Consider the following 55,913-nt stretch of genomic DNA (forward strand, 5'->3'; position numbering starts at 1 on the left):
CTCCTGCACCGCCCGCTCAAGCCGCGGTCCGGCGAGCAGCAGCACAGCGAGGCCCAGCACGACGACCGAAGCGGCCGCCGCGGCGAGCACTCGCCACGGAAGCACGCGGCGCACCAGCAACCAGGCCAGCGCGGCAGCCAAGGCAAGGGCGCCGCCCCGGGAGAACGTCGCGACCGCACCGCCCACCAAAACGGTCCCGGCGAGCGTGATCGCGAAACCGCGGAAACGTGAAACGGCAGGGGTCAGAAAGAGCAGGGGAACCGCGGCCACAAGGAAATAGGCCAGATCGTTCGGGTCGGGTTGCGGACCGCTGGCTCGCGTATTCCCCTCAACGAGCAGGCTGTACAAAGCACCGGCACCCGCCACGGTCGCCCCCGCGACCGCCGCGAGCAGCAGCCCGCGAAGGGGGACCTCCCGTCCGGCGATGTCCGCCAGCACCGCGGTGAGCAGCAGGAACGGAAACCAGCGCAAGGTGTATTCGGCGGTGAACGGTTCCGCTGAGTGCACCGCCGCGGTGGTCGCCACGACCGCCCCGAGCGAGGCGAGCACCACCTGCAGCGAAGTCAACTGGGGAAGCGTCCGCTGCCGGATCCGAAGCGCCAGCCATCCGGCGATCAGCAACGCGGGAGCGACCTTGCCCGCCTGCGGGTGCACGGCAGTCAGGTAGCCCTCCACCGGCGCCAGCGCCATGGTCGCATACGCGACAACCCGAAGCGCTGCTGCGAGCGGGTCGCGCTCGGTGGGCAGGACGACGGTGAACGCGTTCATCTTCCCCGGTCCAGCCGAGCGGTAGAGCGCTCGCGCCGCACCACGCTCCGGCGGACGTACGCACCGGTGCCGACGACCTCGAACTGTTCGCACATCGTACGCAGCGCCCAGCGCACCAGGGCGGTCTTCCGGTTTCCCCCCGTCATTCCGGGAAAGAACTCCATCCCGGGAGCCTCGCTGGCCTCGAGCACATCCGTCGGATGCAGCAACAGAGACGGGGTGACCCCACGGGCGAGACAGAGCCGCAGCGCGGTGCGGAAATACCCGCGAGCCAGCCGCGGAGAGATCTCGTTGAGCTGGACGAGATAGGAACCGTGGATCGGGGTGCGCAGCAAAGGCATGGTCGTCACCGGAAGCTCGACCAGCGCGTTGCCTTCGGCCGTTCGCCAGCGGTACGGGTGCACCGGCGCGAGAACCCGCGAGAACCCGCCGAACAGCTCGCCGCGGCCGTCGTCCGCGGCCGCCGCGGACACGCCGCGGTTGTGGTAAGCGCGCGCCAGCGGGCCGATCCAGGTGGGCAACGTACTGGCGTCGTAGGAATAGCCGCGTTCGATCAGCAGCTCGATGAGGTCGAGGGTGACGCTGTAGCCGGGTCCGCGGAAGCCAGAAGGTTTCGGCGCGCCCGCTGACACGATCGCGTCCTCGGTCCGGCTCAGTTCTTCGCCGAGCCGGTCGCGGGAGTACCGGTGCAGCCAGGGCTCGTGGCCGAAGGAATGGTTGGCGATCTCGTGTCCGGCCGCCACGATCTCGTTGACGGCCTTGGCCCCGTCTTCGCGGACGGCGTCGGCGCCCACCACGAACACCGTCGCCTTCAGGTGCTGCTCGCCGAGGACGTCCAGCAGCCGGGGCACGGCCGAGGGAAGAAAACTGGGGTAGTCCCGCCAACCGGGATCCCCGTGGGTCTTGAGATAAGCCCACAGATTGTCCAGGTCCACCGAAACGGTGGCCAACGGCCGGCCGGTCATGCGGTTTCCCCGGCGACGTCTCCGGTTCGCGCGCCCGCCCGGCCCTGAGAACCCAGCAGCAGCACCCCGGCCACCACGACAACGAGACCGAGAGCGACCCAGGGGCCGCCGCCGTCGACCACGCGATCGCCCAGCACGGCGATTCCGGCGACGGCGGACAGCACGATCGTGGTCGCGTCCGCCGTGGCCACCACGGCCGCGGCCGGACCGCGTTGAAGCGCGACCGCCATCGACGCCTGGCCGAGGATCGCACCCGCGAGCACCAGCCAGGTGAGCGGATTCGCCGGCAACGACAACAGATCCCGATGGGCCAGCGTGCGGCTCGCCACCGCCACGACGGCGAACGACAAGCCGGACAGAACCGCCGGCGCCGTGAACGTCGTAGTCCGGCCCGCCGGGATCATCGCCAACCCGATGCCCACGACCGCACCGGCCACGACGATGGTGCCGCCCAGACCAAGGTCCCCGGCTGTCGAGGGAACCGAAACTCCGGCCAGCAGAACCAATCCCGCGGCGAGAAGCATCAATGTCAGGACTTCCGCGGGCCGGATGCGCCATCCGAGAACCAGCACGCCGAAGACGGTGGCCAGGCCGATCGCCGAGGACGAAGCGGTCTGCACCAGATAAAGCGGCAGCGAGGCGCGGGCGAAAAACGCGAGCGCGAAGCCACCGGCCTGACCGGCGAACCCCACCAGGTAGAGCGGATCGGTCGCCAACCGGACGAGCAGTCCGACCCCGGCTCCAGACGATTCACCGGCACGGCGGGCCGCGACGCTTTGCGCGACGATTCCTACCGCGTACAGCACGGCAGCGGCCGCCAATATCTGATAACCCACTACGCATGACTCCTTATCCGCATACCGCTTGACCGGACCGGAGGCGACCGGTCACCGCGATGCCGAGAAGCACATTCAGGGGGCAGGAAACGGGTGTCACGCTCGATTGACGGAGTCTGGCCGTGCGTTACGAACCGAACTGACTTCGCAGGGCTGTGTACACCAGATCAGGATGCTGCTTCGATCAGTCACGGAAAACGGCAACTGCGCGGAAGCCAATCCCGCGACCGTCTTCCTGGCCGAAGCCTGTCCGCCGTGGATTGTCTTTCCGTTCGACCCGGCCAACGGCGCCGCGAACGAGGGCTCCAGCGACGGGCCCTGTCGTGCCGGTGGGGCTGGGGCACCCGGCCAAGTGCGTACCAGCCCCACCCGCGTCGACATGGTCATGCTCTCCGGCAGGCCCGGACCGGGATCGGGGAGCCGAACCCGGGCCCGGTTCCGAGCCGCCGAAGACACTCGCACCACTGAATCCCAGGCCCCGGCCGGTCGCCCACCACGGTCCGGCCGGGCTCGCGGGCTCAGTCGTGCTGGACGGTGCCGCCGTCGACCGTGGTGCTCGACGCGCAGTTGTACGGCGAGATGCCGTGCGCGGAGTTCTCGCCCGGCGAAAGGACCGGCACACCGATGCCGTCCAGCGAGTCGCGGACCGGGACCTGAACGCCGAGGACGTTGACGTCGTTGTCGCAGACGCCGAGGGTCCCGGTGACGTTGTGCAGCACGTCGGTGTTGCTCAGATTCACCAGGCCGACCTGGCCGTCCCGGCCGTAGTGGTCGTGCTCGTCCGGGGTACCGGCCGAGGCGATCCCGCCGAACAGCAGAGCGCCGGCAGCCAGAGCGGTGGTCAGGAAACCGATTTTCTTCAACATGAGGATACTCCTAGAGGCTGAGGGATGAGCAAAAGGAATGGCGATTCTTTATCACCAGAGCGTTCCGGAACGCTGCGCGCAATAACTAATTTACCGTTACTCGGCAGCAAATTCCACTTCGTTCCACTATCGTGTTAAGCGCACTATGAAGTTCGGGATCCGGCGCCCAGCCGGGAAGAATTCATGCCAAATAGACCTGGGCACCAGGTTGGTCCGTATTTCGACATAATCTTGCTAACCGGAAAGGGGACGGAGCTATTGATTCTCCGGCCCCTTCCCGGGCATCAACGGCCGGTCATTTGCGGACAATGCCGGTGAGCCGGGCAGCGAGTTTCTGCACTGCCGACTGAGGTGTCACGTCGTCGCCGGAGAAGGGGGAGGTGCCCCCGTCGAGCGGCATTCGCTGGAGCCGCGGCACCAGCGGCAGAGTGGTGGAGCCCGGTTGGGTCAGCAGTCGCGTGGGCAGTACCGAGTCAGTGAGCGGCAGTTGCCCCAGCAACGGAAGACCGGTCAGCGGCGAACCCAGGTTCGGGACGACCGCCCGGTCGCCGCGATCGAGAGCCGCGGCCGGGGGCGTGCCCGGCACCTGGGGCATAGCCGGATTTTGGGCCAGAGCCGGGTTCTGGGACAAGGCCGGGTTCTGAGCCAGAGCTGGGTTCTGGGCCAGAGCCGGGTTCTCGGACATAGCCGGGGTCTGAGGCGGCTGCGGCGTCTGGAGTTTCACCGGCCGCACCGGCACGACCGGGGACGCCGTGGCACTGGGAACGTTCGCCAGCGCACCGTCGTCGGCAGCACCGGGCGTGGTGCTCAACCCTCCGCGCACGGGCAGCGGCAGGGCAGGGAGATCACCGTTGACCGGGGTGATTGTGGTGTCCGCCGGCCGCGACGCCGTGTTCCGCACTTCCTTGAGCAACGGGAGGACGGGAAGGGTGGGCAGATCGGTGGCCTTCAGTTCGTGCCCGATCGGGACGTTGATCTGCGGTTCGTCGGAATTCGCGCTGGCCGTCGACGAGTACCGCAGCAGCTGCGCCGGCACGGTGAACACCGGCGAGACGGACTGCGGGGTCCGCACGCCGTTCTCAACATCGGGCACCACCGCGCGCACCACGGACGGCAGGGAGGTGGCCTCGCCAAGGTTCGCGGGAGCCAACTGCTGGAGCCGCTCGGCAAGGCTGGCGACCTCAGGTGTGCCGGCGTGCAGATCCAGCGGCGAGGCGGGGACGTCGGGGTTGACGTTTTCGTCCGCCGACGCGATCCCGGTGCCGAGCATCAGCAGGCCGCCGGCGACAAGGGTCGCCCTCAGGCCGAGCTTCATCCAATTACGCATGAGACATACTCCTTGAAATCATTCGAATTTTCGGAAAAAAGGTACTTTCACAACGCACGGCAACAGCCGCGCAGCGCGAAAAACGGAATCAAAGGGCACGTGGCCCGCAGGTCAGAGAAGTCCGGGCGGATTCGCCGGATCGCCGACGCGGCGAGGGAAGACCGTGCTTCAGTCGGGCGTTACGCCAGGCTGGCAGGCGGTATCCGTCACCGATCGATGGGCCGCGGGGCGGCGGGTTTCGGCGCGAGACTGGTGGCGCGCCAGGTTGCCGGACAGAGTCGCGCCACAACCGTCATTACCGTTGGGCGCGGCCGTCACCGCGGCGGTCGAGCCGACACTCGGAGACGGCGGCAAGGGCAGGGGCAATTGCCCGTGCCGCGTGCCGGTTTCGCGCTCGGCGTCCACAGGCGACCGAACCGCACCACGGTCGGCAGGGCCGGCCTCGGGTGTGGGACGCTCGGAAACGACCGTGCCGGGCACGGCACCGTTCCGGACCAGGTCCGTGGCCGCGGCCACGACAGCATCGCCGCGCGCCGCGGATAGGTCCACAGTGGACACCGAGTTGACCGGTGCCGCCGCGGCCTGCGCGGCAGGTCGGCGGGGCATCGACTCAGTTCCATTGTCCAGCAAGGTCTTGCCGGTTTCCTCCAGCACGGCACTGGTGGCAGCGAGAGCCCGGCCGGGAATGTCCTGGCCGGCCCGGGGACGCTGGACCTGCGCCGCGGTGGCGAGCAGGTGACGCACCGGCTGGGCGACGTCATGGACGACGCCATCGAGCCGGCCGAGCTCGCCCTCATCCGGGGCAGGATCGGCCGCGGACAGCACCGCGGCCACCGGCGCCTCGGCAGTCTCCGGCCCGATCAGCCCAGGCGGGAGCAGGGTGTCCGCACTGGCCGGGCCGCTGGTGACCGCCCAGGCCACCGCAGTGGCCGCGACCGCACCACCGACGATGACGAGCGCGCGCAGCAAAAAGCGGCTGACACCTGTGGTGTGCCGCGCCTGCTTTCGCACTCTCTTCACCGCCCCGGATCTCATCAAGCCTTGCCGAGCCCACGAACGTCCGCGTTCGAACCGGTCCGATACCCACACCGGACCCTGCTGATGCGGAAAACATACAACCACATCCGGTGCTTACCTCCGCGCCGCACACCCTGCGTTTACCGCTATTGCGCGGCGCGATTTCCCCCTGCGACAGCATCGATTTCCCGCTGACCAGGCAAAACTGGCCCGAGGAATATTCACCGGCACCGCATCGCCAAGCGCGCTACCGCCACCCGGGGCAAATAGCACCACCAGGCAGCGATTCACCCGGCCTAGTTACCAGCCCAAAAGAAATCGCGGCATCCCGGGACACGCCGGAGTGAAAACAATGCGGATCCACCGGACGCGGCGAGTCCCGGCACCGAGAAGGGGGCGGCGATTGGGACCGAACCGGCGTGCCTCGGCCCTCGCGGTGCGGAGCGCGAGATCCGTTGGCAGTTGGCCAGAATCCTGTTCCGCTTACCCGGGGCGCACGGTGGGATCCCGTCTTGCCGCTGCCGCTGGAGGGAGACGTGCGCCCGCCCCGGCGCTCTGGAACCGGCACCGTGGCGACGGGCAGCGAGTAAGCGAACTCGCGTGCCCCCGATCGCAGGCTTCCCGAGATACGTGCGCTCCCGGGGGCTGGGTTCTTTCCGTTTGGCCAGAACAGGTCGTTCGGTGAGTTCTTGTCGCAGTTCTTCGGCCAGCACGCGCCCAGTCGCCGCGGACTGAATCACTCCGCTGCCGGACGTTCCGGCAATCACCTCATCGAGTGGGAATGAACCTGACCGGACCGGGAATCCGTGTCTGGTGGAACCGAAAGCGGTTTCATCAGAGGAGTTCAGAAAGGAAACCGGCCCGCCACGACGGCTGCGGAGATGACTTGCACAATCCCGACAGGCCTTCGCACCTGAGACCGACCTCCGCATGCCCCGGTCGCGACCAGAGAAGCCGCAGCACGTGCGACACAGGCACCGTGGACCGGGAATGGGTTGCTAAGTGTGCGACGTCGCCGTTGTGGTGCGTGACCGTGCCGTCCGAGTGGATCGGGTAGATCACGGACAATCCGTGCGTCGAGCAGGAAACCCCTGCGCCACTGGAGAAAGAGCCGCTTAAGGCCATGCTTCACCGCATCGGGTTTGCCACGCCGGACTTCAGCACGAAATCTCCAGATCGAGCGTGTCCCGACACTGTCCTTCGATCTTGGCGAGGTTGGCCTCGTCCATGACCGCCTGTGTCTCCGCCTCGACGTTGAACCTGTGCTCGGCCGCTGAACGGATGGCGTCCATCCGCGCCGGTTCGTCTCGGAAACGTGCCTGTGTCTCGAGGTCGTAGACCTGTTCGTCCTTCGGCATGACGTAGGGCGGGGTGCGGATCACCGCCAGCACGCTCTCGGCCACGTCGACGGCGTAGGGGAGAACCTGCGCGGCACTGGCGCTCGCGCCGACGACCACCACGCGTCGACCTGCCAGGGAGATCGAGTCATCCCATTGCGCCGTGTGGATCACTTCGCCGCGAAACGTCTCGCGTCCCGGAAGGTCAGGAATGCGTGGAGTGCTGAGCGAACCGCTCGCCACGATCAGGAACCGGCACGACAGCGATCCGCCCTCGGCGGTACGCAGGTTCCACATCCCCGCGCATTCCGCCCAATTCGCCGACACCAGCGTGGTGTTGAACCGGACGCGGTCCCGGACTCCCAGATCATCGGCCACCGTGTTGAGGTAGGCGAGAATCTCGTCCCCCGGCGCGTAGCTGCGCGTCCACGTCGGGTTCGGAGCGAACGAGAGGCTGTAGAAATGCGCCGGGACGTCGCAGGCCGCATTCGGGTATCGGTTGTCCCGCCACACCCCGCCCAGTTCCGCGGCCCGCTCGAGAATGACGAAGTCGTCCCGGCCCTCGGCCAGCAGGTCGTGCGCGGCGCAGATTCCGCCGAAACCCCCACCGACTATGACAGTCTCGTAGTACTCGATCACGATGTCACTCCCACATTGGCTCTGCTCAAGCGGTTCTCGCGCGTGGCGGGCCTCAGGACACCCGGTGCCCGTCAACCTCGTTCCAACACTCCACGCTGCCGATGAGGGGCGTCCAAGGCTTGTTTCGCATGCCGTGACGCGTTTCAGGCATCACGGCCCGTCGAGCGGGTTACCTTGTGTGTTGTGCACCCGACCGACGCGCTGCCACCGGCCGAGTTCGACCTCCGGCTGGTCCGCTATTTCGCAGTGGTCGCCGAGCAGCAGCACTTCGGCCGCGCCGCGGAATTGCTGCACGTCACCCAGCCGAGCCTGAGCCGTCAGATCCGGACCCTTGAGCAGCGCGCCGGTGCCCGGCTGCTCGACCGCGACCGGCAGGGGCACCCGCCTTACCCCCGCCGGAGCCGCTTTTCTGGCCCACGCCAGGCAATTGCTCGCCCTCGCCGCGACGGCTGCGGCGGAAGCCCGTGCGGCCGCGGTGCCCAGCCGGGTCACCGTTGGCTACACGCGCGGGCTGATCATCACTCCGGCAGTGCGGCAACTGCGCCACCACCACCCCGAGGCCGAAGTGCACACCGTGCACCTGGAACTGTCCGAGGTGCGGGCGGCCCTGTTCGGTCACCGTGTGGACGCCGTCGTGACGCGACTGCCGTTCGCCACTGACGGGCTGCACGTCACCGTCCTGCACGAGGAACCCCGGGTGCTGCTCGTGGCCGGGGACCACCGGCTGGCCAGCCGGGAATCGGTCACCCTTGATGACATCGCGACTGAGCCCATGCCGAGGCTGCCGGATGCGGAGTGGGACTCGTACTGGCGTGTGGACCCTCGTCCGGACGGCACCCCGGCACCTGACGGTCCGCTGATCGGCCACCTCGAGAACTCGTTCGAACTGATCGCCTCCGGGCAGGCCGTCGCCATCGTGCCCGCCGGGCTGCGTGCCGACCGCACCCGCCCGGATCTGATCTCGATCCCGCTGCGCGGCTTTGAGCCCTGCCAAGTGGTGCTCGCCACCCGCGCCGGGGAGACCGCGCAGTTGGTGACCGCGTTCCGCGAGGCCGCCCAAGCCCTGCTGTAGCGGGCGGGCCACCCATTTAGCGACCGCGGTTCGATCATGGTGCAACGCTGCCCGGCAGATCCCCCGAGCTATGACGGCTGCGCCGCGAGACCCCGGGGTTCAGCACGGGGTTCGAGCCGTTCGCCAGGGCGATTGAATCGCTGAGACGACTTCCCTAAAAAGTCACGCCGCGACCAACGTGGAAGCCTCGCTGCGACCCGCGAATCAAGCGTCCTCGTGCAAAGTCTGCGAAGGAAGCTCCTCATACGCCGCCCGATAATGCGCCGTGAACGCACTAGGCCGCGTATACCCCCACCGCGCCGCGACCTGCGTAACCGTCGTCTCCCCCGGTGTAGCAGCACGCAGCTCGGCCCGCGCGTGGTCGAGGCGCACGCGGCGCAAGTAAGCCATCGGCGTAGTCCCGAGATGCCGACGGAACGCCAACTGCACCGCCCGCGCCGAGACGCCAGCCGCTTGGGCTAGGTCGGTGGCCGTGACATCCCGGTCGGGATTGGCCTCGATGAACGCGACAGCGCGGCGCAAAGCCGCCGGATGGGCGTCGAGGTCACTTCCGGCTCGCTCGTCCAGCGCGGTCGTGGGGAACGCGGTGAGCACCGCCGCGGCGAGATGCTGGGTCGCGGTGCTGACCAGCAGCGGATGGTCGGCGATGTCGGGAGCCGAGAGGACCTGATCGCGCAGGTACGTGATAGCGGCGCGCAGGTGCTGAGCACCGGCGGCGGAAACCGGTTTGTGGTCGAGGAGCTGGACCTGGTGTTCGGTGCCAGCGACGCGGGTCAGCACGGCCGGGTCGAGCATGGTGATGCTGTAGCGAGCCCGGCAGATGCGACCGGAGTACGGGAGGTCGGGCGGGGCGAAGGAGAACAGGTCGCCAGGGGCGAAGTCCGCGGGTTCGGACCATCCGGCGACTTTGTGGTCCTCGATGGTTCCGGCTTCGATGTCGCAGAGGCAGATCCGGCCGAGCGGGTTGACGTCGTAGCTCATGTCGAAGTGCAGGTCGAGCTCGTCGGCGCTCACGTCGTCCGAGGCGACGCGTGTGATGTGAGCGCCTGCGTCGCGGCTGCCGCTGCCGATGCGCATCGGGGCGTAAGAGTTGCTGAGGAACTCTTCGGTGCGGTCCAGGTCGTCGCTGTCGAACACGACGCGTCCAGGAACGGACATATACGCAAGCGGCCCTTCGTCCCACGCCGACAGCTCTCCGCCGGCACCGTGCAAGGACCCTTCGGTTACCCGCGCGGTTCGGAGGCCAAACCACGGATTCCGAGCTGGGCGCACGCGTCGTCAATCGTGGTGGCGAGGTTAAGCAGGACGTCGACCCGGGTGACGCGCAGCGGGCGCAGTATGGCCCGATTGGTGCCGGTCACGATGATCAGCTTGCGGTTCCGGGTGGTGGCGGCGCGGTGGGTGTCGAGCATGAGCGACATCCCGACGACGGCCATGAAGTCGAGGCCGGCGCAGTCGAGCACGATGTCGCGGCCGCTGCGCAGCTGGGTGCCGAGCACGTCGGCGAGGTCGTCGGCGGTGGCCAGGTCCAGTGCGCCGCTCAGCCGCACCAGTACGAGGGAGCCCACGGCTCCGCTCCGGATCGCCAGGTCGCCGGGGCGCAGCGGCCGTTCGGTCGTCTCGGACATCAGCAGTGTTCTCCCTGTGGTTTGTGTGGCCAACGCCGCAAAAGGGATCGTTTCCCGAAGGCACCGCTGAATCTCATTGCTCGGTTTCCGGTCTCTCCGTTCCGGAAGGATCTGGGTTGTCTCCACCGTGCATGGCTCGCCGGGGATGGGCTAGCGGCTAAACCGAACATCCGGGCTATCCGGAAAACGAACCGGTCAGCCGGGCAGCGTCCGGTGCAGCTTGGCCGGATCGGCACGGGTCACCGCCAGCGGCGCGGACAGTCGCCAGCCGCTCTCGTACGCCTCCGCGAAGCGTTCCTCGCCGAGGGCCACCTGGCCACGGCTGCTGAGCTCGCGTACCTGCAGGTCAGTATGGTCGTGCGCGCCGCGAAGGCGGGCCGCCGCACCGAGGATCACTGCCCCGTCGAGGTATCGGCCGTACAGCTCGGCAAGGCCCGCGACGGTCACTGCGACCGTGGCCACAATCGGCAGGTCCTTGCTGCTCACCGCGGCTGCGTACGCCCGATCCAGCGCGGTCTCGGCACCGGGGCCGTCGCCGAGCTCCAGGCAAAGTTCAGCTCTTACTGCGCTGACCAGCGCTTGGCCGTGGTCTCCGCCGAACGGGAGTCGCGCGGACAGCCCGGACTCGGCCGCTTCGATCAGCTCGCGAGCCCGGGCCAGGTCACCGGTTCGCAGGCGGAGGCTGGCCTCTCGGGCGTCGAGCAGGACCACGGTCTCGGGCATGGTCGAGCGCCGCGCGCGGTCCCGGGTCACCGCGATCATCGCCGCGGCGTGGCCGGTTTCGCCGAGCCTGGCGTGCAGGTCGATCAGGCGCAGGTCGATGAACGTCGATTGGCGCCTGGGTGCTCGACTGGACGCGCGCGCAGGCGGCGGCGATGCGGCCGGGCGCGCACGGCCAAGCGGTGCAAGGCGTCCTCCGCGACCTGCTCGACACTCGCGACGGAACGACCTATGTGTACGGGAAGATGTCCGGCGCGTCGCTCCGGTACGACCTCGGCGGCGAGCATCCGCTGATCGGCCGCTACGCCCCGGATTTCCAGGTGACAGACGGAATTCGTCTCAGCCCTCCCGAACGCCCGGTGATACTACCGCCGAAATCCTTGCTGTGCCTCGAGATTCTCGCGATACGCCGTCCGTTCTGGACTGTCCGAGTGCAGCGCGCGGTCGTCTCGGACCAGTCGCCGGATGCGGTTGAGAACCGGCTCGGGGGTGACGCCCGCGGCAGCGGCGAGCAGACCGACATAGCCGGGTACGGCGATTTCGGCGCGGCGGCTGCGCACCGAATCGACGACCGCCCTGGCGACGTCTTCCGGCTGCACCTTCGGGATCGGCCGCATGTCCAGGCCCGAGGCGAGCGCGGTGTCGACGGCCGACGGAAGCACGGCGGTGAGGCTCACGCCCGCGTCCGCGAATTCCAGGCGGGTCGCGGCCGTCAGCCCGACCACGGCGAACTTGGTCGCGTTGTACACGGCCAGTCCCTTGACCGGGAACTTGCCTGCCAGCGAAGCGACGTTGACGACGTGGCCGAAACCGCGTTCGACCATGCCGGGCAGCACCAGTTTCATCCCGTTGAGGACGCCGCCGAGATTGACGTCGATCTGCAGCCGATCGGTGGCGTCGGCGAGTTCGAGGAAGCCGCCGTTCGGCATGAGACCGGCGTTGTTCACCAGCACGTGCGACGGTCCGTGGGCCTTCTCGGCCGCGGCGAGGAAGGACGCGAACGAGTCGCGGTCGGCGACGTCGAGATGGTGGCCGGTGCCGCCGGTCATCTCGGCGGTTTCCTCGGCGGCCGCGTGGTTGAGATCACCGATCGCGACGCGCGCTCCCTTGCTGGCGAACAACTTCGCGATCGCGCGGCCGATCCCGGCACCTCCGCCGGTGATCGCGACGGACGCGCCGTCGAGGTCGATCTTGGGGTAGCTCATCGGGTCGCTCCTTGCTCGATGGCGGCGCGCACGCGCGCTGGGGTCAGGGTGCGGCAGGCGCGGAGCACGTCGGCGCGGCGGCGCAGGTCCATGAAGTTCGGACCCATGACGTCCAGTTCGGCCTGTCCGGGCTCGATGCGCAGCACCCGGATTCCGGCGGCACGGAGCTGCTTGACCTCGGCGTCGACGCGCCGGGTCATCGCGCGCCGGGCGACCCGTTCGATCCGGGCGAAGCCGCGGCCGCGCGCGCCGCCGGAAGTGGACATCGGCGGAATGAGCACGACTTCTTCGACGCCGGTCGAGAGGACGAGATCAGCGGACGTCGGCGAAACCGTTCCGCCGTCGACGTAGTCGCGGCCGTTGATGGCGACTGGCGGAAACCATCCCGGAATGGCCCAGGACGCGGCTATGGCGGCACCGAGGTCAGACCGTTGCGAATTCCCGAAGGCGACCCGCTCCCCCGTGCGGAGGTCGGCCCCGACAAGCCAGGTCCGCGGATGCTCGACCCAGCCGTCGGACTTAGCCAGCACGGCACCGAGATCGCGCAGCCATCCAGCGTCTCCACGTCCCCTCGGCAACACTCCCGCCAGCCCGGCCAGCAGGTCGACCCGGCCCCGCAGCACCGCAGCAGTGAGGCCGAGACCAGGCCAAACGGGTGTCGGCAACGGCGGAAGCATGCCCGGATGCTGAGCGAGGTGATGCGCGACGCGCTCGTCCGCGGATTCGCCGAGCAGCGCGGCCATGACCTCGCCGACGCCGATGCCCGAGCCGAGAAACGCCGCCATCTCCGCGCCCGCCGACGTGCCGACCAGGACCTCCGCCTCGCGCGCGTCCCAGCCCAGCTGGTCCTCGACCGCGGCGAGGGCGGCGGTGGTCCAGGCAAAGCCGAGCGTGCCGCCACAACCGAGCACCAGTGCGCGTTTGGTCATCGGACCACCTCTGCGGAATCGCGTGTCAGTGGTGGAACCGTATGTCATTTTCGCGGCCGGGGCAATGCGCTCAGGCGAGGACGGCGCTGCTGACGACCTTGTTGCGGCCGGTGTTCTTCGCGTGGTAGAGCGCCTGATCAGCCGTGTGGACGAGCCGATCGATGTCGGAGCCCGCCTCGGGGTAGGTCGCGACGCCGATCGAAACGGAGAGCCCGTCGATCGTCTTCGTGCAGTTCGCGGCGGGCACCTCCACGACGAGCCGGGCGATGGCTTCGCGGACGCGTTCGGCGACGACGCGGATGTCGGCCGGGCGGATGTCGGGCAGCAGGACTACGAATTCCTCACCGCCGAACCGCCCGACGGAGTCGTATTCGCGGACCGCGCCGGTGATCGTGGTGGCGACGGCGCGTAAGACGGCGTCACCGCTGAGGTGCCCGTATTCGTCGTTGATCCGTTTGAAGCGGTCGAGATCCACCATCAGCACGCCGAAACTGGAGCCGGGGGTTCGCTGGGCGCGGCCGAGTTCGTCGGCGGCGAGGGCGTGCCAGCCGGTGGTGTTGAAGAGCCCGGTCTTCTCGTCGGTGGTCACGGCGATTTCCAGCTGCTTCACCAGTACCGCGCGGTGGATGACCAGCAGCGGCGGCAGAAGGCAGACAGCCAGCCCGGCCATGACCGTCACGGCGAGCGCGGTCAGGATGCCGAGGCAGAGGGTCGCGGCTTCGAGCAGGTTGTCGCCCCAGCCGCCGAAAAGAGAGCGCAGCGAGCGGTCCGGCGGGTCCAGCCCGGGGACGGTGATGAGGGCAGCGATCACGAAGTAGGCGGCGGTGACGAGGACGAGGCTGCCGAAGCCGGTCCAGCCAGCGTGCAGGACGGCGTCGAGGGTGGGAGTGGGCGTCCAGGAGAGAACGAGCGCGGTGGCCTGGCAGGTGACGACGACCAGGGCGGCGTTGAACACGACGCGAAACGCGGAGACCCGCCGGACGCGGTACGGGCTGCGGGTGGCCAGATGGAGGTAGAGGATCGCGACGAGTGCGGTGACCAGGGCGGACGGGAGCACGAGCACTCCGGCGAAGCTCCACACCGAGGTCAGGTTGATGTGCGGGGTGCCGGACCGGAGCCGGAACCGTTCGACCTCGCGCCCCAGTTCGGCTTGCAGCAGGCCGCATCCGGTCAGAAGACCGAAGACGAGCAGGTCCCAGCCGGAGAAATGGTCGGTGCGGAAAGCGATCGCGGTTCCGGCCACGGCGACGGTCTCGATCAGGAGGCAGTAGGCGATCAGGCTGGGCCGCTGGGTCCACAACTTCCACCGCGCCAGCGATGCCGCGGCGCGAAAAGAACGCGACGATCTGCCCGCGATATCGGTTTCAGCCGTGCCCAACTCGCTGCCCCCTGCCGCCCCTCCGACCGGCGCGCCCCCCGACGGTCATCAACGGTAGTCGGCAGAACCCGCGCTGTCAGCTGAGTTCGGGAAACTGCGTGCGAGGATGGATAGCTCTCGAATTCCGCTGCGAAAAGCGCAGCTGCTTAGGGGTTCAGGACACCGATCTCATCGATGCTGAACGAAGGGAGTCAACGGATTCCAGAGTTCCTCGCAGTGATGCTGGCGCGGGATCTCAGTGGTGAGCTGACTGTCCCCGGCCGCATTGAGCACCAGGACCGCCGGATGGTCCTTAGTGTAAGGATCCCATTGCGGCGTACCGTCCACAGTGGGGTTCCCGGTGCGCGCGAAGCCCGTCCACTGCGCCAAAAGCTGGTCGGAGAGCACCTGCTGGTTGGGTGTCAACTGGACGCCGTTCGGGAACAGCAGCAACCATTCGGCGATGTGATAGGCGCCATTCGGTTTGGTGGGATCGACGAAGAACTGCGGCGGCACATCGGTGTCGTCGACCTGGTAAGCGAAAACTGGAATATGCCGAGACAGTCGCTCGTCGTTGAGCACTGCGGGACAGACTGAGTTGGAGTCGGCGACGGCAGTCCGGTAGGCCAGATACGGGGCCGGGGAAGGGTATCTTTTCAACGGATAGGTCTTGCGGACCTCGTCGGCGTGCTTTCCGTACTGCTCTTTGAGGAATTTCTCGTAATCGGCAGCAGTCGAGGCGAACGGCAGTTGGGTTTCGTCGCGGTCGACGCCGTGCATCAGCGTTACGTGATTGACGTGTCCGGTAGCGAAGGCCTCGGCGGGCGACATCGGCAGCGTCTTGCCGTCGACGATCGGCGCGACCGTGCCGTTGTCTGGATTTCTCCCGTGGTCAGCCTGTTTGACCACAGTTCGCGCGGGCAAAGCACGCAGGCAGGCGGCGGTGGAACAACCGAGAGCCGCGGCGAACCGCGCACCGGCTTGCTGTGCCTCTTTCTCCGTGGGCAGTTTTGCTTTGCAGTCCTGGGTTTGCCACACCGTGTCGACGCCGAGCAGCGAGTTGTACTCCCCGCTTTGGCTGATACCGCGCTGAAACAGCCCGGCCGACGTCGGCGAAGCGGTGTGCGCGCAGACGCTCGAACCGCCCGCGGAATCCCCGTAGATGGTGACGTTGTGCGGGTCGCCGCCGAACTTCGCGATGTTGCGCTGGACCCAGCGGAGCGCGGCTTGCTGGTCTAGGAGCCCGTAGTTGCCAGCGTGCGCGCCGAACGATTCATGGGCCAGGAAGCCGAAAATCCCGAGCCGGTAATTGACCTCCACGCTGATCACGTGCCCCGCACTCACGAGCCTGCTCGCGTCCTGCGGTTTCCACAGCAGGAAGCCGCCGCCGTGAATCTGCACCATCACCGGAAACGGGCCCGGACCCGCATTGGCCGGTACGCGCACGGTCAGGTTGAGGCAATCCTCGTCATCCGACCCAGGCCCGGTGCCGGGCGGCTGCGGACACTGATTGCCCTCCGCCGTCGCGGCGAACGGCTCGGTCCAATGCACAGGCCGCCGCGGCGACGCCCAACGCAACTCGCCGACCGGCGGCGCGGCATAACGAATCCCTTGCCACGACTTGATATCCGCACTCGCTACCCCACACACCGGCCCGTCATCGGTGGTCACCGCGGTGCCCGGCGAACACGCTGGCGCACTCACCCTGTCGGCCAGCGCTGACGATCCAGCCAACGACATCACGACCCCCGCGACAGCCGCCAGGACAGCGGGCGTCCTTCCGACGAATCTCATCCCGTCCTCCTTCGCTCCCGCCTGGCCGGGGAGGCCGAACGAACGACGAGCAGCACCACGCACCGAACAGGCGATTTGGGCTCGGACCGACGACCGACTGGGGTCGTCGCTTCCAGTCTGTCCGCCGCGAGGGGAGGCACAACCTCCGTTCGGGCGCGCGGGAGGTGTCAAATTCCCGGGCACGATGGTCTTTGTCAGGGATCACCAGCACGAGACAAGCGAGTCAAAAGCCTTTGGGCCAGAAGGGTTCTCCGGCGCACGAGCCTAGCCGGACGAGAACGGCTTACCTCGCCGTGCTCAAGGCCGCGGTCAGCTCCGGCCCTACCGCGCGGACGTCCGGGTGGGCGTGCCACCTCCGCAACACCACCGCGAGCTTCCGCAAATCGGTCCGGATCGTCGCGGATCCGAGCTGGGCGATCTGCGCCAGCAACGGCTGCACCAGCCGGCACGCCTGTTCCAGGTCCCCGGACGCCGCATAGGCCAGGCACAACCGCAGGCCGAACCGAGCGCGGGCGCGCACGGCACTGACGGGAATCCGCGCGAGCTCTCTGTCCAGAACTTCAGCCGCCTCCGCCGGACGGCCCAGGTCGTAAAGGCACCAGCCGGTCGCGACGCCGACCGGGTCGGTGACCTGCGACGTGCCGACAACCGGCCCGGTCGGCATGCCGTCAGGCTCCTGCAACCAGGTTCGTGCCCGGTCCAGCGCGCGCAAACATCCGTCCGGATCTCCGGCGAGGGCGCGGCCTTGGGCTTCCCGCTGCGCCGCGAGCCCGAGTATTCGGGACGGCACGTTCGTTCTCTCCTGCGCCCGACGCGCGAGGGCGACGGTCTCCGCTCCGTCACCCCGGTACATGGCGATCAGTGCTTGCCGGACCAACGCGTAGCTCGACAGGAAGTCGTCGCCGGCGACCCCGGAGACGCGCACTGCCCGCGCGGTCCACCAAGCGGCGGCATCGTCGTCGCCGGACTCCTGGGCCATCCAGCCCGCGTATTCCGCCGTCCGTGCGGCCAACGAGGCCACTCTCGGCAGCGCCCGGCCGTCCACTTGCGTCGCGAGTGCACGCAGTGCCTGCGCCTGCCCTACCACCATCGGCAACACGATCTCCGGGGAAGAAGACTGTCCCAAGGCCCGGGCAGCGTCGAACAAACGCCGATGCTGAAGCAATTGTGCTTCCGCGTCGACGGCTACGACGCCAGTGCCGGACACCTTGAGCCCGGCGATCACCGCCATTCCGCCGAGCAGCACGTCTCGCCGTCCAACCGGATTGAAGGCACCACCGCCCTCAGGCATCATCGTCATCACCCACACTTCCTCCTCGGTTGCCCCGGCCGCGCTCGGCCGGGAAGATCGCTCGGTTTCGCCGGCGAGTTCGATCAGGTCCCCTCCAGCGCCGAGCAAGGCGTCGCATTTCCGCACGAACTCCGGCGACGGCGCCTGCGCCCCGGTCTCGACCCGGCTCACGTGCCCCTTGCTGTAGTAGAGCCGACGGGCGAACTCGCTGAGCGAAAGCCCTTCGGCGATCCGCATCGCACGCACTCTTGACCCGAACGTCTCCGGCACGGAAGACATCTGGCGCACCGCCCTTCGTCGATTTCCCATCTTGCCCGACCGGCAATCCTCGATCATCGGGGTTGCCGTTCCCGGCGAAATCTGGAAACAGGAAACGATCGATCGGCACAGTGCGATTTCGGCTAGCGAAAAGATCCCTTCGGGCAGATTTCGTAGATCACTACGCACCTGGTGGCAGCGGTAGTCAAAAGCTGGACAAAACCGTCGCGGACGATCGGAAACAGGAAACGCTGCCTTACCCTCAAGTAGGTCTTGTCAAGCAGCCGTTCGGATGCCAAAGATTGCTCTCTGCTCCCCGCTCTCCCCTACCCGACCAGTCCCGTGCCTCGTCGCACGCGAGGCGTCCAGACCCGGAAAGGCCACCCGTTGAACCAGATCTTCCTCAACTACCGCACGGTCGACGAAGGGTTCGGCGTGGCGCTGCTCGACCACGAACTGTCGCGCGCGTTCGGCCCGGAGGCGGTCTTCTTCGCCTCGAAGTCGATCGAACTCGGCTCCAAATGGGAGCAATACCTGTTCGACGCGGTCAAGGCCTCCGAGGCCCTGCTGGTGGTGATCGGGAGAAATTGGCTGGACGCCCGGGACGGGAAGGGGAACCGCCTGCTCGACAATCCCCGGGATTTCGTCCGCCGGGAGATAGCCACCGCATTCGAGCTGGGGAAACGCGTCATTCCGGTCCTGCTGGACACCCCCCGGATTCCGCGCGAGGAGCTTCCCGCGCCGCTTCGTCAGCTCGCCGACGTGCAAGACGCCCGCGTTCATTTCCGCAACGCCGTCCCCGACATCGACCGCCTCGCGAAGAGGCTGGAGCAGCTCATCCCCGGATTGCACCGGGCAGCCCCCGAGACCACCGGCACGAAGTTCACCGCCCACGCGCACCAAGGCGGCGTGGTCAACCAGTACGACCGCGTCGACGTGCGCGGCGACTTCCACGCCGGACCGCGCTGACCACCTCTCTCCACCCACCCCATTTCCACCGGAGCTGACTCTTGAGCGAAGAGACTCCGGCCGAGGAAGCTGCGAAGGAGCCGGCGGAACCGCCGGCCCCTGAGCCCGCCTCGGCCGAAAAGGAAACCCCGCCGCCCTCGGACCGGGCCCAGGCCGTGCACGACCTGCGCGGTCAGGCATCGGATCTGCTGAACGTCCAGTTCAGCAAGATCGTTTCCGAAGCCGTCGGCCGGCTGGAGGGCGTAACGAACCTCAACATCTTCCACGAGGTGCACGCCGACGGCGACTTCCTGGCCGGCCCGGGCAGCCGCGGCACCTCGCGGCGATCAGGCCGGAGCCGGGCGCAGCCGCAGGATCTCGACGTCATCGAGTACTTCGCGCCCCCGCCCGACTTCCAGGACTGCGTCGACCGCCTGCACAGCAACCATTTGCTGATCATCGCCGACGCGGCCAGCACCGGACGGTTCAGCCGCGCGCTGGCGGCCTTGCGGGCGGTGCTCGACGAGAACGCGGTGATCTACCGCCTTCCCACCTCCATCCTGGGCAACCCGAGCTGGCGGATTCCCCAGCCGCGCAGCGGTTGCGTCGTCGTGGACCCGGACAACGGCGACGGCAAGTTCTCCGCGAGCAAGCTCACCGACGACTGGCTCGCGAAAACCGCCGAACGCCTGCAGGACGAGGGAAGCCATCTCGTGGTCGTGACCGGTCCGGCGGCCGGATCCCTTGCCACCGCGACGAAACGCGTCGAGTTCGTCGTCGAGGAGCTCGAACTGCCGGATCCGATGGACATCGTGCGCACACGGCTGGCCGGCGAGGTGCCGTGGGCGGATCCGGACGACCTCCGCGACCGGCTGGCCGCGGCCGGGGTCGAGGAACTGCTCGAGGAACGCGACAACCCTCAGTTCGCGGCTCGGGTAGCGCGGGCCGTGGTCAACGCCGTCCGCGAAGACGGGGATCTCGGCAAGGCACTCGACAAACTGCGCGATCCGACCGGGCAGGTCCGGGAATGGCTCAGCCAGAACCCGGGCAGCGTGGACGTCGCGCTCGTCTTCGCCACCGCGGTGCTGGAAAACGCCAGCTATCTCCACGTCGCGGACGCGGCGATCGCGCTCCACCGGCAACTCAGCAACGGCAGTTCGGCGACGCTCACCCTGCGGTACCTCCGCAAGATCGTCGCCGAGCGCAGCTGGTTGGAGCTCGATTCCGACGAAGCCCGGGGCAGCGCCAGTCTGCGCTTCAAATCAGCTCGCCTGCGGGTCGCCGTGCTCGACATCCTGTGGCTCGAACTGGACGGCGCCCGCGAGAAAATCCTGACCTGGCTGAAAAATCTCGCGAACCACACGAACGTAGACGTGCGCGCCAGGGCGGCCCACGCGGCGGGCATCCTCGCGACCACTGATCTCGAGCACGGCGTGCACGGTTACCTCCTGCACTGGGCCACGTCCGACTCGCCGTTGCTGCAACAGAGCGCGGCGTACGGGCTCAACGTGGCCGGGACCCAGCGCTCGGGCAACGCCGGCATCGCCTGGTCGTATGTCGAGCGGTGGGCGGAACTCGTCGGCGAACCCAAGATCCGCAGGCTGCCGATCACCGCGGGGCTCGCCGTGGGCGGGCAACTCGGCACCCGGAATCCCCGGCGAGCCCTGCGCGTGTTGCGCCGTCTCGTCCGCTTCGGCGACTGGGCGTTGCTGGAACCCGTCGCCGTCAGCACCCAGGCGCTGCTCGAATCCGGCTGTGCGGAGGAGGTGCTGCAGGCCCTGCTCGAGTGGACCGAGCACTCGGAAGAAGGGGAATCCGAGGTCAAGGCCCTGACGATGTTCGCGTTCGCCGTCGAGCCCGAAGCCGGTCTGCACGAGCCTCCGCTGCTGATGCGGGAAGAACCCCGGCACCGGGAAGTGCTGGCCGAACTCTGGGGACGGGCACTGGCCAGTCCGGCGGCCCGGGGCCTGGCCGAGGACGCCCTGCGGACGTGGGTCCGCATCGCCGGCCGCGACCGTTCGACCGCGGACCCCGTGCTCAGCGTGCTGGCCGGAATCGCCGACCGCGGGACGACGGACTTCGACCGGGTCCTGCACCTGCTGCGCGGCTGGGCGAGCGATCCGCACGACCCTTCGGACCAGGCGGCCGAATTCCACGACACCCTGCTCGATCTCGAGGAAGAAGCGTCATGACGACTTACAACCCGGTCCTCAGCTGCGTCGAAGTCCGGCGGATGCGCCTCGGCTCCCCGCTGCGCTCGCCCGATCTCGGTGTCGCGATGGTCCTGGAGCGGGCGACCGGAGCCCCGATCGTGATCAACCACGGCGAACGCGTGCCGGACGCCCGGACCGGCAACTACCGCCGGATGCATCTGATCGACGTGGCCACTCGCGGTCTGTCCTTCGCCGACCAGGTGGCGAGCGCCGATCCGGCCTTCCCGTTCCGCGTGAAGGTCGAGTTCGCCTGCCAGGTCACCGATCCCGTCGCCATCGCGCTGAACAAGGTCACCGACATGACCGCCAGCCTGCTGCCGTCGCTGTCGGCGATCGTCCGCGAGACAGCGGCCCGGTTCGACGTGCTGGAACCCGCGGCCGCGGCCAGCGCGATCTCCGCCCGGCTCAACTCGGCACGGAACTCGCCCGCTGTCCGGCTCAGCACCTATTCGGTCTCGGCCTCGATGGTCGACAACGAGGATTTCGTGACCGAGCAACGAAAAATCCGCGTGCGCAAGCTGTCCTTCGACGCCATGCGCCCGATCGCGGGCGGGACGCGCGAGGACATGCTCGCCCACATCATGTCGATCGACGACGGCGATCCGATGGCGCTCCTGGACCGGGAACGGGCCGAACGGGCCGCCGACACGAAGGCAAAGATCGAAGTGCTGCGCGCCTTCACCGGCGCGGACATGGAGGATTTCAGCACTTCCGAGGTACGCGACCAGGTGCTTGGCGAGTTCTTCGACCGGAGCAAGGCGGTGCCCGGGAAGCGGCGGAAGCTCCGGGACAGTCTGGAATCCCGCGCCAAACCGGAGATCGAAGAGGCCAAAGTCGTCGAGGGCAACGTTCCCCCAGCGAAGGACACCGCGGAGAACGAAGCGCCGCCTTCGAAACCCGCCAGCCGGCTGCGGGGCACCATGCGGCCTGCCGAGCCGGAAAGCGAAAGCTGAGGCATGGACGTCCATCCCGGTGCGCGAGGCACCGCACGGCTTTGGCACTACACCGAGGAAGCGCTCGCCGCGGTCGCGGTGTGGACGGAACGGATCGCGGGGAAGGGCGAGGACGCCGACCCTCTCGTGCTCCTGCACCGGCCGACGAGGTCCGGTTTGCTCGCTGTCTTCGATGGGGTCGGCGGCGCGGGGCGGGCCCCGGCGGGCCAGACGCCGTCCGGACAACTGCGCACCCAGGCCTGGCTCGCGTCCCGGCGGGCTCGCGCCCTGGTCGAGGAGTGGTTCACCGACGCGACGGCAGGCATCGCCCCTCACGTGCTCGCGACACACGTCGGCAACCGGCTGGGCGCCGGCGTGCTGCGCCCGCGCAGAATCCGGGGCAAGCTCCAGCGTGAACTTCCGACCACCTTCGCCGGGCTGATCTTCGAACTGGCCGACGGCCAGGCCTCGTGGCAGGTGATGTGGGCCGGGGATTCCCGGTGCTACGTAGCCGAACCGCGCGGCGGAATGCAGCAGCTCAGCCTCGACGACACCGAACCCGGCGACGCGCTGGAACTGCTGCTGCAGGACCCGCCGATGACGAACGTGGTCCAGGCGGGCGGCCCGTTCCAGATCCACGGCAGCAGCGGAGCCATCCGGCTGCCGTGCCTGCTCATCACCGCGACCGACGGGTTCTTCGGTTATGTCGGCACCCCCGCGGAGTTCGAGTACGCGCTGTGGGAGACCTTGCTGAGCGCGCAGGACGCGATGCACTGGTCGGTTCTGCTCACCGAAAAGGTCCAGTCCTACACCCAGGACGACGCGTCGATCGCGATCGTCGCACTCGGGTTCGAGGATTTCCCCGCCGTCCGCGCGAGCTTCCGGACCCGGTTCGAACGGCTGCGGGAAGAACACGCCGAACCGATGCGCCGCGCGGCCGCGAGCGGGCGAGCTGCCCTGGTCGAGACCAGAAAACGGTCCTGGCTCGCCTACCGCGAGCACTACGAACGCCGGCTCCCCCGACGCGAAGGGAGCGGTGCGTGAAACTCGGCTCGGCCGTAGGAGGCTACGAGATCGTCACCCGCCCGTCGAACGCGAACGCGGGCAAGTGCATGTGGGCGTTCGCCCGCAAGGATGGCAAGGACTTCTTCGTCAAGGAGTTCCTCGAACCCAAACGCCCGCGTCCGGACTCGATGGGCTCGGTCGAGGACAAGAAACGCCGCCTCGCCGCCTGCCGGAAATTCGAGCAACGGCACGAGAAGCTGTCGCGAATCCTGCGAGCGGATCATCCGCACGCCGGAAACCTCGTGCTGGCAAGGGATTTCTTCGCCGACGGGACGCGGTACTACAAGATCACCGACCGGATCGACCCGGTGGACGTGGCTCCCGCGGACCTGGCCCCGCCGGATCGCGTCATCCTGTTGCACACCCTGTGCGAGAGCATCGCGCTGCTGCACGAACACAAAATCGTCCACGGCGACCTCCGGCCGGAAAATGTGCTGCTGCACCGGCCGCCGCGCAGCGATCTGCATATCGCGAAGCTGATCGACTTCGACGACTCCTACGTTTCGGGCGAGCCACCGAAGGCCAGCGAGGTCGGCGGCAATCCTTACTACGGCGCACCGGAATGGCTCAGCTATCTGCGCGGCGACCGGGGCGTCCGGCCTTCCCAGCTCACCACCGCGGTGGATATTTTCGCGCTGGGACTGCTGATCCACACCTATTCGACCGGCGCTCCGCCCGGGTTCCCGGCGGAGTTCGAATCGCCCGCCGCGGCGGTGCTCGCCGGAGCCGAACTGAAACTCGATCCGAAGCTGCCGGAGGACTGGGCCGCACTGCTGTCCGGCACGGTGCGCGAGCGGCCCTCGGCCCGGCCCGCGATCACCGACGTGCTTTCCCTGCTGCGTGCCCAGCGACCGCCTGCCGCGCGCAGCCGCGTCCGGATCAACCTCACCGGCCGTGTTCCAGCGAAAGGAAACCGATGACCCAGCAAACCGCGACTGATCTCGGCTACGCGGTCGACATCGTGTTGTGCATTGACACCACGGCCAGCATGCGGCCGATCCTCGACAACGTGAAGGCGAGCGCGCTGACTTTCCCCGGCAGGCTCATGCAGGAGATGGCCGACAAGGGCAGGCGAATCCGCAGCCTGCGGCTGAAGGTCGTGGCCTTTCGCGATTTCGGGGACCGCGCCGACGACGCCTTGGCCGCGACGGAGTTCCTTTCCGTGCCGGCGAAGGTCGACGAGTTCGAACGCACCGTCCGCGCGCTGCGGCCGGCCGGCGGCGGAGACGAACCCGAGTCCGGGCTGGAAGCGCTCGCCGTCGCGATGCAGTCCGATTGGGAGACCGGTCTCGACCGGCGGCGACACGTGATCGTCGTCTTCACCGACGCGCCCGCGCACCGGCTCGGCGATCCGCGCCAACGCGGCGTGGCGGGCTACCCGTCCTCGATCCCGGGTTCGCTGGACGAGCTTTTCGCCTGGTGGGGCCACGCGCAGCAGCGTGGAGCGCGGATGGAGAACTCGGCCAAACGGCTCCTGCTCTTCGCCCCCGAGTCCTATCCGTGGGTGGACATCGCCGACGACTGGAACAACACGCTCTTCTTCCCTTCCGCCGCGGGAGAAGGGCTCGAAGAATGGGAAATGGACCAGATCATCGCGACGATCGCGAGCAGCCTTTGAGCCGCCGCTTGCGCTGGCCGGGCAGGCGCCGCCACGGGGTGCCCCCGCCGGCCCAAGCGCCTCCCCGCCCGATGCCGCCGCCGATCGAAGGACCGGACGTCGTGCTGTACCGGGACCGGGCGTTGCTGATCATCAGCGAACGCCCCCGGGCAGGAACTCCGCAGGCGGTGCTTCGGATCCCCGTCCGCAATTGCACCGCGGCGGCGCTTTCCGTGGAACCCGGGCTGACCGGCCAGGAGTTGCTCCGGCTGGACCTGACCCTGCGATGGGGCCGGGACGCGACGATCGAACTCCCGATGTGGTTTCCCGAGCGGTACCGGATCTTCCTGCAACGGCTGGTCGACGAGGTGACCGCGCCGGGGAACCACGCCCGTGCGAACCCGCGACCGTCGGTGCCGCCGCCCGCTCCGGTGCTCGCGCCGCTGCCGGTACGCCGTGCTCCCCGCGACGAGAACTGGGTGACCTTCCGGTCCGGAGACGACGACGAGGTGGTGGTATTCGATGCCGGACAAGGCTGATTGGTCGTGCGACTCCTGCCACACGAACAACTTCGCGCAACAGTCGGTGTGCCGGGTCTGCGGCCGGGAGGCGGGCAGCGCGACCGGAGAACTGGCTCTCCCCGACCATCTTCCGCTCGCGATCGCGGCCGAGGAAACCGTCGCGTTCGTGGACTCGAAACACGCCGAACCGGAGCGGCCGACGATCGCGCTGGCCCCGGTGCCTCCACGACCGACGGCGCGGCCGCCTTCGCCGCCGAAGCCCCCGTCCTACACCCCGCGACCGTTCGTTCCGCGACGGAGGAAACGCCGCGTAGTCCCGTGGCTCGTCCTGGCGGTTTTCGCCTTCCTGGCGCTCGTCTACGGCAGCAGCCTTCTCGCTAAGATCTCTTCGCAGTTTCAGCAACCCGCGCAAACCTCGGCCGCGACGCCGTGTCCGGAGGAAGCGGCTCGATGGCTTTCCGGCTCCGGTGCCGGGCTGGTGGCCAAGTACAACACCGGCAAGCACACCGTGACGATCTGCGTCGGCTCGGACGGCTCCTACCACTACGACGGCCGGGTCAACGACGGCAAGCCGACCACAGTGGACAATCACATCTCGCTCCCGGCCGCGCGGACTGCCACCGGATTCACCGCAGACAACGGCAATTACCACTACGAGATCTCCGGGCTCGACCTGACTGTCCGGCACTACCGCGAAGTGATCGGCCGGGAACACCTCACTCCGGTGCACTGACCCCGCTTGAGCGCACGCCTTCGCTGGCGGCCCGCATCGCGGCCACCGCCCGCAATTCCTGGACCAGTTCGCGCACCGCGAGAGAGTGCGCACCGGCGTAAGTGGCGACGTAACCGATTCGCCGGGTGGGCGGGTCGGCGATCGGGAGGACCTCGACTCCCGGCGGGGCGGCGACGAGGGTCAGTTCCGGCAGAATCGCCATGCCGATCCCTTGCGCCACCATGGAAAGAACCACCCCGTCGTCGGCGACCTCCATTTTCGCCGGCGGCAGCCACTCTTGCCGAGCCCACCAGGACCGGGTGTAGGACGAGCAGTTTTCCGGCCAGTCGAGCAGCGGCAGGCCACGCGGATCGGCCTGGCCGGGCGGGTTGACCCGGAAGTAGGGCTCCCGGAATAGTTCTCCGGCGACCAGCCCGGCCGGCGGGGTTTCGTCTTCGCCGAGGGTGGCGATGGCGACGTCCGCGCGTCCGTCGGCGACCTCGCCCGCGGTGCCGCGGCCCAGTTCGGGGACGATCAGGACCTGCGGGTGCAGGCCGGAATGCCTGGCGGTCAAGCGTTCCAGCGCCGCGGGCAGGAGGTGCGCGGCAGCGCTGCGGAAGGCGGCGATCCGCAGTGGGCCGGTGAGGGTTCCGGCTGCCGCGCCGCGGGCTTCGGCGCGGAGAACGTCGAGCTGACGCAGGATCAGCCGGGCGTGCACGAGCGCGCGGGCACCGGCCGCGGTGGGGCGGGCACCGGTCCGGCCGCGGTCGAAGAGGACGGCGCCGACCTTGCGTTCGCAGGTCCGGACGGCGTGCGAGACCGCGGACTGGGTGAGGCTCAGCTCGGCGGCAGCGGCGGTGAAGCTGCCGGTCCGCTCCACCGCGAGCAGAAGGCGCAGCTCGCCAGGCGTGAGGTCGGCAGCATCCATCCGGCCAGCCTAGCCGGAACCATGAGCGGCATTCATGGATTGCCGCGGTCCATCGATCCGAAGGTCTGCCACAGCGGTCTCGACGAGCCTAAGTTGCTGGTCAGAGCCGTTCGCTAAGGAGATCCCGTGTCCCTGACCGCTGTCCGCCAGGTCCGCCGCCCCGAGGGCGCGCCAAGCGCCACCGACTTCGAGTTCGTCACCCAGCCGCTGCCGGACCTCGCCGACGGACAGGTGCTGGTCGAAAACCGTTACCTGTCCGTCGATCCCTACATGCGTGAGTTCATGGAATGGGGCGGCTGGGAACTCGGCGCGGGCCTGGAGGGGCGCACGATCGGCGAGGTGGTCGAGTCGAAAGAACCTGCCTTACCGGTTGGCACCACGGTGTTCCACCGGCACGGCTGGGCCACCCACGCCGTCCTCACCCCCGCCGACGTCCGGAAGATCACCCCGGCGGATGGCGTCCCGCTCAGCGCCTACCTCGGCATTCTCGGCGGGACCGGGCTGACCGCGTACGTCGGCCTGACCCGGATCGCGCGGGTCCGCCCTGGCGATGACGTGTTCATCTCGGCAGCGGCCGGTGCGGTGGGCAGCGCGGCCGGGCAGATCGCGCGATTGCTCGGCGCGGGACGGATCGTCGGCAGCGCCGGTTCCGCGGCGAAGGTCGAACAAGTGACCCGAGACCTTGGTTTCGACGCCGCTTTCAACTACCACGACGGCCCGGTCACTGACCTGCTCGCGAAAGCGGCCCCGGACGGCATCGACGTGTACTTCGACAACGTCGGCGGCGACCACCTGGCCGCCGCGATCGACGCCCTGCGCGAGCGCGGCCGGGTCGCCTGGTGCGGTTCAGTCGCGCAGTACAACAGCCTGCGCATACCGCCGAGCGCGCCGCACAACTTGTTCGATGTAGTCGGGAAAAGCCTTCGGATCGAAGGGTTTCTGGTGCGCAACCACCTCGACGCACGCGAGGAGTTCGAGGAATTCCTGATCCCGCACGTCCGCAGCGGCCAGGTGCTCGTCAACGAGACTGTGGCAGAAGGATTTTCCAGCATCGTGGACGCGTTCCTCGGGATGCTGCGAGGGGACAACGTCGGGAAAATGCTGGTCCGAGCCTGACCGCCGGAAGGGGGCGCACCAGCCCCCTCCCGGGTCAGAACCTCAATCGCGCCAACGGTTGTTGAGGAAGGCGTCGTCGTCCTCGTCGTCTTCCACCGGGCGTGGGCGGCGCGTCGGACGGCGCGGAGTCTCGCTCCGCAACGCGGGCTGGTTCGGGGTCACCGCGAACGGGGACGCCGAACCGGGCTCGTTGCCGAACTCGTCGGAATCGAACGCCGAGGGCGGTTCGGTGCTCGGCCGGTCCGTGCTCCATCCGGACTTGGTCTTGCGCTTCCCCATTTCCCGCCGGTGCTGGACGTACCGTTCGGCCGCCTGCACCTGCTTCGTCATGTACTCCTGGGACTGCGCCTTGACCTCCTCGGCCTTCTGCTCGCGCAGGGCCCTGCGGTCAGCCTGCTCCCGGACCAGCGCGTCCAGTTCGGCCTTCATCGCGGCGGTGTCGCTCATGCGTGGCTCCTACCTGGTCCGGATGATCGGCGCGTCGTCGTCATCGTCGAGTGAACCAGTGATCCGGCTGGCGGGCTCGCCGAGGTTGTCGAAGACCGCGCCCTCCACGCGATACGCCGCGCGCCGTTCGGTGTCGCCACCGCCGCCGCCACCGCCTTGCCCGCCGCCCATCGGGCCCATGCCGGGCATTCCGGAACTGCCGGACTGGCCCGGCTGACCGGCGTGGTCCCCCGCTAGCGACGAGAACCCGCCGCCGGTGTGGGTGCCGGACACCGGCGTGCTGTCGACGCCGACCATGGGGCCGCCGTGCAGCGAAGCGCTCGGTGCGCCCGCGGGCACGCCCGGACCGCCAGTGTGCGAGATCTCCGGACCCGGACCGCCGCCCGGGACACCGTGATGCAACGGCTGCCCACCAACTGGATCACCCGAGTGCGACGGCACCGAATGAGCGCCGCCCGGACCGCCAGTGTGCGAGATTTCCGGACCGGGGCCGCCCTCCATCGGGTGCACCGGCGCCGAGTGGCTGCCGCCGGGGCTGGCTCCGCCGTGTCCAGGACCTTCCGGGCCCTTGTGGTCACCAGCGGGTTTGCCGGGACCGTCGTCCCCATGCTGGCCGGGACCGTCGCCCGCGTGGTGCCGGCCGGTGGTGTCGTCGGGCATCTGCGGGACGTGGTCGATCGGGCGCACGCCCTGCGGCTTGTCCTCCTCGCCGAGGGTGTACGTCGTGGGGTTGCCCTTGCCGTCGTCGACCGTGACGACGGTCGGCCCGTCCGGCCCGTCCGGACGCTCGGCGGTGATCTTCACATCGCCGTCGCGCAGGTGGATCTTGCCGTCCGGCCCGGGGTGGTGGACCTCGTCGGGGCCATGCTGCCCGGCACTGTCGTCGTGCCCGGGTTTGTCGTCGGACCAGTCGATCTTGAAGTCCTTGACCGGCCCGGAACCCTCGCCGATCTTGATGTCCATCTTGCCGTCGTGGTCCGGCTCGGACATCTCGAACGTCTTGTCGCCCTGCTTGACCTTGAGGACATCCCGGCCGTCTTCGTCGGGCTTGCCGTCGTGGCCCTTGTCGTCGCCTGGCTTGCCGTCGTGGTCACCCGGCTTGCCGTCGTCGGGTTTGCCGTCGTGATTCTTGTCGTCACCGGGCTTGTCGTCGCCCGGCTTGCCGTCATGGCCCTTGCCGTCGTCACCGCCGGGCTTGTCGTCGCCGCCGGGTCCGCCGTCGGCGGGGTCGGTCTTGATCGGCGGGCCGTCGACCGGACCGCCGCCGCCAGGGGAACCGCCGCCGCCCTTGTCACCGGGGATCTTGTCGTCCGGGACCTTGCCGTCCGGCCCCTTGTCGTCTGGCCCCTTGCCGTCCGGGCCCTTGCCGTCGCCGCCGGTCGAGCCGGGATCGCCAGAACCACCCGGTCCGCCGAGGCTGCCCCCGCCGTGGCTGCCCAGCGAGTCTTTCTTCAACGACTCCATCGCGGCTTCGGCCTTTTGCTTGGCCTCCGCCTGAGCCTTCTGCTTGGCCTCCTGCTCGGCCTTCTGCCGGGCCTCTTCCTCGGACTGGTGCTGGTCCTGTCCACCACCGGGACCGGAACCGCCCGGACCAGAGCCACCCGGACCGGACCCGCCAGGGCCGGAACCGCCGCCGGAATCGGTCTTGATCGGCGGACCGTCCACCGGTCCGCCGCCGCCAGTCCCGCCACCGGGACCGCCGCCAGAGCCCCCGCCGAGCGGGCCGCCGCCCGGCGAATCGGACGGAACGTCGAGGTCGGGAACCTTCCCGCCGCCCCCACCGGAACCACTGCCGGACCCGCCGCCCGAACCGGACCCGCCTCCAGTGCCGCCTCCAGTGCCCCCGCCGAAGCCGCCGCCAGAGCCGCCGGGGTGGTCGCCCTGCGGCGTGTCCGAACCGGACCCGCCCCCGGTTCCCCCACCGGTTCCGCCGCCGTAGCCACCGCCCGAACCGCCGCCCGAACCGCCCTGGCCCCCGCCGTAGCCGCCGCCCTGGCCACCCGGCCCTTTGCCGCCCGGTCCCTGACCGCCACCACCCGGCCCCTGACCGCCACCGCCGGGACCGCCACCCCCAGGACCACCCGGACCGCCCGAGCCACCGGCCCCGCCGTCCTTCGCGCCCTCGAACTTGTTCTTGATCTTGCCCATTTCCTTGTCGAGGGCGTCATAAGCCTTGTCGACGAGGTCCTTGGCGTCTTTGCAGGCCTTCTCGAACCCCAGGTAGATGGTGTCCCACATGTCGGGGTTGAACTGGTTCATGATCCACTGCTTGGCGAGGTCCTTGCCGTGGCTCTGGATCTCGTCGTCGTTGCAGCAGCCCTGGTCGTTGAGGGTGTCGACCAGGTTGGTGCCGAAGTTGTAGTCCATCCAGCCGGCGATCTGGGCCAGGTCGTCGATGCTGCCGTGCTCGCCGTTGGCGACCGCGATGACCTTCTGCGCCATCGTGTAGTCGGCCTTGCCGACCTGATCGCGATAGAGCGCGATGACCTGGTCGGCCTTCCCCTTGCACAGGTCGAACAGCGTTTTCGTGGTGTGCAGCGTCGCTTCGCTGGCGTGGCTGAGGTCGTCCCCCAGCTTCGCGGCCTTCTTCTGGATGCTCTCGTTGTACCGGTCCGACGCGGCGTCGGCTCCGGCTCCGGTCCAGGTGCCGAACAGGGTGCCGAGTTCGGTTCCCGTCTCGGTCAGCGTCGACTTCACCGTTTCCGAGCCGTGCTTGAAATGCATGGCGTCGTTGATGAATCCCTCGAAGCTGATCCCGCGCTGCTCGTCGAACGGTCCGCGGATGTCCTTGTCGAGGTCGAGCTTGCGGGTGTTTCCCTTGCAGTCGTCGGGAATCTTCTCGAGCAGCCCGCCGAAGGTCTCGAACACCCGCAGTGCGGCCGCCGCGGGGTCGAAGAGTTCGTCGGACGTCTTCGTGCCGGTGGCCGCGGCGTCCTTGCCCTCGCCGGGGGCGGGCGGCTGCTTTTTGTCGAGCTCGCCCTTGCCCTTGTCGACTTCCTTCTTCTTCTCGTCCTGGTTGTAGCTGTTCTGCTGGCCCTTCTGCCGGGCCTCTTCGTAGATCTGCTCGAGCTTCGGGCCACCGCTCGGCGCCGCGAACGGGTTGCTCGGGATGGGGAAGAATGTCCGCCCGTACGCCTTGATGTACTTCGCGACGTCCTGGCCCTCTTCGCCCTCGGGGCGCGGGTGCTCGTTCACCCACGCCCGGAGCAGCCCGTCCTTCATCTCCGGCGGCACTGCCGAGTTGTCGAGCAGTTTCTTGACATCCGCCCACGTCTTAGGCTGCTTGTCGTCCGCCATCAGAGGATCCCGTCGACGCCGTTGCCGGTCTTGGTGATGACCCCGGACTGGTTGTCCTCGTTCTTGCCGTAGGCAGACCCGGCGGTGCTGATGTTCGTGCCGAACGATTCGAGGGCCTTGCTGTAGCCGGAGACCGCGTCCCACAGCTGCTTGGCCCCTTCGAGGTACTTGTCGGCGTGTGCCTGGTGCACCCGGCCGAACTTCTCCTTCGTCAGCTCGGATTTCTCCAGATCCGGGTTGTCGTCAAGGAGTTTCTCCGCCAGGTCACCGATCTTCTTCGACGCCTTCGACAACGCTTCGGTTGTCGCGGTGTACCCGCCCCCACCGCTCATTTCAGTGCTTCTCCTCAGCTCGGCTAGCTGCCAGTGCCTCCGCGAGCACGTCCGCCACGGATTCCACGTCGGTGAACCGATCGAGCTCGTCCAGATCGATCGACACGTCGTAGTAGATCTCCAGCGCCGCGAGAAGCCGGATCCGGCCCTTCGAGTCGATGCCGAGCTCCTCCAGCGGAGCGTCGGGCACGACGAGGGCCGGGTCGAGCCGGAAGGTGTCGCTGACGACCTTCGTGACCTCGGCGCAGTGATCACCCACGGACGCCACCGTAACGCGCCTTGGCGGCCGACCGGGCGACCTTCCCGCTGGAAGTGCGCGGAAGTCCGCCAGAAGGGACCAGGCGTACCGCACGGAGCGTGAGATCGTGCTCTCTCGACACCGCTCGCAGCACGGCCCGGGTCACGTCCTTGACCTCGGCTTCGGCGTCGCGGGCCCATTCCGCGACCACCATCGCGCCCTCGCCCTGTTCGTCGGCGACGCCGAACGCGGCGACCCGGTCGCGGCGGATCGCCGGATGCGCCTCGCCCGCCGCCGCTTCGAGGTCCTGCGGGTGGAAGTTGCGGCCGTCGACGACGATCAGGTCCTTGAGCCTGCCGGTGACGTAGAGGTCGCCGCGGTGGAACACCCCGAGGTCGCCGGTGCGCAGCCAGCCGTCGAGCCCGTCGAGGACGCCGCCGAACGCGTCCACGTCGCCGCGGCCCCAGTAGCCGGACGCGACGTTCGGGCCGTGCACCCAGATCTCGCCGACCTCGCCCTCGGGCTGCTCGTGTCCGTCGTGGACGATCCGGACGAGCTGCCCGACCGGCCGCCCCACCGACATGACCGGCTGGCCGTCCGGCGTTTCGACGACACGGCCCTGAGCCAGGGCTTCCCGATCGAGCACCGCGCCGCGCGGCCCTTCTTCTCCCGCGCTCGCGACGTACACCGTGGCCTCGGCCAGTCCGTACGACGGCCGATGCGCTTCCGGGCGGAACCCGCGCGGGCCAAACACTTCGTGGAACCGCTCGACCGTGCGCGGCCGGACGGGCTCGGCTCCGTTGAGCGCGACCCGGACGTCCGAGAGATCGAGGTCCTCTTCTGCACCGACCTCTGCGGCCAGGTCATAGGCGAAATTCGGGGCGGCGGTGAAGACGGCCGGGTAGTCCGACATCTGCCGCAGCCAGCGTTGCGGCCGGTGCACGAACTCCGCCGGAGACATGAACACCGAGCGGCCGCCGACGTAAACCGGCAGGCACAGCAGCTGGATCAGGCCCATGTCGTGGAAGAACGGGATCCAGCCGGCGCAGGTCGTCTGCTCGTCAGAGGCATAGGCCTGGCTGGCCTGCCAGCAGGCCGCGACGATCGCCCGGTGCGGGATCACCGCGCCCGCCGGTTCGCGCGTCGACCCGGACGTGTACTGCAGGTAGGCCGGGCTTTCCGGGGCCACGCGGACGGGGTCGATGCCGGGTCCGGACAGCTCGTCGACCACCACGAGAGCGCCGGGATCGCTGAACTCGCGCACCTTCGCCGCGACCGCCGACGACGTCGCCCACACTCGCGCACCGGAGTCGGCGAGGACCCCAGCGAGCCGGTCGGCCTGCGCGCGGTTGCCCGGCAGCATCAGCGGAACGGCGACCATCCCGGCGGCGAGAGCGCCGAAAAACGCCAGCGGGTAAGCGAGTTCCTGTCCGGCGAGGATCGCGACGCGCTCGCCCGGCTCCGCGACCCGGCGCAATTCCCCGGCCACGACGCGGACTTCGGCGGCGAACTCCGCCCACGTCACCGTGTGCTCGACGCCGCGGTTGTGGTCTTGGTGAGTGAACAGCGGCCGTTCGTCGTCGGCGCGGGCGAACAGCCGGTCCACGATCGAGACGCGCATGACCTCGGCAGGCACCGTAGGAGACACCCCGCGAAGCTACCCGCTACGACGAGACCGCGACCACCCGGCCGAAAACCCGCGGATCGTCGAGATGATCCACCACGTACGCGGCCAAATCGGCTCGAGCCGTGCGCGGGCCGACACGTTCGGCGGAGCCGATGGAAACCCGGGGACGGCCAGTCCCCGGCCGGTCGGTCAGCCCGCTCGGGCGCACCGCGGTCCACGCGAGCCCGGTGCGAGCCAGCAACTTCTCCATCCGCGCCATGTCCGCATACGGATGCCGCAGCACCCAGCGCAGGATCCGGGCGACCGCCCGCGCGCCCGGCCCGGCGTCCGGCGGCGTCGCGAGACCGGCGGAGGAGATCACCACCAGCCGCGCGCCGGGCGGCAACGCCGAGACGATGCCAGCGGTCCCGGCGGAATAAACGGTGGTGGGGCCGCGGCCGGTCGAGCCGAGCGCGGAAACCACTGCCTCGTGCCCGGCGGCCAAAGCGTGTTCGACGACGAGCCGGCCGGTGCGCCCGGTCGCGGCGACGACAGCGAGCGAAGACATGGCGCTCCTTGCGCGGTCCTTGTGCTATCTCGCCCGGTCAGGCGGCGGCCGGTTTGCTCGCCGGCTGGAACTTGAAGGACACCGCCTCCAGCAACGGCTTGCGCTTCGTGTTCTGGAAGGCCGCGACCTTCCACCCGGCCGCGGTGCGGACCAGGCTGTAGGTCTGGACCTTGTTCAGCTCAGCGGGCTTCGAGCCCTTGCTGGTCGCGCCCCGGGTGACGACGAGCGCCGAGTCGGGTCCGACGCGGCGAATGCTCAGCACCTCGTGAGACAGCCGCGTGCCCTTGACGAAGCTGTCGAAGAGCGCTTGGTGCGCCCGGCCGATCTCATCCGCGCCCTGTTAGATGGTGCCGACATAGGTGATGTAGGTGGCGTCGGACGTGAACTCCGCGGCGTACGCGGCACCGTCCGCGCTATTCCACGCGGCGACCAGCCGATCCAGCACGGCAGTGAGGGCGGTGACGTCGGTGTCCAGTGCGTTCATGATGTCTCCCCATGGTATCTTCGTCAGAGAAGTAACTGCGTTGAAGATTTCTCTTCGTTGAGGAAGAGATTATGGGGAAGGAGCCGGGATGTCAACAGCCGAGGATCCGTCAGCGGTCTACCGGCGCTACTTGAGCGCCGTGCTGCTGCACTCCCAAGCCAGCGCGCGAGCTGTCGGGCTGGGAGCGACCGACCTGTACGCGCTGAACATCCTCGAACTGCACGGCGCGATGACCCCCAGCGAGCTGGGCCGCATGGCCGGACTGACCACCGGCCCGACCACCCGTCTGGTCGACCGCCTCGAAGAGGGCGGCTACGTCCGCCGCGCCCCGGACCCCGACGACCGGCGCAAGGTCGTCGTCCAGCCGCTTCACCAGCCCGAGGGGCTGGACCAGGCGCTCGCCCCAGCTCGCGCCAGCATCGGCGAGATCCTGCGCGGCTACCGTCCGGAAGAGGTGGCGGTTCTGTTCGACTACTTCGCCCGAGCCGCCGACGCCTACCAGCACGCGACGGATCAGCTCACCGAACGCTGACCTTCCACGCGGCGCCGGGCCAAGGCAGCCCGTTACGGGCGCGGCTTCACCCGGCTGGCCCGAGCCGTCAGGAAACGCTGCTCCGCGATACTCGCCGTCGCCTTGGCCGCCAGCCGGTAGTTCTCGTACGCGCCAGGCAGATCCCCGGCTTTCTCCAGCAAATGCGCCCGCACCGAGAGCAACCGGTGATGCCCCGCCATCCGTTCCTCATCGTCCAATGTGGACAACAACGCGAGCCCGGCATTCGGCCCCTCGGTTTCCGAGAGCGCGATCGCCCGGTTCAGCGTCACCACCGGATTGGGCGCGATCCGTTCCAGGATCAGGTAAAGCGCGTGCACCTGCCGCCAGTTGGTCTCTTCCGCGGTCGCCGCGTCCGCGTGCGTCGCGGCGATGGCCGCCTGCAGCTGATACGGCCCCAGCTGCGGACCCGCCAGTGACGCTTTCGCCAGCTCAGTGCCCTCGTCGAGCATCGCGCGATCCCACGTCGTGCGGTCCTGATCCGCCAACGGAACCAGGTCGCCGGACGGCGTCGTGCGAGCCGTCCGGCGAGCGTGGGTCAGCAGCATCAGCGCGAGCAGACCGGTCACCTCGCTGTCGTCCGGCAGCCGCGCGTGCACCATCCTGGCCAGGCGAATTGCCTCGTAGGCCAGGTCAGCGCGGTGCAAGTCGCTACCGGAGGACGCGGTGTAACCCTCGTTGAAAATCAGGTAAAGCACCTGCAGGACGACAGCCAGCCGCTCCGGTCCTTCCGTGCCGGGGAACGAGCTGCCCGCCGCCTTGATCCGCTGTTTGGCCCGGCTGATCCGGGCGGCCATCGTGCCCTCCGGCACCAGAAACGCGCGGGCGATCTCGGCCGTGGTCAGCCCGCCGACCGCGCGCAAGGTCAACGCGGTCTGCGACGCCGGGGTCAGCGCCGGATGGCAGCACAGGAACAGCAGGAGCAGGGTGTCGTCGGTGTCCGGCACCTCCGGCGCGGCCTCGACGGCGTTCGCCAGCTCCCGCTCGCGGCGCGCCTGGTCGCTGCGCAGCTGGTCGATATAGCGCCGGGACGCGACCGTCGACAGCCAGCCGCGCGGATTGTCCGGCACGCCTTCGACCGGCCACTGCTGCGAAGCCGCGAGGACCGCCTCCTGCACCGCGTCCTCGCAGCCCTCGAACTGGCCATACCGGCGCACCAGCGCGCCAAGGACCTGCGGCACGAGTTCGCGCAGCAGGTCCTCGACGGAAGGAGAAGTCACGCCTCCAATTGTCCTTCCGAAAACATCACCTGGCGCACCTCCACGCCGAGCCCCTCGATCGCGGCGTCCGGAACCTGCGCGGCCAGCTCGATCGCGCGCTCCTTGCTCTCGACGTCGAGGAGGTAGTAGCCGCCGAGGAACTCCTTGGACTCAAGGAACGGCCCGTCAGTCACCACCGGCTGGCCATTCCGCACCGACACCACCGCCGCCTGCGACGGATCCGCCAGCGCCTGGGCGGCGATCAGCTCGCCGGACTTCTTCGTCGACTCCATGAACGCGTTGACGCCGTTGCCGAGCGCTTCCTTCTCCTCGTCGGTCAGCGCGTCGAGAACGGACTGGTTGATGTGCAGGCTGATCAGGAACTTCATCGTCTTGCTCCTCGTGGTTTCGGGGTCTTACGGGGAGTGGTCGGAGACGGCGGCGGCGCCTGGACATCGACCATATGTGACCTGCATCACTAGCTGGCACTCAGGCGGATGCTTCCCAGAACTCCGTGAGGATTCGTGCCCCCTGGACCGGGTCCTGCGTCATCCACCAGTGCCCAAGCCCCTCCAGCACGGCGACCTTCGCCCCGGCCCGCCGCGCCGACCGGCGGCGTTGCTCGTCCGTCCCGACAAAGTGGTCCTCGGTCGCGAGCACGACGAGCCCCGGACGCTCCGCCGCGCGTTCGAGATCCCGGCCGAACTCCGCGATCGCCGGCTGCGCCGCGGACCGGTAGAGCGGGAGCACCGCGCGGGCCATGTCGTCGTTCATCCCCGCGGCGACCTTGGCGGCCACCGCTTCGTGCATTCCGCCGAGCACCAACCGCTCAGCCCGCTTTTCCGCCGGCGCACCGAACATCGCCGCTACGGATTCCTCGCCGACGCCCGGTTTCTGCCACCCCTGCGCGAGGTCGTGCCAGACGTAATCCGGGTCGAACGCGCCCGCGGTGTCGCTGGCCCAGGTGCGCACCAGCTCCGGACGGGCCATGACGGCGTTGAGCACATGCGCGCCGCCCCAGTCGTGCCCGACCAGATCGACCGGTTCGGGGAACTTCTCCAGCTCAGCGATCAGCCAGTCGCGATACTCAACAGCCGTCGCACCGAACCCTTCCGGCCACGGGGCGCCGAATCCGGGCGGGGACAGGCACACCGTCGATCGATCGCCCAGCTCAGCGAGCAACCGCTCCCACACCGCGGCGGTTTCCGGATTGCCGTGGACGAAAACTGCGGTCATCGGACTTCCTCCCTCTCGGTGTCCACACTCTACGCAGACTTGCTTGTTGGCTGGCAAGTATGTTGTAGGGTTTCTTCCCGTGACCACGCCGCGCCGCACCCAGCAGGAACGCCGTACCCAGGCGTCGGCCGCTTTGCTGGAAGCCGCCGCCGAGCTGGTCGTCGAGGAAGGCGTGCGCGCCGTAACCCTGGCCCGCGTCGGCGAGCGCGCCGGGTACAGCCGCGGCTTGGTCACCCACCACTTCGGCAGCAAACAGGCGCTGCTGGAACACCTCGCCCGCACCACGCAAACCGGTTTCGTCCCCGACCTGCATGGTGCGCCGCCCGGCCTGGACCGACTGCTGCGGCTGATCGACGGATACCTCGCGCAACTAGCTCAGCCAGACGTGCCGAGCCGGGCTTTCCTGGTGCTGTGGGCGGAATCGATGACCGCCCCGGAACTGGCCCCGATCTTCCGCGAACGCGACCAAGCCTTCCGCGAAGACCTGCGCCAGGAGATCTCCGCAGGCATCACCGAAGGCACCATCCGCGCCGATGCCGACCCGGGACAACTCGCGGTGGCCATCGTCGGGCAGCTCCGTGGCGTCGCGCTGCAATACCTGCTCGACCCAGAGGCGGTGGAGCCTGCCCGACTGTGCCGGTGTGCGGTCGATGTGTGGAAGCGGGCGTTGTCTTAGGCCTGTACTGCGCATTCTTTGGGTCTTATAGAAATTGTGCCTAGAGTATTTATGTCTAGTTACTTTTCGCATTTCGGAGAACGTCACACAGGCAGTGAGTGATCAGCTACTTTGTTAGCTGTCTGCATTTGATGACACCGAACATGGGGAGGGCTTCGCGTGTGGGAGGACGTCGAGTTCTCGATCTTGCACCCCGCCGATCCCGGACCTGCGAAGAACGGGTTTTCGCTGGACATCGACGTCGCTAAGCAGGTTCTTCAAGAGCTGCTCGGCTACCAGGACAGGTTGGGAGTAATGAAGCGCAAGGTGTCCACCCTGTGCAGCATGAAGCCGCCTTCGAAAGACCCGTCGACCATGGCGATGCACGTCGCCATGGTCGGTGACGGCAGCGGGAAACTGGGCGCGTTTTCCTATGGCGGCGGGCACATCGACTTGCAGCTGGCCTATGTCACCGAACTGATCGACCGGATCAGGAAAGCACTGGCCGCGATCGGCCAGAGCGACCAGGACCAGGCGGCAGCTGTCGGGAAAACCAATCCCGCCACCGGCTCTCGAGGGAATTTCGGATGAACCCGCGCACGATCGTCGGAGTGCTCGCCCTCGCCGCGTTGGCCGCCGGCTGTTCGACGCCGACCAACGGCACCGCGACAAGTTCGGCACCGGCCACCGCGCCGCCGTCACAGACGCTGCCCTACGGTGGCGCCCCGAAGGTCGAGAACCCGCTCCCCGACACCGTGTTCTCCGACGGCCCCTGCCAAGCACTCACTCCTGAGCAACTCACTTTTCAGCTCGGCTCGGCAGTGCCCGGGAAGCCGGACAATTCCGCGGTCCCCAGCTGCGACTGGATCAGCCCGGACACCCACGCCCGGATCGGTTTGTCGTTCTTCGGCAAGGACAACGACGGCCTCAGCAACGTCTACACCAACGTCCGGCCGCAAATGAAACGCTTCGACGTGCTCCCGCCCATCCAGGGCTTCCCCGCAGTCGCCTACAGCACCCAGCCCGGCCCCATCACGAACTCCTGCGATGTCAACGTGGGCGTCACCGACCAGCTCTCCTTCATGGTCGAAGCCGCGCCCGGCGAGACCAAGCTCAACAAGATCGACCCATGCCCGCTCGCGGTCTCCGTCGCGGACAACGTCATCACCACGCTGAAACAGAAAGCCGGCCGGTGACATGAAATTCTGGGAGCCGATCAAGCAGTACCTGGACAAGCACCAGGAGCTGACGGTGCCGATCGAGGACATCGTCAAGGAGGTACAGGCCTCAGATCCCAGCAGTTGGCACACGGGCGCGACCTACGCGCACGAGGTGGGCAGCGAACTGGAAACGCTCAGCCAGGACCTGTCCGGGACGTTGACGAAGCTGGAGGGGTCCTGGACCGGCCAAGGCGCGGACCTCGTCGCCGAACGCCTGCGCAAGGTGCGTGCCTCGGCGATCGACGCGCAGCAAGCCTTCGCTGCCAACGAAAACACTCACGCCACCGGCATCGCCATGCACGAAAACCTGCGGAATCAGCTGACGTCGATCCCGCCCGCACCCACCGCCGACCCGACGCCCACGGTCGGGCTGATGAACGCGGACGTCATGTCGAAGCTCATCGAGCACGACACCGCGCAGCAGAAAAACCTTGATACGTACGAAAAATTCACCTCGGAAACCCAAGGCAACACCCAGCAGCTCAAGGTCGACTACGGCAAAATCGGCGCTTACGACGGCGGCGACGTGACCATCCAGCAGCACCCCACCGCCGAGACGAAACCCCAGCCCGGTCCGACTGCTCCCAGCGGCCAGCACCATTCCCCTGGCGGGACTGGCTCGACGTTCAGCCCGGGAGCCGCGCATTACAGCGCTCCCCCGGCCAGCTCTTCGACCGCGAATGTCCTGCCTGGCACGGGAAACGACCACACCAGCACTTCCGGATACACCCCGCCGCCAGCCTCCGGGCCGAACGTGGACAACCCGTGGCGCGGCGGAACGAGGCTTCCCTCGGCACCCAACCCGGGGAACGAATTCGGCATCACCCCGATCGGCGGCCCCGGCGATGGACGTCTCGGCGGAATTTCCGAACGCCTAGGCGGTGGTTCCGGGGGTTCCGGCCGCGTCGGCAGCGGCTCCGGACGCCCCGGCAGCGAAGGCGGTCCCGGACGCCCAGGTAGTGGCTCCGGCAAACCCGGCGGCAGTTCCGGCCGTATCGGCGGCGAGGCAGGACCCCGGTCCGGTGCCGGTGCGAGCGAAGGCGCGACTTCCCGACTCGCCGCGGAACGTGGTGCCCCCGGCGGGAAAGGCCTGTCCGGCGCGGCGGCGCCCGGTGCCCAACGGGGCAAGAACGAAGAAGACGAAGAGCATGAACGCAAGTACGTTCTGGATGTAGACCTCTTCGCCGACGATGGCACCGCCGTCGACCCGGAAACCGGCATGCGTCCGACTCCGCCGACCCTCGGGGCGTAAAGCCATTCGATCGGCCGGATCACTGCGCAACGGTCAAACGGCCGCGCCGTTCGGCAGCTCGGTGACGCGGGTCCCGCCTCGCCGCCCATAAGACGGCGAGGCGGAACTCCCCCTCGTACGGCACTCCCTTAGACAGCGCTTCCCTCAAGCGCTGCCCCCGACGACTGGCCCCCTCGAACGGTGCCCGTCCGACACCGTTCCCCAACAGAGCCACCGTCGCACGAGCGGCCGTCTTCCCTCGAGCGTTGGCCCGCACGCGGACCCGCCGCAAGCGCGATCGCTAGTCCCGTCAGGGACGTTGCCTCTCGCCAGCGTCCGTCCCCCTCGAACGGATCCGGCGTAGGTGCCTTCACTCACGCCCTATTCCGAGAAGCGTCGCCCTCCCCGACGACCGCCCCTCGAAACAGGCCCAGCTCAGGCACCCTCGCGTTCCTTCTCAGGGGCATCGCCTCCCCGCAACGCCCCTCAAAACGGACCCGGCTCAGGTGCCGTCACCCACGCGCCCCTTCCGAGAAACGTCGCCCTCCCCGGCAACCGCCCCTCGAAACAGGCTTAGCTCAGGCACCCTCGCTCACGCGCGTTCCTTCCCAGGGGCATCGCCCTTCCCAGCAACGCCCCTCAAAACAGGCCTAGCTCGGGCACCCTCGCTCACGCGCTCTCCTTCTCGAGGGCATCACCCTCCCCGACGACCGCCCTCGAGACCGACCCGGCTCAAGCACCTTCATCCGCGCGTTTCCCTCCTCAGAGCCGTTGCCCTCCCCGACAACGGCCCCCTCGAAACAGGCCTAGCTCAGGCACCCTCGCTCACGCGCGTTCCTTCTCAAGGGCGTCACCCTCCCCGGCAACTGCCCTCGAAGACAGGCCCAGCTCAAGCACCATCGTCGAGGCACCGCCCCTCCAGCAACGCCTCGCGAACAGCCACTCTCAAGCGCACCCCCTCGAACCACGCCCCTCCCAACGCTGCCACCGAAGCGTTCGCCGCCCTCAGCCACTGCCCCAACACAGTCGCCCCTTCGGCACCACCTCGGCTCCCGAGCGGCACGACCCCTCAGACGTGCCGCCCGCACACCGCGTCCCCTTTGAGAACCGTCAGGCCCCGAACGCCGCGGCCTTCCGAGCGATCACCTCGCTCTTCCGCGCCCGGACCGCCGTTAGCGCCCGGCAGCCGTCGCACTACCAGCACCGCCAGCAGGCTCAGCACCGCGAGCGCGACGAAGGCGGTCAGCGGCGGGTCCAGGACGATCCGGCCCCGCAGGCCGAAGACCGTCAGCACCGCCCGCGCCCAGTTGTGCGCGGCGAGGACCATCACGGCCGATACCAGGGCCGATGACCAGCCAAATTCCAGCGCGGCTGATGAGCGACGACATGGCGATCCCGGTCAGCCGTCAGCAGACCGCTCGGAACCACTCAGCGGCCCGCACCAGCGGACGGATCAGGCCCTCACCTCCCACCAGCACCATCGCGCCGAACCGCCCCCGCCCCGGCCTGCGGTCAGGGTGCGAGAGCGTCGCGCACCGGTGGAACCGTACGAACTCACTTCGGTCGAACTCCTTGGATCAGCAATCGAATCAAGCGTCACGCAGTTTCTCGCCTACTGCTTGCGCCGTCCACAGGTTCGCCGATATTATCTACAGATTTTTTTAACTGGCCGCGAGATCAGCAACGCCGGGATAAGCTCTCCGGCGTCCGAGAAGCGAATGAAGGGCGAGTCCTGTCAGATGTCCGCACCCAGCCCGTTCCGGTCGCCGTCGTTCAACGTGCTCAGCAGGCTCCTGCGCTCGTCGCCTGCCCTGCTCGACACGACGTTCGACCAGTTGCGCACGCTGATCACGGTCGCGGAAACCGGAACCGCCCTCGCTGCGGCCCGTACGCTCGGCCGCGATCAGTCCAGTGTGCAAAAACAGCTCGACACTCTCAACCGCAATTTCTCCGAATTGTGCGGAGAACCATTGTTGCACCGGCAGGGCCGCGGCCGGGACGTGCTTTTTACCGACACTGGACGCGCCGTCGCACAGCAAGCTCGCCGCACGCTCACCGAATGGCTGGACACCATTCACGAATGCCGTCGCGAACTCGGCGGGACGCTCACCGTCGGCGCGACCCGCTACACCCTCGGCAGCCTCGCCCACGCCGGCGATCTCGTGGCCGAGCAGTTCCGCGCCCGCGACATCGAGCTGAACGTGGTGCACGTGCGCACCAAAGACCTGATCGACCGCCTGCTGGCCAAGGACGTCGACCTGGTCTGCGGCAGCGTCGTCACGACCAGCGCGCTCGACTCCGTCGACGTGCTCGAATGGCGGCGCAGCGGGCTCGGCATCGTGACCAATATGGACACTCCGAAACCCGGGGAGTCCGTCGCCACCAGTCAATTGCCGACGCTTCCGCTCGTGGTGCCCAGCGGCGGCGTGATCAACGACTTTATGCGCGGCTGGTTCGGTTCCGACTACCGCAACCGGCTCGACATCGTAGCCGAGATCGACTCCGCGCAATACGGATTCGAACTGCTCCGTTCCGGGCTGATCAACGGCTGCATGCTCGTCACCCAGGGCCTCGGCGAGGCCGCGGGCGAAAATCGCCTGCACGCCGCTTCCGGATTGCGCACCATCGGGCTCGTCGACGACATCGAGCCGAAACTCGAACTGCTCGTCGGCGTGTTCGCCCGGCGCGGCGAACGATCCTCGTACCCGGACAGCCATCCGCTCAACCTGCTGTGGAACGCACTGCAGCAGGCCGGGGAGGCGTCCTGGCTCGAGGTCGAGCGCTAGCCGCGAAGCGAAGGGCCCTCAGCCGACCTCCTCGATCTCCACCCGGTCCGGATAGAACGCGACGTGTCCCTTGATCGGTGCCACCGCGTCGTACGGCTCCTCGTACACCCACACCGCGTTCTCGCCGTCCGGCACCGCGGCGAGGCTGTAGTACGACGCGTCGCCCTTGTACGGGCAGTGCGTCCGGAGTTCGGTGGGCGACAGCATCGCCAAGTCGACATCTTCCAGCGGGATGTACTGCACCGGCGGATAGCTGGCCTCCCGCAGCACCTGCGCGCGGGTGGTGTCGGCGATCGTTCTCTCGCCCACCTTGACCACCACCCGCGCGGGGTTGGGCTCAACGGTGATCGGGTGGTCCGGCCCCGGGATCAGCTTCTCGGGCATGGTTCTCCTCCTCCGCGCAACGGAAGCGCTGCGCACCACCAACCCTAGGCCGGACCACCGACAAATTCAGGCGCGGAAACCTCAGACGCCCGCGACCTGCGAGATCCAGCTGCGGTACCGCGTGATGTTGGTGTAGGCGGTGCTGCTCTGCCGGTCACTGGTCGACGCGACGCCCACCTGCCGTCCGGACGCGAACATCGGGCCGCCCGAGTCGCCGCCCGCGGTGATGCCGTCGCCGTACGTCGCGCACACCGCGACGCCGCCTTCGTAGTCGCTGCACGACGGCGTCGTCACGCGCACGTTGGCCACCTTGAGGTACCGCGACTGGCAGTTGATCTCCGAACCGCAGCGGCTCGTCGCGCCCCAGCCGTACACCTGCACGGTCTGCCCGGCGCGCACGTCGGTCGACGTGCCGAGCGGCGAGTACGTCGCGTTCACCGAGCTGGACAGCCGCACGATGGCCAGGTCAGCGGCACCGGGGTAGCGCGTGATCGCGGCACCGGTGGCCATCGTGCCGCCGCTGCTCTGGTCGAGGCTGCCGATGCGGAAGGTGTAGGTCCCGCTGGAGGCGACGCAGTGCTTCGCGGTGAGGATGTACTGCGGCGCGATGATCGTGGCCGTGCAGTTCTGCTGCCCGTTCACGAACAGCCGCGCGGCCCACGGGGCGTTGGAGGCGTAGCCGCCGCCGATGATCGCCGGGGTCGAGGTCGGCCCGCTGGAAGCGGCGGCCTGACCGGCGAATCCGGCTAGGCCGAGCGCGGTAGCGAGCACGAGCAAACAGGTGCGCAAACGCATGGTCTCTCGTTTCTGCGGCTTCGTCGCCGCGGTTCCGGTGGGGACGGGGCCTCGATCATCAAGGCCTCGCCCGGGAACCAGAACCGGCGAAAGTAGCCGGGGACCACCTGTTCTTCCGCGACCGCCGCCGCTACGGACAGTTCCGCGTACTGTTCCTCAGCCCGCGTCCCGCGTCCGGCGCAGCCAGTACAGGCCGATCACCGGGAGCACCAGCGGGATGAAGAGGTAGCCCTGCCCGTACACCGACCACACCGTGGCGTCCGGGAACGCCTGCCGGTCGAAAATGCTCAGGGTGCCGACGGTCAGCACGCCCAGCAGCTCGACCGTGCACGCGGCGAGCGCGATCCGCCACCACGTCCGGCCGCCGCGGGCGAGCGCGATCGTGGCCAGGATGTAGACCAGTGCGGCGAAGGCCGACAGCAGGTACGCCAGCGGTGCCTCGTGGAACTTCGTGCCGATCTGGACGCCCGCCCGCGAGGTCGCGGCGAGGGCGAAGATGGCGTACACCGCGACCAGGACGCGGCCGGGGCCGGTGGCCGTCTTACGCGCTTGCTCCACTCCACACCTCGTTCAGTCGCAGCACCATCACCGGAATGGCCAGGCAGGCGATGCCGAGCACGACCGTGCTCGACCGGCTCTGCTCGGCCAGCGCCCACGCCGCGCCGACCGGCAGCACCACGAGGCAGCCGATCAGGTAGGCGAGGTAGGTCGCGAGGCTGCCCGGATGGTGGCCGCCGGCGAGCAGCACGATCCCGATCACGAGCTGGACGACCAGCAGCAGCTCGATCACGGCGAGCGCGACGAGCAACGGGGTGTCCGGGAGTTTTTTGCGCGCCGCCTGGACGAAACTCCACAGCGCGACGAGCGCCGCGCATCCAGCGACGGCTATCGCGAACCCGACGATCACCCGTTCCTCCTTCTGCCCGCCGGGGTCAACGTACCCGCCTCGCCTGCCGGCCCGGACGGGCGAGGGTCGGACGGGGTGGCCGGGGCCACGTTCACCGGAACGGGTCGCTGGCATTCCGTCAATTCCCGAATGCCACGGAAAACCCGCTCGACCGGGCGACGGGAAATCACCCTCGGTTCGCCAGTGCCGGATTTATCCTCGCCCCGCCTGGGCCGCCGAACGCTGAAATGGCGGATTGGCGCGGCGGCGAAGCTGTGCGGGAATGGTTTCCGTCACCGGGGCACCGGGGTAGCGCAACGCGGAAGGATCCACTTTTATGAACATCCGGCACGAGGCATTCTGCCTCGCCGATCCGTGGTTCTTCGACCGCCGACGGGAAATATCCGCCGACGACCTGGCAGCCTCACCCTACAGTCCACTATGGACAACAGAGGAGAACGAGCACTGGCGCTATCTCCGCCCGTCCGGCGTCGCCTTGCCGGAACAAGGCTGGACAGTAGAGATTTCCGCAGCCCCGGGCAACCTCGACCGAGTACTGGACCGAGTCCGCGAGTACTGCCGGAGCCACCGGCTGCACCACCGGCACCTGCGTTCCCGGTCGATTTTCCTCGATCGCAACGCCGAATACCCGACCACCGGCGGAACCGGTGCGCTGGCCACTATTTATCCAGCCGACAATAACGCGCTCGAACAGATCCTCGATGATCTTTCCGAACTGCTCACCGGCGAGCCAGGGCCGGATATCGACGGTGCGCTCCGCTGCGGGGAATGCCCGATTCACGTGCGTTACGGTGGATTCACCGAATTGTGGACCGAGCACGGCGGCGCTCGCGTGCCCGCCCTGCGCAGGCCGAGCAGCGCGCTCGAACCGGCACCGCGAGGCCCGGAGTTCTCCGTGCCGAACTGGGTCCGGATCCCCGACTGCGTCGCGGAGTACACCGACGCGCCGACGCCGCCGCATCCGGTCGCCGAAGTACTCCGCCAAGCCCACGGCACTGCCGTCTACCTGGCCGAACGCGGCGGGGAGCAGGTGCTCGTCGAGGAAGCCTGGCCCTACACCGGACTGGACGGCGACGGCGTCGACGCGGTCGCGCGGCTCGAGCGCAAGCGCGACCTCCTTCAGCGGCTCGCCGGAATCCGCGGCATCCCGAAAATCCACGCCTACCTCTCCGGACAGCGCCACTACCTGGTGCGGGAGTACCGGCCCGGCGTGGCGCTGGACGTCTGGCTCACCCGGAATTACCCGCTCACCCGCCGCGACTGCCCGGAAACCGACCTCGCCGCCTACCGCAAACAGGCGCTGTGCGTGCTGGCGCAAGTCGACCGCATCGTCGCACAGGCCGCCGAACGCGGCGTCACCCTCGAAAACCCGCGCAACCTCCTGGTCGACAGCACCGGCACGGTGTCGCTGACCGGTTTCGACCGCGACGACACCGCGCTGCGGCTGCGCCTGTTCCTCCCGCTGGCTCCGCTCTATCACCTGGTGCCCGAACGCCTCCGCTGGGCGGCCGAACTGACCCAACGCCGGTTCTCGCTGCCCGCCGGATATGCCGACAGCATCGCGCCGCCAGCCGAGTCGGCGCACACCGAACTCGACGAACCCCGCCCCGATTGGACCCTGGTGCGCAAACAGATCGCCGAGACCCTGCTGGCGTGCGCGACCCCGGAGCGCCGGGATCGCCTGTTCCCCGGCGACATCGAGCAGTTCCGCGTCGGCGGAGCGACCTTCGGCACCGGCGCGGCGGGCGTCCTGCATTCGCTGCACGTCGCGGGAGCCGGCCGCTTCCCCGAGCACGAGCAGTGGCTGCTCGACGCGATCGACGGGATCCCGCCCAGCCGCGCGGGTTTCTACGACGGCAGTCACGGAATCGCTTACGTGCTGGAGGAATTCGGCTACCGGAAGGCCGCGGGCGATCTTCTCGCCGCTTCGCGCGCGCTGGTCGACCAGACCGTCGGCCACGATCTCGCGAGCGGCCTGGCCGGCATCGGCCTGACCCGGCTGCATTTCGCCGCGACCCGCGGGGACAACGAGTTCGGCAGGCAGGCGCTGAACATCGGCATCCGGCTCGCCGAGGCGCTGGACACCGCGGAACCGCCGGGCGCCTCCGCGCAGGCTGGGCTGCTGTACGGCTGGTCCGGCCCGGCGCTGCTGTTCCTGCGCCTCTACGAACGCACCGGCGAGCCGGCCTGGCTGGCGTTCGCCGATCAGGCGCTCGAACGCGATCTGGAGGAATGCGTCCCGGCACTGGACGGCTCGCTGCCGGTCCGCGACGGCAACCGGGGTTCGCGCCGGGGAGCGGGGATCGGCAGCGCCGGAATCCTGATCGTCACCGAACAACTGGCGCGGTACCGCTTCGACGCGAAGGCGGCTCGCAGCCTGCCCGCGCTGCGCGTCGCGTGCCGCGGGGAGTTCGCGCTCCATCCCGGCTTGCTGAACGGCCGCTGCGGGCTCGCCGCCGGATTGGCTTTCAGCAGCACGCCGGACCGGCGCACCCAGGACGCGATCGACCGGCATCTGACGCGGCTTTCCTGGTACGCGGTCCCGTTCCGCGGCGGCCTTGCCTTCCCCGGCACCGGCCTGCTACGACTGTCCGCTGACGTCGCCACCGGCGGCGCCGGAGTCCTGCGCACTCTCGCCGCGCTCCAGGACGGCACCGAATTGCTCCCGTTCCTCGGCCCGACCCCGCGAGTCCGGCATTAGTCCACAGTGGACAGTTGTTGTCGACATGTCAATTAATCGATGTTCCACCGCGCGGGACGCCGATGAGTCTCCGGACACTTTTTGAATCACTCATTCAGCCCAGCCCGCTGGTCCGAAATCCGCAGTCAGGGCCAGGGCCTCGGAAAACGTCGGAGAACCTCGCCGCTACCGTCGGTAATCGCCGTCAAGACGGCGTTCAGCGGCTCGTTCAGCGGAACCACGAGGCCCTCGTTCGTGATAGAAACCGGGGCTGTTCCGTTCGGTGGGCCTGCGAAGGGTGATCCGAGATTTCCGTGACGAGGACCACTCGCACCCCACTGGCGTGTCCGCTTCCCCGGCCGTGTCCGCACTCTCGCCGAGGGTGACCCAGGAGTTCGTGAATCATCGTGGAGACCAAGGACGATCCCGGCAAGGCGTACGACAAGTCGATCCGGAAGAGGCTGACCCGGACGGTCCTGATCCCGAGCATCACCCTGCTCGTGCTGTGGGCGGTGCTGGCTACGGCCTTCTTCATCAACGGCTTGTACGTGCGGCTCGTCGCGGGCTCGGTGCGTGACGTTTCGATCCCCGCGCTCACCGCGCTGTCGTCGCTGCAGCAAGAGCGTCAGCTCGCCCTGCAGTACCTCGACAGCCCCAGCGCCGGACCGCAGCAGTTGCAGCAGCAGGAGCAGGACAGCGACGGCAAGCTGAAGGGCCTGCAGGAAGCCTTCGCGGCCACCATCTCCAGCGCGCCGGACGAGATCGCCAGCAAGGTCACCGCGCTGAAGGCGCAGCTCGACCAGCTGCCCGTGCTGCGCTCGCAGGTCAACTTCCGCAGCATCAACCGCGCACAGGTCAACGCCTACTACAACGGCGTCCTCGACTCCGCGGCGACGCTGTTCGACACCCAGGCGCGCATCGTCCCCGACGCGACCGCGGTGCAGGGCGCGATCTCGGCGACCTCGCTCTTCCGGGCGGGCGACCTGATGTCGCGCGAGACGTCGCTGGTGTCGGCCGCGTTCTCCGGCGGCTCCTTCGCGCCGGACGACTTCGTCCAGTTCTCCCAGCTGGTCGGCTACTACCGCACGCAGCTGGCACAGATCTCGCCGTTCCTCGAACCGGCGGTGCGCCAGCACTACCAGCAGCTTTCGACGAGCGACGCGTGGAAACGGCTCAACGCGGCCGAGGACTCGCTGATCAAGCACGGCCCGTGGACCAGCAGCGACCAGAACAGCGTTCCGGTCTCGGCGGGCGACTGGCACGCGCTGACCGCGCAGGTCGCCCAAGGTCTGAACCAGCTCACCATCGAACAGGCCGACCAGGTTTCCGCCGCCGCGATCGATTCCGGGAACGCGCAGCTGCGCAACGCCATCATCGGCAGCATCGTGGCCCTGCTCGCCTCGCTGGCCGCGATCATCGTCGCGGTGCGGGTGTCGCGTTCGCTCGTCGACCGGACCCTGATGACGCGGCTCGAGCGGCTGCGCAACGACTCGCTCGACCTGGCGCGGAACCGGCTGCCGAACATCGTCGGAAGGCTCAAGAACGGCGACCCGGTGGACATCGAGGCCGAGCTGCCGAAACTGGACCACGGCCGGGACGAGATCGGCCAGGTGGCCGAGGCGTTCAACACCGCGCAGCTCACCGCGGTCAACGCGGCGGCGAGCGAGGCGAAGGCGCGCAGCGGCGTGCACAACGTGTTCCTCGGCATCGCCCACCGCAACCAGGTGCTGGTGCACCGGCAGCTGCAGATCTTGGACGAAATGGAAAGCCGCGAAGAGAACTCGACCCAGCTGGCGTCGCTGTTCCAGCTCGACCACCTCGCCGCGCGCGCCCGGCGGACCACCGAGAACCTGATCATCCTCGGCGGCAAGCAGCCCGGACGGCGCTGGCGCAAACCGGTTTCGCTGATGGAGGTGCTGCGCGCGGCCGTCTCGGAAACCGAGCAGTACTCGCGGGTGCAGGTCGAGCAGGTGCCGGACGTCGCGATCGTCGGCACGGCGGTCGCGGACACCATTCACCTCGTCGCCGAACTGGTCGACAACGCGACGTCGTTCTCCCCGCCCGGTTCGCAGGTCGAGGTGACCAGCCGGATGGTCGCGCGCGGCGTCGTGGTCGACGTGTCCGACCAAGGTCTGGGCATGAAGGAAGGCGTGCGCGAGTGGGCCAACGCGATGATGGCCGACGCGCCCGAATTCGACGCGATGGCGCTGCGCGCGGACTCCAGCCTCGGCCTGTTCGTGGTCGCGCGGCTGGCGTCCCGGCTGGGCATCACGGTCACCTTCGACCCGTCGCGCTACGGCGGCACCCGGGCGACCGTGCTGATCCCGTCGAACCACCTGGCCGACGCGGACGCGTCCGAACCCGCGGACGAGGCCCCGGCGCTCGCCCAGGTCGGCGCGCCCGCGCAGGAAAGCGCCGCACAGCGACCGGCCCCGGAGGCTCCGCAGCCGACGCCGCGGCCGTACCCGGCCCGGCCGCTTCCAACGCCGAACCCGCGCACCCCGGAGCCGTATCCTCCGTCCGCCGGTCAGATCCCGGACGTCCCGGCCGCGCCGCGCGAACCCGCCGAGCCGGATCTCAGCGGGCTGCAGGGCGACGACCGGCCCCGGCTCCCGCGCCGGCAGCCGCAGCAGAACCTCGTCGCCCAGCTGCAGGACGACCCCACCGCCGACAACCTCGACGTGACCAACGCGGGCGAGACCACCGCGCGGACGCTGATGGCGTTCCACAAGGGCACCCGCCGGGCGCGAGGCGGGCAAAATGACTCATAACGACCGAACACCTCATCACACCGAAAGTCAGGGTCTGTCCGCATGAACGAGTACGGGAACTCCACCCCTGATCTCAACTGGCTGCTCGACGACGTCGTCAACCGCGTCGTCGGCGCGCAGAACGCCATCGTGCTGTCCGCCGACGGCCTGCTGCTCGGCAAGTCGTCCGGGATGAGCAAGGACGACTCGGACCAGCTCTCGGCCATCGCCTCCAGCCTGCAAAGCCTCGCCAAGGGCGTGAGCAGGCAGTTCAACCGCGGTCCGGTGCTGCAGAACATGATCGAGATGGAACGCGGGTACCTGTTCGTCTCGGCCGCCGGGCAGGGCGCGTGCCTCGCCGTGCTCGCCGGGGCCGACATCGATGTCGAAATGATCGCGTACGAGATGAACCGACTGGTCAAGCGCGTGGGCGACTACCTGGCGTCGGCGCCGCGCGAGGCCGCGAACCTGCTGCGGGAGGCGACATGAGCGACGACGGCTGGTACGACGAGGCCGCCGGACCGCTGGTCCGGCCGTACACGATCACCAGCGGACGGACTCCGTCCGAACACCAGCTCGACCTCTCGACCCAGGTGATGACCCTGCAACAGGGCTCGGACCCGGTCGGGCTCGGCCCCGAACACCTCGCCATCACGCAGCTGTGCCGGAGACCCCTGTCGGTCGCCGAGATCGCGGTGTACGTGAAGCTGCCGCTCGGCGTCGTGCGCGTGCTGTGCGGAGACCTGATCGACCGCGGCCTCGTCATCACCCGCGCCCCGTCCCGTCAGCCGGCCCAGGTGCCGGACCACGAAACTCTCCAGGCGGTTCTCGATGGCCTCATCAAGCTCTGAAGACGCCGCGGCGTCGGTGCCGACCCCGGTCAAGATCATCGTCGCCGGCGGGTTCGGCGCCGGGAAGACCACGATGGTCGCCTCGGTCAGCGAAATCCCGCCGCTGTCCACCGAGGAGGTGCTGACCGAGGCGAGCACCGGCGTCGACGACCTCTCCGGCGTGGAGCAGAAGAAGACCACCACGGTCGCGCTCGACTTCGGCCGGATCACCATCTCGCCGCGGCACGTGCTGTATCTGTTCGGCACCCCGGGCCAGGAACGGTTCTGGTTCATGTGGGACGACCTGGCGCGCGGCGCGATCGGCACCGTCGTGCTGGTGGACACGCGCCGGCTGGAGACCAGCTTCGCGGCGGTCGATTTCTTCGAGCGGCGCAAGATTCCGTTCGTCGTGGCGGTGAACTGCTTCGACAACGCGCCGCGCTACACCCCCGACGAGATCCGCGAGGCGCTCGTGGTGCCCGACGGCGTGCCGATCGTGATGTGCGACGCGCGACAGCGGGATTCGAGCAAGATCGCGCTGATCCGGCTGGTGAAGCACGCGATGACGGTGGTTCCGCAGCCCGCCTGACCGGGGTTTTCCGGCCAGCGAGGGGGTTCCCGGCGCGGGGAGCCCCCTCGTTCGTCTGTCCTCAGTGGACTCCTTGGCGGACCGCTCAGTGGACCGGGGCCATCCGGAGATTGAAGTGCCGCAGGATCTTCGGCGCTTCGACGATCCGGTAGCCCGGCACCCGCTCGGGGTTCTTCGCGATGTCGCCGAGGATTTCGGCCACGTAGTCGTAGTGGCCCTGGCTGTACACGCGCCGCGGCAGCGCCATCCGGACCAGCTCGAACGGGGCCGGGGTGATCAACTCGTTCTGCTCGTCGAGCGTGCCGAGGTAGAGCGAACCCAGTTCCACGCACCGGATCCCGCCCGCCAGGTACAGCTCGCAGGCCAGCGAGTGGCCCGGGAACCTCGACGCGGTCAGATGCGGCAGCAACCGGCCGGCGTTGAGGTAGAGCGCGTGGATGCCCGGCGGCTGCACGATGTCCACGCCGGCCTCGTTGGCCTGCTTCGCGAGCCGGGCGGCCTCGCCCGCGCGCGCGGCGAGATAGTGCGGGTCGACGACTTCCTGCAGGCCCTTGGCGACGCGGTCGAGGTCGTGCGCCCCCAGCCCGCCGTAGGTGCGGAAGCCCTCGGTGGCGATCAGGTTGGTCTCGCAGGTCTGGGCGAGTTCCGGGTCGGTCAGGCCGATGAACGCGCCCATCGGCGAGATGCCGTCCTTTTTCAGGCTCGCGACGCAGCCGTCGACCAGGCTGAACGCCTCACGCGCGACCTCGCGCGGCGTCTTGCCCGCATAGCCCGGCTCACGCTGGATGACCAGCCACGCGTTTTCCGCGAACCGTGCGGCGTCAAGGAAAACCGGTACGCCGTGCGCCCGGGCGAGCTTCGCCGCCGCGGCCAGGTTGGCCATCGAGACCGGCTGCCCGCCGCCGCCGTTGTTGGTGATGGTCAGCAGCACCTGGCCGACGCGAGCGCCGTCCGGGCTGGTCAGCAGGCGTTCCAGTGCGTCGAGGTTGATGTTGCCCTTGAACGGTTCGAGGCTGTCCAGGTCGCCGAATTCCGCGCAGGGCAGGTCGATCGCCTGGGCGCCGAGCAGTTCGACGTTCGCGCGGGTGGTGTCGAAATGCGTGTTGCTGACCGAGATCCGGCCGCTGTCCAGCACGCTGGAGAACAGCACGCGCTCGGCCGCGCGGCCCTGGTGCACCGGCAGGAGATGCGGGTATCCGGTGAGGTCGCTCAGCGCGTCGCGAAAGCGGTAGAACGAATCCGACCCGGCGTAGGAGCGGTCCGCGGCGGTCGCGGCGGCCTCCTGCGCGGTGGAGACCGCGCCGGTGCCGGAGTCGGTGAGCAGGTCGATGCTGACCTTGTTCGCGGGCAGGTTGAAGGCGTTGTAGCCCGCCGCGGCGAGCGCCTGCTCCCGTTCGGCACGGGTGGTGACCGGAATTTCGGCGACGACTTGGGAGCGGTACGGCGGGAAGGTCCGCATCAGGGTATTTCCTCCAGTTGTGGGTGACAGCCGAAAACTACCGCGTCAGGTCATCCGGCCGAGCACCGGCCGTTTTCTCGGCGGCGCTACCGCATAAGCCTCGGAGGACAGGTACACCGTGATTCCGGAACCGAACTCACCCATTCGCAACGACACGTGCGCGATCAGTCCGACGCCATCGCGCAGCGGCCGTTCCGAAACCGCTGCCAGCGCTTTGTCCAGTTTTGTCGGGTCGAAGTCGTACTGCGCGAGAATGGCGTGCACCCGCGCCCGGGCCACCTCGTCGTCGGGCACATAACTTCGAATAGGGAGGTAAAGACTGTAGTTTCCCGGAGTGCCGCCCATGCCTTCGACAAAAGAATAACTGGAAATCAGCGGACGGCCTTCGAAGGGCCCTTTCCCGCCGCCGAGCACGGCGAGGAATTCCCGGATCAGCATCGGGTCCGTACCGGGCACCAGCGCCGCCGCGCGCACCGCGTCCTCGGCCTCGGCGGCGTCGTGCGAGACGTACACCTTGACCCGGGACAGCGGGTCGTCGTCGAGGTCGAGCGCGAAGAAGGTGAAGTTGTCGCGCTCGCCGCGGCGCAGCGCGTGCTCGACCACCGGATCGAACGCCTCGCCGAGATTCAGCCGCCGGAACCCCTCGCTGACCAGGGAGTCCGCCATGGTCGGGCCGCTGATCTGCGGGTTCAGGTACACCTTGATCTTCGGCGCGGAGCCGTTGCGGAAGATCAGCGAGTACCAGAGCGTGAACGGCCCGCGGCGCTCCTCGTGCGGGAGGAAGAGGTCGGCCACCGCGTCGAGCCGGTCGGTGACCAGGCCGTACTCGTCGGCCACCTGAGCGAGGAACTCGCGCGGGTCCGGGGCACCGACGGTCTCGCCGAGAACCCGTACCACACATTCGCCATTGGCGTCGAAGGCGACCGAGAATTCAACGGGCGTAGTGTCGTCCGCCACATTGCACGGGAACTGCGCCGGAGCGTCCACGGTCAATTCCCCGGACTCGCCGAGCAACAACCGGAGAAGTTCCAGGTGACGGCGTTCTTCCGGATCGAATCCCACTGCCCGGCACAGCCGGTCGAGTTGACCACCGGCGTGGCTGTACATCGACAACTCGACCATCGGCACACTCGCTCCGACCATGGCGCTCTGTATTCACCGTTTCATTCGTGCGTTCGGCCCCGCGAATCACCCGCCGTTCGGCGGAGCGGGCGTCCGCGAGCCGCCGAGAAGATTAATCCCCGGAATGCCGATCACGATACCTCTGACGGAGCGACAACACCGTCCGAAAACCGTGCCTGAGTGTGCTGATCAACACCGGAATTCACCTGAATTCCGCATCGACAGGAACGGATTCTGCAGCTACCCACCCCCGCCATGTGGGCTAGCCCACTGCGGCGCACGGCTGGTGTCCCGTGCATCCGCCCTCGCCGCACAGTGCCGAAAATTGTCGGTGGCGGGTGAGACGCTCGTCTCATGACACAGACCCCGAAGCATCTGGCCAAGGTCGCCGAGAGCGACCGCGAGCCGATCCCCCGCGTCGCGGGCGAACGCGAGACGCTGCTGGCCTACCTGGAGTGGCACCGTGAAACCCTCGCGCTGAAGTGCGCTGGCCTGAGCCAGGAAGCC

At 68.5% G+C, this 55,913-nt stretch carries 55 protein-coding genes and 2 pseudogenes (2 of these 57 running past the window's edge); 23 read left to right on the plus strand and 34 right to left on the minus strand.

Features of this window, described 5'->3' with window-relative positions:
* The 7 genes from ACZ63D_RS18050 to ACZ63D_RS18080 form a co-directional block, all read right to left on the minus strand.
* A protein-coding gene (locus ACZ63D_RS18050; protein ID WP_465355422.1) for an O-antigen ligase family protein crosses the window boundary here: on the minus strand, window positions 1-768 show its 5' portion. 468 nt of this gene lie to the left of the window's left edge; the window shows 768 of its 1,236 coding nt (coding positions 1-768); it begins with the start codon at window positions 766-768; its stop codon lies off the left edge, out of view.
* Window positions 765-1,733 carry a polysaccharide deacetylase family protein gene (locus tag ACZ63D_RS18055; RefSeq protein ID WP_465355423.1) on the minus strand — a complete coding sequence of 323 codons (969 nt, stop codon included), beginning with the start codon at window positions 1,731-1,733 and terminating at the stop codon, window positions 765-767. Before ACZ63D_RS18055 ends, ACZ63D_RS18050 begins: the two co-directional genes overlap by 4 nt.
* On the minus strand, window positions 1,730-2,569 hold the full coding sequence (locus tag ACZ63D_RS18060) for a hypothetical protein (RefSeq protein ID WP_465355424.1): 840 nt from the start codon (window positions 2,567-2,569) through the stop codon (window positions 1,730-1,732). Before ACZ63D_RS18060 ends, ACZ63D_RS18055 begins: the two co-directional genes overlap by 4 nt.
* A gap of 518 nt (window positions 2,570-3,087) precedes the next feature.
* Window positions 3,088-3,435 (minus strand): hypothetical protein, encoded by a 348-nt coding sequence (locus tag ACZ63D_RS18065; protein ID WP_465355425.1) that lies wholly within the window; start codon window positions 3,433-3,435, stop codon window positions 3,088-3,090.
* Between the two features lie 295 nt (window positions 3,436-3,730).
* On the minus strand, window positions 3,731-4,762 hold the full coding sequence (locus tag ACZ63D_RS18070; RefSeq protein ID WP_465355426.1) for a hypothetical protein: 1,032 nt from the start codon (window positions 4,760-4,762) through the stop codon (window positions 3,731-3,733).
* A gap of 168 nt (window positions 4,763-4,930) precedes the next feature.
* Window positions 4,931-5,782 (minus strand): hypothetical protein, encoded by an 852-nt coding sequence (locus ACZ63D_RS18075; RefSeq protein WP_465355427.1) that lies wholly within the window; start codon window positions 5,780-5,782, stop codon window positions 4,931-4,933.
* A 1,154-nt stretch (window positions 5,783-6,936) separates the two neighbouring features.
* Window positions 6,937-7,755, minus strand: coding sequence for a flavin-containing monooxygenase (locus tag ACZ63D_RS18080; RefSeq protein ID WP_465355428.1), 819 nt, complete (start codon window positions 7,753-7,755; stop codon window positions 6,937-6,939).
* A gap of 246 nt (window positions 7,756-8,001) precedes the next feature.
* Here ACZ63D_RS18080 and ACZ63D_RS18085 point away from each other — a divergent pair.
* A pseudogene (locus ACZ63D_RS18085) lies at window positions 8,002-8,070 on the plus strand (LysR family transcriptional regulator); the annotation flags it as partial.
* A 112-nt stretch (window positions 8,071-8,182) separates the two neighbouring features.
* Complete coding sequence (locus ACZ63D_RS18090; RefSeq protein ID WP_465355429.1) at window positions 8,183-8,827, plus strand: LysR substrate-binding domain-containing protein; 645 nt, start codon at window positions 8,183-8,185, stop codon at window positions 8,825-8,827.
* 204 nt (window positions 8,828-9,031) lie between these two features.
* On the opposite strand, the gene ACZ63D_RS18095 is transcribed toward ACZ63D_RS18090, so the two are convergent.
* From ACZ63D_RS18095 to ACZ63D_RS18130, 8 genes are all read right to left on the minus strand, one after another.
* The gene (locus tag ACZ63D_RS18095) at window positions 9,032-9,985 is read right to left on the minus strand and encodes a helix-turn-helix transcriptional regulator (RefSeq protein ID WP_465355430.1); all 954 of its coding nucleotides are present in this window, start codon (window positions 9,983-9,985) and stop codon (window positions 9,032-9,034) included.
* A gap of 65 nt (window positions 9,986-10,050) precedes the next feature.
* Window positions 10,051-10,455: an STAS domain-containing protein gene (locus ACZ63D_RS18100; RefSeq protein WP_465355431.1), complete on the minus strand. Its 405-nt coding sequence runs from the start codon at window positions 10,453-10,455 to the stop codon at window positions 10,051-10,053.
* A gap of 195 nt (window positions 10,456-10,650) precedes the next feature.
* Window positions 10,651-11,217 carry a hypothetical protein gene (locus tag ACZ63D_RS18105; protein WP_465355432.1) on the minus strand — a complete coding sequence of 189 codons (567 nt, stop codon included), beginning with the start codon at window positions 11,215-11,217 and terminating at the stop codon, window positions 10,651-10,653.
* Between the two features lie 323 nt (window positions 11,218-11,540).
* Window positions 11,541-12,380, minus strand: a complete 840-nt coding sequence (locus ACZ63D_RS18110; protein ID WP_465355433.1) for an SDR family oxidoreductase — start codon at window positions 12,378-12,380, stop codon at window positions 11,541-11,543.
* On the minus strand, window positions 12,377-13,309 hold the full coding sequence (locus ACZ63D_RS18115) for a patatin-like phospholipase family protein (RefSeq protein ID WP_465355434.1): 933 nt from the start codon (window positions 13,307-13,309) through the stop codon (window positions 12,377-12,379). The genes ACZ63D_RS18110 and ACZ63D_RS18115 overlap by 4 nt, the downstream gene beginning before the upstream one ends.
* A 70-nt stretch (window positions 13,310-13,379) precedes the next feature.
* The gene (locus ACZ63D_RS18120; protein ID WP_465355435.1) at window positions 13,380-14,609 is read right to left on the minus strand and encodes a GGDEF domain-containing protein; all 1,230 of its coding nucleotides are present in this window, start codon (window positions 14,607-14,609) and stop codon (window positions 13,380-13,382) included.
* A 246-nt stretch (window positions 14,610-14,855) separates the two neighbouring features.
* Window positions 14,856-16,460 (minus strand): carboxylesterase/lipase family protein, encoded by a 1,605-nt coding sequence (locus tag ACZ63D_RS18125; RefSeq protein WP_465355436.1) that lies wholly within the window; start codon window positions 16,458-16,460, stop codon window positions 14,856-14,858.
* A gap of 283 nt (window positions 16,461-16,743) precedes the next feature.
* Window positions 16,744-18,087, minus strand: a complete 1,344-nt coding sequence (locus ACZ63D_RS18130; protein WP_465355437.1) for a helix-turn-helix domain-containing protein — start codon at window positions 18,085-18,087, stop codon at window positions 16,744-16,746.
* Between the two features lie 309 nt (window positions 18,088-18,396).
* Between ACZ63D_RS18130 and ACZ63D_RS18135 the strand changes: the two genes are divergently transcribed.
* The 8 genes from ACZ63D_RS18135 to ACZ63D_RS18170 all read left to right on the plus strand — a co-directional run bounded on the left by ACZ63D_RS18135 (window position 18,397) and on the right by ACZ63D_RS18170 (window position 26,018).
* Window positions 18,397-18,978, plus strand: coding sequence for a toll/interleukin-1 receptor domain-containing protein (locus ACZ63D_RS18135; RefSeq protein ID WP_465355438.1), 582 nt, complete (start codon window positions 18,397-18,399; stop codon window positions 18,976-18,978).
* 41 nt (window positions 18,979-19,019) lie between these two features.
* Complete coding sequence (locus tag ACZ63D_RS18140) at window positions 19,020-21,149, plus strand: hypothetical protein (RefSeq protein ID WP_465355439.1); 2,130 nt, start codon at window positions 19,020-19,022, stop codon at window positions 21,147-21,149.
* On the plus strand, window positions 21,146-22,123 hold the full coding sequence (locus tag ACZ63D_RS18145) for a hypothetical protein (RefSeq protein WP_465355440.1): 978 nt from the start codon (window positions 21,146-21,148) through the stop codon (window positions 22,121-22,123). Before ACZ63D_RS18140 ends, ACZ63D_RS18145 begins: the two co-directional genes overlap by 4 nt.
* Window positions 22,124-22,126: 3 nt before the next feature.
* A complete protein-coding gene (locus ACZ63D_RS18150; protein ID WP_465355441.1) occupies window positions 22,127-23,146 on the plus strand; it encodes a serine/threonine protein phosphatase in 1,020 nt (339 codons plus the stop codon).
* The gene (locus ACZ63D_RS18155; RefSeq protein ID WP_465355442.1) at window positions 23,143-24,087 is read left to right on the plus strand and encodes a protein kinase domain-containing protein; all 945 of its coding nucleotides are present in this window, start codon (window positions 23,143-23,145) and stop codon (window positions 24,085-24,087) included. The genes ACZ63D_RS18150 and ACZ63D_RS18155 overlap by 4 nt, the downstream gene beginning before the upstream one ends.
* Window positions 24,084-24,785 carry a vWA domain-containing protein gene (locus tag ACZ63D_RS18160; RefSeq protein WP_465355443.1) on the plus strand — a complete coding sequence of 234 codons (702 nt, stop codon included), beginning with the start codon at window positions 24,084-24,086 and terminating at the stop codon, window positions 24,783-24,785. The genes ACZ63D_RS18155 and ACZ63D_RS18160 overlap by 4 nt, the downstream gene beginning before the upstream one ends.
* Before the next feature lie 71 nt (window positions 24,786-24,856).
* The gene (locus tag ACZ63D_RS18165) at window positions 24,857-25,303 is read left to right on the plus strand and encodes a hypothetical protein (protein WP_465355444.1); all 447 of its coding nucleotides are present in this window, start codon (window positions 24,857-24,859) and stop codon (window positions 25,301-25,303) included.
* A complete protein-coding gene (locus tag ACZ63D_RS18170) occupies window positions 25,287-26,018 on the plus strand; it encodes a zinc finger Ran-binding domain-containing protein (RefSeq protein ID WP_465355445.1) in 732 nt (243 codons plus the stop codon). The genes ACZ63D_RS18165 and ACZ63D_RS18170 overlap by 17 nt, the downstream gene beginning before the upstream one ends.
* Here the strand turns inward: ACZ63D_RS18170 and ACZ63D_RS18175 are convergent.
* A complete protein-coding gene (locus ACZ63D_RS18175) occupies window positions 26,002-26,925 on the minus strand; it encodes a LysR family transcriptional regulator (RefSeq protein WP_465355446.1) in 924 nt (307 codons plus the stop codon). The genes ACZ63D_RS18170 and ACZ63D_RS18175 overlap by 17 nt on opposite strands.
* A 126-nt stretch (window positions 26,926-27,051) precedes the next feature.
* Here ACZ63D_RS18175 and ACZ63D_RS18180 point away from each other — a divergent pair, with 126 nt between their 5' ends.
* Entirely contained in the window at window positions 27,052-28,041 is a 990-nt protein-coding gene (locus ACZ63D_RS18180) for an NADP-dependent oxidoreductase (RefSeq protein WP_465355447.1), read from the plus strand.
* 42 nt (window positions 28,042-28,083) lie between these two features.
* Here the strand turns inward: ACZ63D_RS18180 and ACZ63D_RS18185 are convergent, their stop codons facing one another.
* From ACZ63D_RS18185 to ACZ63D_RS18220, 8 genes and pseudogenes are all read right to left on the minus strand, one after another.
* Window positions 28,084-28,488: a hypothetical protein gene (locus ACZ63D_RS18185; protein ID WP_465355448.1), complete on the minus strand. Its 405-nt coding sequence runs from the start codon at window positions 28,486-28,488 to the stop codon at window positions 28,084-28,086.
* A 9-nt stretch (window positions 28,489-28,497) separates the two neighbouring features.
* Window positions 28,498-31,785 (minus strand): WXG100 family type VII secretion target, encoded by a 3,288-nt coding sequence (locus ACZ63D_RS18190; RefSeq protein WP_465355449.1) that lies wholly within the window; start codon window positions 31,783-31,785, stop codon window positions 28,498-28,500.
* Entirely contained in the window at window positions 31,785-32,117 is a 333-nt protein-coding gene (locus ACZ63D_RS18195; protein ID WP_465355450.1) for a hypothetical protein, read from the minus strand. The genes ACZ63D_RS18190 and ACZ63D_RS18195 overlap by 1 nt, the downstream gene beginning before the upstream one ends.
* 1 nt (window position 32,118) lies before the next feature.
* Window positions 32,119-32,376 carry an acyl carrier protein gene (locus ACZ63D_RS18200; RefSeq protein WP_043837971.1) on the minus strand — a complete coding sequence of 86 codons (258 nt, stop codon included), beginning with the start codon at window positions 32,374-32,376 and terminating at the stop codon, window positions 32,119-32,121.
* The gene (locus ACZ63D_RS18205; protein ID WP_465355578.1) at window positions 32,369-33,976 is read right to left on the minus strand and encodes a fatty acyl-AMP ligase; all 1,608 of its coding nucleotides are present in this window, start codon (window positions 33,974-33,976) and stop codon (window positions 32,369-32,371) included. The genes ACZ63D_RS18200 and ACZ63D_RS18205 overlap by 8 nt, the downstream gene beginning before the upstream one ends.
* 43 nt (window positions 33,977-34,019) lie before the next feature.
* Complete coding sequence (locus tag ACZ63D_RS18210; RefSeq protein WP_465355451.1) at window positions 34,020-34,529, minus strand: NAD(P)-dependent oxidoreductase; 510 nt, start codon at window positions 34,527-34,529, stop codon at window positions 34,020-34,022.
* 37 nt (window positions 34,530-34,566) lie between these two features.
* A pseudogene (locus tag ACZ63D_RS18215) lies at window positions 34,567-34,857 on the minus strand (SgcJ/EcaC family oxidoreductase); the annotation flags it as partial.
* Window positions 34,858-34,869: 12 nt separating this feature from the next.
* Window positions 34,870-35,013: a hypothetical protein gene (locus ACZ63D_RS18220; protein WP_465355452.1), complete on the minus strand. Its 144-nt coding sequence runs from the start codon at window positions 35,011-35,013 to the stop codon at window positions 34,870-34,872.
* 88 nt (window positions 35,014-35,101) lie between these two features.
* Between ACZ63D_RS18220 and ACZ63D_RS18225 the strand changes: the two genes are divergently transcribed.
* Complete coding sequence (locus ACZ63D_RS18225; RefSeq protein ID WP_465355453.1) at window positions 35,102-35,545, plus strand: MarR family winged helix-turn-helix transcriptional regulator; 444 nt, start codon at window positions 35,102-35,104, stop codon at window positions 35,543-35,545.
* 32 nt (window positions 35,546-35,577) lie between these two features.
* Here ACZ63D_RS18225 and ACZ63D_RS18230 read toward each other — a convergent pair whose 3' ends face one another.
* From ACZ63D_RS18230 to ACZ63D_RS18240, 3 genes are all read right to left on the minus strand, one after another.
* A complete protein-coding gene (locus tag ACZ63D_RS18230) occupies window positions 35,578-36,783 on the minus strand; it encodes an RNA polymerase sigma factor (protein WP_465355454.1) in 1,206 nt (401 codons plus the stop codon).
* The gene (locus tag ACZ63D_RS18235; protein WP_465355455.1) at window positions 36,780-37,151 is read right to left on the minus strand and encodes a YciI family protein; all 372 of its coding nucleotides are present in this window, start codon (window positions 37,149-37,151) and stop codon (window positions 36,780-36,782) included. Before ACZ63D_RS18235 ends, ACZ63D_RS18230 begins: the two co-directional genes overlap by 4 nt.
* Window positions 37,152-37,251: 100 nt before the next feature.
* A complete protein-coding gene (locus tag ACZ63D_RS18240; protein ID WP_465355456.1) occupies window positions 37,252-37,998 on the minus strand; it encodes an alpha/beta fold hydrolase in 747 nt (248 codons plus the stop codon).
* A gap of 79 nt (window positions 37,999-38,077) precedes the next feature.
* Here ACZ63D_RS18240 and ACZ63D_RS18245 point away from each other — a divergent pair, with 79 nt between their 5' ends.
* From ACZ63D_RS18245 to ACZ63D_RS18260, 4 genes are all read left to right on the plus strand, one after another.
* Window positions 38,078-38,674, plus strand: a complete 597-nt coding sequence (locus tag ACZ63D_RS18245) for a TetR/AcrR family transcriptional regulator (protein WP_465355457.1) — start codon at window positions 38,078-38,080, stop codon at window positions 38,672-38,674.
* A 159-nt stretch (window positions 38,675-38,833) separates the two neighbouring features.
* Window positions 38,834-39,244 carry a hypothetical protein gene (locus tag ACZ63D_RS18250; RefSeq protein WP_465355458.1) on the plus strand — a complete coding sequence of 137 codons (411 nt, stop codon included), beginning with the start codon at window positions 38,834-38,836 and terminating at the stop codon, window positions 39,242-39,244.
* On the plus strand, window positions 39,241-39,849 hold the full coding sequence (locus tag ACZ63D_RS18255; RefSeq protein WP_465355459.1) for a DUF3558 domain-containing protein: 609 nt from the start codon (window positions 39,241-39,243) through the stop codon (window positions 39,847-39,849). Before ACZ63D_RS18250 ends, ACZ63D_RS18255 begins: the two co-directional genes overlap by 4 nt.
* A gap of 1 nt (window position 39,850) precedes the next feature.
* Complete coding sequence (locus ACZ63D_RS18260) at window positions 39,851-41,125, plus strand: hypothetical protein (protein WP_465355460.1); 1,275 nt, start codon at window positions 39,851-39,853, stop codon at window positions 41,123-41,125.
* A gap of 1,048 nt (window positions 41,126-42,173) precedes the next feature.
* Here ACZ63D_RS18260 and ACZ63D_RS18265 read toward each other — a convergent pair.
* Complete coding sequence (locus ACZ63D_RS18265) at window positions 42,174-42,434, minus strand: hypothetical protein (RefSeq protein WP_465355461.1); 261 nt, start codon at window positions 42,432-42,434, stop codon at window positions 42,174-42,176.
* 409 nt (window positions 42,435-42,843) lie between these two features.
* On the opposite strand from ACZ63D_RS18265, the gene ACZ63D_RS18270 reads away from it, so the two are divergent.
* On the plus strand, window positions 42,844-43,890 hold the full coding sequence (locus tag ACZ63D_RS18270) for a LysR family transcriptional regulator (protein WP_465355462.1): 1,047 nt from the start codon (window positions 42,844-42,846) through the stop codon (window positions 43,888-43,890).
* Between the two features lie 18 nt (window positions 43,891-43,908).
* Here ACZ63D_RS18270 and ACZ63D_RS18275 read toward each other — a convergent pair whose 3' ends face one another.
* From ACZ63D_RS18275 to ACZ63D_RS18290, 4 genes are all read right to left on the minus strand, one after another.
* Window positions 43,909-44,274, minus strand: coding sequence for a DUF427 domain-containing protein (locus ACZ63D_RS18275; RefSeq protein WP_465355463.1), 366 nt, complete (start codon window positions 44,272-44,274; stop codon window positions 43,909-43,911).
* Between the two features lie 81 nt (window positions 44,275-44,355).
* On the minus strand, window positions 44,356-45,069 hold the full coding sequence (locus ACZ63D_RS18280) for a S1 family peptidase (protein WP_182893801.1): 714 nt from the start codon (window positions 45,067-45,069) through the stop codon (window positions 44,356-44,358).
* 156 nt (window positions 45,070-45,225) lie between these two features.
* Complete coding sequence (locus ACZ63D_RS18285; protein WP_465355464.1) at window positions 45,226-45,627, minus strand: hypothetical protein; 402 nt, start codon at window positions 45,625-45,627, stop codon at window positions 45,226-45,228.
* Window positions 45,611-45,976 (minus strand): hypothetical protein, encoded by a 366-nt coding sequence (locus ACZ63D_RS18290; protein ID WP_465355465.1) that lies wholly within the window; start codon window positions 45,974-45,976, stop codon window positions 45,611-45,613. Before ACZ63D_RS18290 ends, ACZ63D_RS18285 begins: the two co-directional genes overlap by 17 nt.
* A gap of 316 nt (window positions 45,977-46,292) precedes the next feature.
* On the opposite strand from ACZ63D_RS18290, the gene ACZ63D_RS18295 reads away from it, so the two are divergent.
* The 5 genes from ACZ63D_RS18295 to ACZ63D_RS18315 all read left to right on the plus strand — a co-directional run bounded on the left by ACZ63D_RS18295 (window position 46,293) and on the right by ACZ63D_RS18315 (window position 52,825).
* Complete coding sequence (locus tag ACZ63D_RS18295; RefSeq protein ID WP_465355466.1) at window positions 46,293-48,677, plus strand: class III lanthionine synthetase LanKC N-terminal domain-containing protein; 2,385 nt, start codon at window positions 46,293-46,295, stop codon at window positions 48,675-48,677.
* 386 nt (window positions 48,678-49,063) lie between these two features.
* Window positions 49,064-51,427 carry a sensor histidine kinase gene (locus tag ACZ63D_RS18300; protein WP_465355467.1) on the plus strand — a complete coding sequence of 788 codons (2,364 nt, stop codon included), beginning with the start codon at window positions 49,064-49,066 and terminating at the stop codon, window positions 51,425-51,427.
* Between the two features lie 42 nt (window positions 51,428-51,469).
* A complete protein-coding gene (locus ACZ63D_RS18305; RefSeq protein WP_009071597.1) occupies window positions 51,470-51,895 on the plus strand; it encodes a roadblock/LC7 domain-containing protein in 426 nt (141 codons plus the stop codon).
* Window positions 51,892-52,257, plus strand: coding sequence for a DUF742 domain-containing protein (locus ACZ63D_RS18310; protein WP_037807351.1), 366 nt, complete (start codon window positions 51,892-51,894; stop codon window positions 52,255-52,257). Before ACZ63D_RS18305 ends, ACZ63D_RS18310 begins: the two co-directional genes overlap by 4 nt.
* A complete protein-coding gene (locus ACZ63D_RS18315) occupies window positions 52,238-52,825 on the plus strand; it encodes a GTP-binding protein (protein WP_067583957.1) in 588 nt (195 codons plus the stop codon). Before ACZ63D_RS18310 ends, ACZ63D_RS18315 begins: the two co-directional genes overlap by 20 nt.
* Before the next feature lie 85 nt (window positions 52,826-52,910).
* On the opposite strand, the gene ACZ63D_RS18320 is transcribed toward ACZ63D_RS18315, so the two are convergent.
* On the minus strand, window positions 52,911-54,284 hold the full coding sequence (locus tag ACZ63D_RS18320; RefSeq protein ID WP_465355468.1) for a tryptophanase: 1,374 nt from the start codon (window positions 54,282-54,284) through the stop codon (window positions 52,911-52,913).
* A gap of 45 nt (window positions 54,285-54,329) precedes the next feature.
* A complete protein-coding gene (locus tag ACZ63D_RS18325; protein ID WP_465355469.1) occupies window positions 54,330-55,427 on the minus strand; it encodes a tryptophan dimethylallyltransferase family protein in 1,098 nt (365 codons plus the stop codon).
* Between the two features lie 333 nt (window positions 55,428-55,760).
* On the opposite strand from ACZ63D_RS18325, the gene ACZ63D_RS18330 reads away from it, so the two are divergent.
* Window positions 55,761-55,913, plus strand: the 5' portion of a protein-coding gene (locus ACZ63D_RS18330; RefSeq protein ID WP_465355470.1) for a DinB family protein. 387 nt of this gene lie beyond the right edge of the window; the window shows 153 of its 540 coding nt (coding positions 1-153); it begins with the start codon at window positions 55,761-55,763; its stop codon lies beyond the right edge, outside the window.

The sequence above is a fragment of the Amycolatopsis sp. NPDC104775 genome, from assembly GCF_055583325.1.

What these genes read in the sequence shown, in the direction of transcription:
- ACZ63D_RS18315 (WP_067583957.1), top strand. Translation starts at nt 52,238, where the DNA reads ATGGCCTCATCAAGCTCTGAAGACGCCGCGGCGTCGGTGCCGACCCCG.
- ACZ63D_RS18070 (WP_465355426.1), bottom strand. Translation starts at nt 4,762, where the DNA reads ATGCGTAATTGGATGAAGCTCGGCCTGAGGGCGACCCTTGTCGCCGGC.
- ACZ63D_RS18130 (WP_465355437.1), bottom strand. Translation starts at nt 18,087, where the DNA reads ATGATCGAGGATTGCCGGTCGGGCAAGATGGGAAATCGACGAAGGGCG.
- ACZ63D_RS18195 (WP_465355450.1), bottom strand. Translation starts at nt 32,117, where the DNA reads ATGAGCGGTGGGGGCGGGTACACCGCGACAACCGAAGCGTTGTCGAAG.
- ACZ63D_RS18160 (WP_465355443.1), top strand. Translation starts at nt 24,084, where the DNA reads ATGACCCAGCAAACCGCGACTGATCTCGGCTACGCGGTCGACATCGTG.
- ACZ63D_RS18150 (WP_465355441.1), top strand. Translation starts at nt 22,127, where the DNA reads ATGGACGTCCATCCCGGTGCGCGAGGCACCGCACGGCTTTGGCACTAC.
- ACZ63D_RS18145 (WP_465355440.1), top strand. Translation starts at nt 21,146, where the DNA reads ATGACGACTTACAACCCGGTCCTCAGCTGCGTCGAAGTCCGGCGGATG.
- ACZ63D_RS18240 (WP_465355456.1), bottom strand. Translation starts at nt 37,998, where the DNA reads ATGACCGCAGTTTTCGTCCACGGCAATCCGGAAACCGCCGCGGTGTGG.
- ACZ63D_RS18210 (WP_465355451.1), bottom strand. Translation starts at nt 34,529, where the DNA reads ATGTCTTCGCTCGCTGTCGTCGCCGCGACCGGGCGCACCGGCCGGCTC.
- ACZ63D_RS18165 (WP_465355444.1), top strand. Translation starts at nt 24,857, where the DNA reads ATGCCGCCGCCGATCGAAGGACCGGACGTCGTGCTGTACCGGGACCGG.
- ACZ63D_RS18170 (WP_465355445.1), top strand. Translation starts at nt 25,287, where the DNA reads ATGCCGGACAAGGCTGATTGGTCGTGCGACTCCTGCCACACGAACAAC.
- ACZ63D_RS18110 (WP_465355433.1), bottom strand. Translation starts at nt 12,380, where the DNA reads ATGAGCTACCCCAAGATCGACCTCGACGGCGCGTCCGTCGCGATCACC.
- ACZ63D_RS18175 (WP_465355446.1), bottom strand. Translation starts at nt 26,925, where the DNA reads ATGGATGCTGCCGACCTCACGCCTGGCGAGCTGCGCCTTCTGCTCGCG.
- ACZ63D_RS18125 (WP_465355436.1), bottom strand. Translation starts at nt 16,460, where the DNA reads ATGAGATTCGTCGGAAGGACGCCCGCTGTCCTGGCGGCTGTCGCGGGG.
- ACZ63D_RS18280 (WP_182893801.1), bottom strand. Translation starts at nt 45,069, where the DNA reads ATGCGTTTGCGCACCTGTTTGCTCGTGCTCGCTACCGCGCTCGGCCTA.
- ACZ63D_RS18225 (WP_465355453.1), top strand. Translation starts at nt 35,102, where the DNA reads ATGTCAACAGCCGAGGATCCGTCAGCGGTCTACCGGCGCTACTTGAGC.
- ACZ63D_RS18310 (WP_037807351.1), top strand. Translation starts at nt 51,892, where the DNA reads ATGAGCGACGACGGCTGGTACGACGAGGCCGCCGGACCGCTGGTCCGG.
- ACZ63D_RS18220 (WP_465355452.1), bottom strand. Translation starts at nt 35,013, where the DNA reads ATGAACGCACTGGACACCGACGTCACCGCCCTCACTGCCGTGCTGGAT.
- ACZ63D_RS18055 (WP_465355423.1), bottom strand. Translation starts at nt 1,733, where the DNA reads ATGACCGGCCGGCCGTTGGCCACCGTTTCGGTGGACCTGGACAATCTG.
- ACZ63D_RS18295 (WP_465355466.1), top strand. Translation starts at nt 46,293, where the DNA reads ATGAACATCCGGCACGAGGCATTCTGCCTCGCCGATCCGTGGTTCTTC.
- ACZ63D_RS18095 (WP_465355430.1), bottom strand. Translation starts at nt 9,985, where the DNA reads ATGTCCGTTCCTGGACGCGTCGTGTTCGACAGCGACGACCTGGACCGC.
- ACZ63D_RS18185 (WP_465355448.1), bottom strand. Translation starts at nt 28,488, where the DNA reads ATGAGCGACACCGCCGCGATGAAGGCCGAACTGGACGCGCTGGTCCGG.
- ACZ63D_RS18105 (WP_465355432.1), bottom strand. Translation starts at nt 11,217, where the DNA reads ATGATCGCGGTGACCCGGGACCGCGCGCGGCGCTCGACCATGCCCGAG.
- ACZ63D_RS18325 (WP_465355469.1), bottom strand. Translation starts at nt 55,427, where the DNA reads ATGGTCGGAGCGAGTGTGCCGATGGTCGAGTTGTCGATGTACAGCCAC.
- ACZ63D_RS18100 (WP_465355431.1), bottom strand. Translation starts at nt 10,455, where the DNA reads ATGTCCGAGACGACCGAACGGCCGCTGCGCCCCGGCGACCTGGCGATC.
- ACZ63D_RS18275 (WP_465355463.1), bottom strand. Translation starts at nt 44,274, where the DNA reads ATGCCCGAGAAGCTGATCCCGGGGCCGGACCACCCGATCACCGTTGAG.
- ACZ63D_RS18190 (WP_465355449.1), bottom strand. Translation starts at nt 31,785, where the DNA reads ATGGCGGACGACAAGCAGCCTAAGACGTGGGCGGATGTCAAGAAACTG.
- ACZ63D_RS18255 (WP_465355459.1), top strand. Translation starts at nt 39,241, where the DNA reads ATGAACCCGCGCACGATCGTCGGAGTGCTCGCCCTCGCCGCGTTGGCC.
- ACZ63D_RS18320 (WP_465355468.1), bottom strand. Translation starts at nt 54,284, where the DNA reads ATGCGGACCTTCCCGCCGTACCGCTCCCAAGTCGTCGCCGAAATTCCG.
- ACZ63D_RS18065 (WP_465355425.1), bottom strand. Translation starts at nt 3,435, where the DNA reads ATGTTGAAGAAAATCGGTTTCCTGACCACCGCTCTGGCTGCCGGCGCT.
- ACZ63D_RS18270 (WP_465355462.1), top strand. Translation starts at nt 42,844, where the DNA reads ATGTCCGCACCCAGCCCGTTCCGGTCGCCGTCGTTCAACGTGCTCAGC.
- ACZ63D_RS18205 (WP_465355578.1), bottom strand. Translation starts at nt 33,976, where the DNA reads ATGCGCGTCTCGATCGTGGACCGGCTGTTCGCCCGCGCCGACGACGAA.
- ACZ63D_RS18305 (WP_009071597.1), top strand. Translation starts at nt 51,470, where the DNA reads ATGAACGAGTACGGGAACTCCACCCCTGATCTCAACTGGCTGCTCGAC.
- ACZ63D_RS18235 (WP_465355455.1), bottom strand. Translation starts at nt 37,151, where the DNA reads ATGAAGTTCCTGATCAGCCTGCACATCAACCAGTCCGTTCTCGACGCG.
- ACZ63D_RS18115 (WP_465355434.1), bottom strand. Translation starts at nt 13,309, where the DNA reads ATGACCAAACGCGCACTGGTGCTCGGTTGTGGCGGCACGCTCGGCTTT.
- ACZ63D_RS18260 (WP_465355460.1), top strand. Translation starts at nt 39,851, where the DNA reads ATGAAATTCTGGGAGCCGATCAAGCAGTACCTGGACAAGCACCAGGAG.